50 protein-coding genes (2 of these 50 running past the window's edge) are annotated in these 55,050 nt (G+C 73.7%); 21 read left to right on the forward strand and 29 right to left on the reverse strand.

Annotated features, from left to right (window positions below):
* From ACZ50K_RS22690 to ACZ50K_RS22700, 3 genes are all read right to left on the reverse strand, one after another.
* On the reverse strand, positions 1 to 43 hold the start of the coding sequence (locus ACZ50K_RS22690; protein WP_468905842.1) for a hypothetical protein. The gene continues 1,397 nt to the left of window position 1, outside the view; only the first 43 of its 1,440 coding nucleotides appear in the window; its start codon is at positions 41 to 43; its stop codon lies beyond the left edge, outside the window.
* Positions 40 to 900: a cupredoxin domain-containing protein gene (locus ACZ50K_RS22695; RefSeq protein WP_468906027.1), complete on the reverse strand. Its 861-nt coding sequence runs from the start codon at positions 898 to 900 to the stop codon at positions 40 to 42. The genes ACZ50K_RS22690 and ACZ50K_RS22695 overlap by 4 nt, the downstream gene beginning before the upstream one ends.
* A 404-nt stretch (positions 901 to 1,304) precedes the next feature.
* The gene (locus ACZ50K_RS22700; RefSeq protein WP_468905844.1) at positions 1,305 to 3,734 is read right to left on the reverse strand and encodes a right-handed parallel beta-helix repeat-containing protein; all 2,430 of its coding nucleotides are present in this window, start codon (positions 3,732 to 3,734) and stop codon (positions 1,305 to 1,307) included.
* A 227-nt stretch (positions 3,735 to 3,961) separates the two neighbouring features.
* On the opposite strand from ACZ50K_RS22700, the gene hmgA reads away from it, so the two are divergent.
* Complete coding sequence (gene hmgA, locus ACZ50K_RS22705; protein WP_468905846.1) at positions 3,962 to 5,323, forward strand: homogentisate 1,2-dioxygenase; 1,362 nt, start codon at positions 3,962 to 3,964, stop codon at positions 5,321 to 5,323.
* A gap of 39 nt (positions 5,324 to 5,362) precedes the next feature.
* Entirely contained in the window at positions 5,363 to 6,112 is a 750-nt protein-coding gene (locus ACZ50K_RS22710; protein ID WP_468905849.1) for a GntR family transcriptional regulator, read from the forward strand.
* Between the two features lie 80 nt (positions 6,113 to 6,192).
* Here ACZ50K_RS22710 and ACZ50K_RS22715 read toward each other — a convergent pair whose 3' ends face one another.
* Entirely contained in the window at positions 6,193 to 6,351 is a 159-nt protein-coding gene (locus tag ACZ50K_RS22715; protein WP_468905851.1) for a hypothetical protein, read from the reverse strand.
* 127 nt (positions 6,352 to 6,478) lie between these two features.
* Here ACZ50K_RS22715 and ACZ50K_RS22720 point away from each other — a divergent pair, with 127 nt between their 5' ends.
* Both ACZ50K_RS22720 and ACZ50K_RS22725 read left to right on the forward strand, forming a co-directional pair.
* Complete coding sequence (locus ACZ50K_RS22720; RefSeq protein ID WP_468906029.1) at positions 6,479 to 7,594, forward strand: type ISP restriction/modification enzyme; 1,116 nt, start codon at positions 6,479 to 6,481, stop codon at positions 7,592 to 7,594.
* Positions 7,595 to 7,692: 98 nt separating this feature from the next.
* Positions 7,693 to 8,889, forward strand: coding sequence for a CaiB/BaiF CoA transferase family protein (locus ACZ50K_RS22725; RefSeq protein WP_468905852.1), 1,197 nt, complete (start codon positions 7,693 to 7,695; stop codon positions 8,887 to 8,889).
* A gap of 57 nt (positions 8,890 to 8,946) precedes the next feature.
* On the opposite strand, the gene ACZ50K_RS22730 is transcribed toward ACZ50K_RS22725, so the two are convergent.
* Positions 8,947 to 9,216, reverse strand: coding sequence for a hypothetical protein (locus ACZ50K_RS22730; RefSeq protein ID WP_468905855.1), 270 nt, complete (start codon positions 9,214 to 9,216; stop codon positions 8,947 to 8,949).
* Positions 9,217 to 9,522: 306 nt separating this feature from the next.
* On the opposite strand from ACZ50K_RS22730, the gene ACZ50K_RS22735 reads away from it, so the two are divergent.
* Entirely contained in the window at positions 9,523 to 10,560 is a 1,038-nt protein-coding gene (locus ACZ50K_RS22735; RefSeq protein WP_468905857.1) for a serine/threonine-protein kinase, read from the forward strand.
* A gap of 123 nt (positions 10,561 to 10,683) precedes the next feature.
* On the opposite strand, the gene ACZ50K_RS22740 is transcribed toward ACZ50K_RS22735, so the two are convergent.
* Entirely contained in the window at positions 10,684 to 11,490 is an 807-nt protein-coding gene (locus ACZ50K_RS22740; RefSeq protein WP_468905860.1) for an SGNH/GDSL hydrolase family protein, read from the reverse strand.
* 245 nt (positions 11,491 to 11,735) lie between these two features.
* Here ACZ50K_RS22740 and ACZ50K_RS22745 point away from each other — a divergent pair, with 245 nt between their 5' ends.
* A complete protein-coding gene (locus tag ACZ50K_RS22745; protein ID WP_468905862.1) occupies positions 11,736 to 12,842 on the forward strand; it encodes a DUF5925 domain-containing protein in 1,107 nt (368 codons plus the stop codon).
* 21 nt (positions 12,843 to 12,863) lie between these two features.
* Here the strand turns inward: ACZ50K_RS22745 and ACZ50K_RS22750 are convergent, their stop codons facing one another.
* The gene (locus ACZ50K_RS22750; RefSeq protein WP_468905864.1) at positions 12,864 to 13,250 is read right to left on the reverse strand and encodes a GntR family transcriptional regulator; all 387 of its coding nucleotides are present in this window, start codon (positions 13,248 to 13,250) and stop codon (positions 12,864 to 12,866) included.
* A gap of 70 nt (positions 13,251 to 13,320) precedes the next feature.
* Between ACZ50K_RS22750 and ACZ50K_RS22755 the strand changes: the two genes are divergently transcribed.
* Both ACZ50K_RS22755 and ACZ50K_RS22760 read left to right on the forward strand, forming a co-directional pair.
* Entirely contained in the window at positions 13,321 to 14,262 is a 942-nt protein-coding gene (locus ACZ50K_RS22755) for a GNAT family N-acetyltransferase (RefSeq protein WP_468905866.1), read from the forward strand.
* A complete protein-coding gene (locus ACZ50K_RS22760) occupies positions 14,259 to 14,762 on the forward strand; it encodes a ribonuclease FAU-1 family protein (protein ID WP_468905868.1) in 504 nt (167 codons plus the stop codon). Before ACZ50K_RS22755 ends, ACZ50K_RS22760 begins: the two co-directional genes overlap by 4 nt.
* 104 nt (positions 14,763 to 14,866) lie before the next feature.
* Here ACZ50K_RS22760 and ACZ50K_RS22765 read toward each other — a convergent pair whose 3' ends face one another.
* Positions 14,867 to 15,430, reverse strand: a complete 564-nt coding sequence (locus ACZ50K_RS22765; RefSeq protein WP_468905870.1) for a dihydrofolate reductase family protein — start codon at positions 15,428 to 15,430, stop codon at positions 14,867 to 14,869.
* Between the two features lie 261 nt (positions 15,431 to 15,691).
* On the opposite strand from ACZ50K_RS22765, the gene ACZ50K_RS22770 reads away from it, so the two are divergent.
* Positions 15,692 to 16,762, forward strand: coding sequence for a lytic polysaccharide monooxygenase auxiliary activity family 9 protein (locus ACZ50K_RS22770; protein ID WP_468905872.1), 1,071 nt, complete (start codon positions 15,692 to 15,694; stop codon positions 16,760 to 16,762).
* A 70-nt stretch (positions 16,763 to 16,832) separates the two neighbouring features.
* Here ACZ50K_RS22770 and ACZ50K_RS22775 read toward each other — a convergent pair whose 3' ends face one another.
* Both ACZ50K_RS22775 and ACZ50K_RS22780 read right to left on the reverse strand, forming a co-directional pair.
* The gene (locus ACZ50K_RS22775; RefSeq protein WP_468905873.1) at positions 16,833 to 17,723 is read right to left on the reverse strand and encodes an esterase/lipase family protein; all 891 of its coding nucleotides are present in this window, start codon (positions 17,721 to 17,723) and stop codon (positions 16,833 to 16,835) included.
* A 248-nt stretch (positions 17,724 to 17,971) separates the two neighbouring features.
* A complete protein-coding gene (locus ACZ50K_RS22780; protein ID WP_468905876.1) occupies positions 17,972 to 18,760 on the reverse strand; it encodes a class I SAM-dependent methyltransferase in 789 nt (262 codons plus the stop codon).
* Positions 18,761 to 19,296: 536 nt separating this feature from the next.
* On the opposite strand from ACZ50K_RS22780, the gene ACZ50K_RS22785 reads away from it, so the two are divergent.
* A complete protein-coding gene (locus tag ACZ50K_RS22785; protein ID WP_468905877.1) occupies positions 19,297 to 20,496 on the forward strand; it encodes a cytochrome P450 in 1,200 nt (399 codons plus the stop codon).
* Between the two features lie 51 nt (positions 20,497 to 20,547).
* On the opposite strand, the gene ACZ50K_RS22790 is transcribed toward ACZ50K_RS22785, so the two are convergent.
* Both ACZ50K_RS22790 and ACZ50K_RS22795 read right to left on the reverse strand, forming a co-directional pair.
* Positions 20,548 to 21,594 (reverse strand): DNA polymerase Y family protein, encoded by a 1,047-nt coding sequence (locus ACZ50K_RS22790; RefSeq protein ID WP_468906031.1) that lies wholly within the window; start codon positions 21,592 to 21,594, stop codon positions 20,548 to 20,550.
* A gap of 41 nt (positions 21,595 to 21,635) precedes the next feature.
* On the reverse strand, positions 21,636 to 25,115 hold the full coding sequence (locus ACZ50K_RS22795) for a DNA polymerase III subunit alpha (RefSeq protein WP_468905880.1): 3,480 nt from the start codon (positions 25,113 to 25,115) through the stop codon (positions 21,636 to 21,638).
* Between the two features lie 172 nt (positions 25,116 to 25,287).
* Between ACZ50K_RS22795 and ACZ50K_RS22800 the strand changes: the two genes are divergently transcribed.
* Both ACZ50K_RS22800 and ACZ50K_RS22805 read left to right on the forward strand, forming a co-directional pair.
* On the forward strand, positions 25,288 to 26,415 hold the full coding sequence (locus ACZ50K_RS22800) for a DUF3533 domain-containing protein (protein WP_468905882.1): 1,128 nt from the start codon (positions 25,288 to 25,290) through the stop codon (positions 26,413 to 26,415).
* Complete coding sequence (locus ACZ50K_RS22805) at positions 26,412 to 27,086, forward strand: acetate uptake transporter (protein ID WP_468905884.1); 675 nt, start codon at positions 26,412 to 26,414, stop codon at positions 27,084 to 27,086. The genes ACZ50K_RS22800 and ACZ50K_RS22805 overlap by 4 nt, the downstream gene beginning before the upstream one ends.
* Before the next feature lie 24 nt (positions 27,087 to 27,110).
* On the opposite strand, the gene ACZ50K_RS22810 is transcribed toward ACZ50K_RS22805, so the two are convergent.
* Positions 27,111 to 28,787, reverse strand: a complete 1,677-nt coding sequence (locus tag ACZ50K_RS22810) for an amidohydrolase (protein WP_468905886.1) — start codon at positions 28,785 to 28,787, stop codon at positions 27,111 to 27,113.
* 56 nt (positions 28,788 to 28,843) lie between these two features.
* Positions 28,844 to 30,244, reverse strand: a complete 1,401-nt coding sequence (locus tag ACZ50K_RS22815; RefSeq protein WP_468905887.1) for a purine-cytosine permease family protein — start codon at positions 30,242 to 30,244, stop codon at positions 28,844 to 28,846.
* 143 nt (positions 30,245 to 30,387) lie between these two features.
* Between ACZ50K_RS22815 and ACZ50K_RS22820 the strand changes: the two genes are divergently transcribed.
* Positions 30,388 to 31,026, forward strand: a complete 639-nt coding sequence (locus ACZ50K_RS22820; RefSeq protein ID WP_468905890.1) for a TetR/AcrR family transcriptional regulator — start codon at positions 30,388 to 30,390, stop codon at positions 31,024 to 31,026.
* 61 nt (positions 31,027 to 31,087) lie between these two features.
* Here ACZ50K_RS22820 and adhE read toward each other — a convergent pair whose 3' ends face one another.
* Positions 31,088 to 33,700 (reverse strand): bifunctional acetaldehyde-CoA/alcohol dehydrogenase, encoded by a 2,613-nt coding sequence (gene adhE, locus ACZ50K_RS22825; RefSeq protein ID WP_468905892.1) that lies wholly within the window; start codon positions 33,698 to 33,700, stop codon positions 31,088 to 31,090.
* A gap of 233 nt (positions 33,701 to 33,933) precedes the next feature.
* Here adhE and ACZ50K_RS22830 point away from each other — a divergent pair, with 233 nt between their 5' ends.
* Positions 33,934 to 34,380 (forward strand): alpha/beta fold hydrolase, encoded by a 447-nt coding sequence (locus ACZ50K_RS22830; RefSeq protein WP_468905894.1) that lies wholly within the window; start codon positions 33,934 to 33,936, stop codon positions 34,378 to 34,380.
* Positions 34,381 to 34,427: 47 nt separating this feature from the next.
* On the opposite strand, the gene ACZ50K_RS22835 is transcribed toward ACZ50K_RS22830, so the two are convergent.
* From ACZ50K_RS22835 to ACZ50K_RS22850, 4 genes are all read right to left on the reverse strand, one after another.
* Positions 34,428 to 35,129: a hypothetical protein gene (locus tag ACZ50K_RS22835; protein ID WP_468905897.1), complete on the reverse strand. Its 702-nt coding sequence runs from the start codon at positions 35,127 to 35,129 to the stop codon at positions 34,428 to 34,430.
* Positions 35,130 to 35,199: 70 nt separating this feature from the next.
* The gene (locus ACZ50K_RS22840; RefSeq protein WP_468905898.1) at positions 35,200 to 36,090 is read right to left on the reverse strand and encodes a S1 family peptidase; all 891 of its coding nucleotides are present in this window, start codon (positions 36,088 to 36,090) and stop codon (positions 35,200 to 35,202) included.
* Between the two features lie 135 nt (positions 36,091 to 36,225).
* On the reverse strand, positions 36,226 to 37,083 hold the full coding sequence (locus ACZ50K_RS22845; protein ID WP_468905900.1) for a DUF1684 domain-containing protein: 858 nt from the start codon (positions 37,081 to 37,083) through the stop codon (positions 36,226 to 36,228).
* Positions 37,084 to 37,161: 78 nt separating this feature from the next.
* A complete protein-coding gene (locus ACZ50K_RS22850; RefSeq protein ID WP_468905903.1) occupies positions 37,162 to 38,418 on the reverse strand; it encodes a DUF5685 family protein in 1,257 nt (418 codons plus the stop codon).
* A gap of 286 nt (positions 38,419 to 38,704) precedes the next feature.
* Here ACZ50K_RS22850 and ACZ50K_RS22855 point away from each other — a divergent pair, with 286 nt between their 5' ends.
* Positions 38,705 to 39,154 (forward strand): cell division protein SepF, encoded by a 450-nt coding sequence (locus ACZ50K_RS22855; protein WP_468905905.1) that lies wholly within the window; start codon positions 38,705 to 38,707, stop codon positions 39,152 to 39,154.
* Positions 39,155 to 39,188: 34 nt separating this feature from the next.
* On the opposite strand, the gene ACZ50K_RS22860 is transcribed toward ACZ50K_RS22855, so the two are convergent.
* The gene (locus tag ACZ50K_RS22860) at positions 39,189 to 40,355 is read right to left on the reverse strand and encodes an acyl-CoA dehydrogenase family protein (RefSeq protein ID WP_468905908.1); all 1,167 of its coding nucleotides are present in this window, start codon (positions 40,353 to 40,355) and stop codon (positions 39,189 to 39,191) included.
* 125 nt (positions 40,356 to 40,480) lie between these two features.
* On the reverse strand, positions 40,481 to 42,151 hold the full coding sequence (locus tag ACZ50K_RS22865) for an MFS transporter (protein ID WP_468905910.1): 1,671 nt from the start codon (positions 42,149 to 42,151) through the stop codon (positions 40,481 to 40,483).
* Positions 42,152 to 42,397: 246 nt separating this feature from the next.
* Between ACZ50K_RS22865 and ACZ50K_RS22870 the strand changes: the two genes are divergently transcribed.
* The gene (locus ACZ50K_RS22870) at positions 42,398 to 43,513 is read left to right on the forward strand and encodes a glycosyltransferase family 39 protein (RefSeq protein ID WP_468905912.1); all 1,116 of its coding nucleotides are present in this window, start codon (positions 42,398 to 42,400) and stop codon (positions 43,511 to 43,513) included.
* A gap of 242 nt (positions 43,514 to 43,755) precedes the next feature.
* A complete protein-coding gene (locus ACZ50K_RS22875) occupies positions 43,756 to 44,751 on the forward strand; it encodes a phosphatase PAP2 family protein (protein WP_468905914.1) in 996 nt (331 codons plus the stop codon).
* 249 nt (positions 44,752 to 45,000) lie between these two features.
* Here ACZ50K_RS22875 and ACZ50K_RS22880 read toward each other — a convergent pair whose 3' ends face one another.
* Entirely contained in the window at positions 45,001 to 46,005 is a 1,005-nt protein-coding gene (locus ACZ50K_RS22880) for a helix-turn-helix transcriptional regulator (protein ID WP_468905917.1), read from the reverse strand.
* Positions 46,006 to 46,051: 46 nt separating this feature from the next.
* Positions 46,052 to 46,774, reverse strand: coding sequence for a transglycosylase family protein (locus tag ACZ50K_RS22885; protein WP_468905918.1), 723 nt, complete (start codon positions 46,772 to 46,774; stop codon positions 46,052 to 46,054).
* A 307-nt stretch (positions 46,775 to 47,081) separates the two neighbouring features.
* On the opposite strand from ACZ50K_RS22885, the gene ACZ50K_RS22890 reads away from it, so the two are divergent.
* Both ACZ50K_RS22890 and ACZ50K_RS22895 read left to right on the forward strand, forming a co-directional pair.
* A complete protein-coding gene (locus ACZ50K_RS22890) occupies positions 47,082 to 47,879 on the forward strand; it encodes a hypothetical protein (RefSeq protein WP_468905920.1) in 798 nt (265 codons plus the stop codon).
* Between the two features lie 146 nt (positions 47,880 to 48,025).
* Positions 48,026 to 48,382 carry a hypothetical protein gene (locus ACZ50K_RS22895; RefSeq protein ID WP_468905922.1) on the forward strand — a complete coding sequence of 119 codons (357 nt, stop codon included), beginning with the start codon at positions 48,026 to 48,028 and terminating at the stop codon, positions 48,380 to 48,382.
* Between the two features lie 28 nt (positions 48,383 to 48,410).
* On the opposite strand, the gene der is transcribed toward ACZ50K_RS22895, so the two are convergent.
* The 5 genes from der to ACZ50K_RS22920 all read right to left on the reverse strand — a co-directional run bounded on the left by der (position 48,411) and on the right by ACZ50K_RS22920 (position 53,111).
* On the reverse strand, positions 48,411 to 49,868 hold the full coding sequence (gene der, locus ACZ50K_RS22900; protein ID WP_468905925.1) for a ribosome biogenesis GTPase Der: 1,458 nt from the start codon (positions 49,866 to 49,868) through the stop codon (positions 48,411 to 48,413).
* Between the two features lie 78 nt (positions 49,869 to 49,946).
* Entirely contained in the window at positions 49,947 to 50,648 is a 702-nt protein-coding gene (locus ACZ50K_RS22905; protein ID WP_468905928.1) for a lysophospholipid acyltransferase family protein, read from the reverse strand.
* The gene (gene cmk / locus ACZ50K_RS22910; RefSeq protein ID WP_468905930.1) at positions 50,591 to 51,301 is read right to left on the reverse strand and encodes a (d)CMP kinase; all 711 of its coding nucleotides are present in this window, start codon (positions 51,299 to 51,301) and stop codon (positions 50,591 to 50,593) included. The genes ACZ50K_RS22905 and cmk overlap by 58 nt, the downstream gene beginning before the upstream one ends.
* 118 nt (positions 51,302 to 51,419) lie before the next feature.
* Positions 51,420 to 52,508 (reverse strand): prephenate dehydrogenase, encoded by a 1,089-nt coding sequence (locus ACZ50K_RS22915; protein WP_468905932.1) that lies wholly within the window; start codon positions 52,506 to 52,508, stop codon positions 51,420 to 51,422.
* A 153-nt stretch (positions 52,509 to 52,661) separates the two neighbouring features.
* Positions 52,662 to 53,111: a YidB family protein gene (locus ACZ50K_RS22920; protein ID WP_468905935.1), complete on the reverse strand. Its 450-nt coding sequence runs from the start codon at positions 53,109 to 53,111 to the stop codon at positions 52,662 to 52,664.
* 123 nt (positions 53,112 to 53,234) lie between these two features.
* On the opposite strand from ACZ50K_RS22920, the gene ACZ50K_RS22925 reads away from it, so the two are divergent.
* Both ACZ50K_RS22925 and ACZ50K_RS22930 read left to right on the forward strand, forming a co-directional pair.
* Entirely contained in the window at positions 53,235 to 53,576 is a 342-nt protein-coding gene (locus ACZ50K_RS22925; protein WP_468905936.1) for a DUF952 domain-containing protein, read from the forward strand.
* A 48-nt stretch (positions 53,577 to 53,624) separates the two neighbouring features.
* On the forward strand, positions 53,625 to 54,311 hold the full coding sequence (locus ACZ50K_RS22930; protein ID WP_468905938.1) for a nucleotidyltransferase domain-containing protein: 687 nt from the start codon (positions 53,625 to 53,627) through the stop codon (positions 54,309 to 54,311).
* Positions 54,312 to 54,324: 13 nt separating this feature from the next.
* Here ACZ50K_RS22930 and ACZ50K_RS22935 read toward each other — a convergent pair whose 3' ends face one another.
* Positions 54,325 to 55,050, reverse strand: partial view of an ADP-ribosylglycohydrolase family protein gene (locus tag ACZ50K_RS22935; RefSeq protein WP_468905940.1) — the 3' portion only. It continues 297 nt past the right edge of the window; 726 of the gene's 1,023 nt are visible here — the last part of the coding sequence; the start codon falls outside the window, past its right edge; it ends in the stop codon at positions 54,325 to 54,327.

The following is a 55,050-nucleotide window of genomic DNA, read 5'->3' on the forward strand; positions in this document are numbered from 1 at the left end:
CCACGCCATGGGCCAGCACGGCCGGGATGCGGTCCCGGGTCATCGGACCAGGAGTTGGGTGAGGACCAGACCCGACTCGTGGGTTTCGACCTCGAAGAGGCCGGTGCGGTCGACGGTCAGGACGAGGACGGCCTCACGGCCGGGCGGCAGGGGCAGTTCCTCGTCGTAGCCGTGGACGTGCAGGGTGTCGGCGCGGTCGCTGGTGACGCGCAGGGCCACCCGCTGGCCGCGCTTGAGCGCGGTGCGGCCGGGGGCCGGGCTGACCTTGCCGTCGTGGACGGAGACGGTGACGGTCCGGTCGGCCTCCGGCGCCGATGGCGCGGGCGGAGCCTGTGGCGTCTGCGGGGATGCCGTGGGCCGGGGCGCGGCGCCCGGGGTGCCTGGCGTGCCCGGGGTGGCCTGGGTGCTTGGGGCGCTCGGGCTGTCGTGGGTGTGGCCGCCGGTGGGGGTGCCGGTGGTCGCGTCGACCTTCGCCGTGGCCTCGACGGGTTTCCCGGCGACGGCCCAGGCCGTGTGGTCGTCCGCGTAGAGGCGGACGGTGAGGGTGTGCGTGCCCGGTGGCACCTGCGAGGCCGGCAGGTGGAACCAGGGCCCGTACAGCCGCGCCACCTTGCGGCCGTCCACCTCCAGGTGGGCGTGGCCCGCGCCCGGGAGGGCCGCGCCGCCGGTGCTGTCCGGGGTGAACCGGAAGTTCCGCACAGCGAGTTGGAGGTTCCAGCCGTCCTCGGTGTCGGGGCGGACGGCGAGGCCGACCGAGGGGGCTCCGGTGGCCGGGACCTGCCGGAAGCGGTGGCCGGCGGCGTCCTTGGCGTCCAGCAGGGTGCCGGTGCCGCCGGAGGCCTGCTCATGGGTGGTGCCGGGCTTGTGGTGGGTGGTGGGCCGTCCCCCGCAGCCAGCCATGGCTCCGCCGGCGAGCAGCAGGCCGACGGCGAGCAGCACCCCGGCCCGGCGCCTCAGCCCGGGCCCGGTGCGGGGCCTGAGCTCGGTGCGGGGCCGGGGCTCGGCCGCCGGGCTGGGCGGGGCGGCGGGCCCTGCTCCGTGCCGTCCCGCGTGGCCCTTGGGGGGCGAACCCTCGGATCCGGTGCGGGGCGGGTCCGCCGGCCCGGCACTGGGCGAGCCAGCGGGTCCGGTGCGGGGCAGGCCCCCAGACCCGGTGCAGGACGGGTCCGCCGGCCCGGCGCTGGGCGAGCCAGCGGGTCCGGTGCAGGGCGGGCTCGCGGGCCTGGTGCGAGGCGGGCTCGCGGGGCCTGCGGCCAGTTGCGTACGGGTCGGCACGCCGGGAGGCGCGCCACTGCCTCGCCCTGTCACGCCGCACCCCCTGCGGGGCCCTGCGGCCCGGAGGGGCCCGGGTCGGCCTTCGGGGCGGCCTGGTGGGCCTCCGGCGTAGCCGGGGACTGGGCTGCGGTGCGCCCCGGGCCGTCTGTGGCCGCGTCGATCGCGGGGCCCGGGGCATCGCCGGGGCCCGGCTCGGCCTTCGGGGCGGCCGGGTGGGCCGGCGCAGCCGGGGGCTGGGTTTGGGCGCGCCCTGGGCCGTCCGTGACCGCCCCGCTCGCGGGGACCTGCGGCCCGGCTGGGTCGGAGGTGGTCGCCTCGGGGTGCACGGTGGGCTTGGTTGCCGTGAGGGTTCGGGTTTGGGATTGGGGGTGGGGGTGGGGTTGGCGGGGGGTCGGGGTGGTTTCGGGGGACTGGGGTTGGGTGGGGACGGTGAGGGGGGCGGGGGGTGGGGTGGGGCGGGCGGCGGCTATGACTGACCAGAGGATCCAGATCAGGGCGGCCAGGCCGCGGAGCCAGGCTGGGCCCAGGGGGGTCCAGGGGATCATCATCACGGCCTTGTCGAAGGCGTCGAGGAGGGTCAGGGCGCCCAGGAGGAGGGTGAGGCGGGCGAGCCAGGGGCGGTCGGGGCGCAGGACCAGGCCGGCGGCGGTCCATGCCAGGCCGAGCAGCAGCAGGGCGAGGGCCGGGACGGAGGTGCCGGTGAGGGGCATGGTGGAGCCCGCCACGTCCAGGACCAGCCCGGCCAGGCCGAGCAGGGCGGCGGCCGTGCCGAGGGGGGTGCCGCGGAGGCGGCGCCACCACAGGGTGCCGCCGACCAGCAGCAGGACCGCGGCCACCGCCGCGGCCAGCTGGGTCTCGACCCGTTCCAGGCCGCGGGCGCCGTACCAGTCGCAGCCGGCCGGCAGCCGCCGGGCCTGGACGTTGTAGTCGGCGCAGACCAGCAGTTGGACGAGCTTCACCGGTTCGCCGACCAGTCGGGCCGACCCTCCCGACAGGTCGCCGCGGTCCGTCCCGCACTCCGGCAGGGTTCCGGGGGTGGAGCCGTCCGGGCCGTCCTGCCAGCAGTTGCCCTTGCCCTGGCCGTCCCACCATACGTCCATGCCGTTCGGGCGGGAGTTGCCGGCCTTGTCCTTGCCGAGCACGTTGTCGGCGTACCGGTTGTGGTGCGAGGTGTCGGCCTGCTTGGACCAGGCGGACTCGCCCCGGATGAAGGCGGGTACGGCGCTGAGGAAGAACCCGGCGCGCCGGTGTCCGTACACCCAGTTCTGTTCGTAGATGTTCCAGTTGCCGCCCGCGGTGATGATGCCGGTGCCGGGGGGCATGGAGATCTGCGGGCAGACGACGCCCTGCTCGTAGCCCCGGTCGATGGGGGGCTTGGCGCAGGTGCCGTCGGCCACGTGGCGGTAGTAGTCCTGGTTGTTGTCGTGGATCAGGTTCCGTTCGAACTTGGCGTGGTTCTGCGGGAGTCCGGGGTGGCCGGGGAAGGCGCTGTCCATGGAGGCGCCGCCCATGTTGTGGTCGAACTCGTTGTCGTGGACCCAGACGGAGTCCCCGGCGGTGCCCGAGTAGCCGACCATGTTGTGGTGGCTGCGGCAGCCGGTGATCTCGATGGAGTAGCGGGGCACCTCGTAGCCGCGGCCCTCGTTGATGTTCGAGGCGCTGCCGGGGTAGATGCCGGAGTCCCCGTTGCCGTAGGACTCGCAGTTCTTGTAGAGGCCGTGGTCGCTGGCGAAGGTGAGGAAGCCGTACTCGTCGTTCCAGCGGGTGAGCACGTCGTCGATGACGAAGCCGTCGCCGGCCAGTACGTAGAGGGAGTTGAAGGTGGTGCGCTGGGCGGTGAAGTTGCGGAAGTAGATGCCGTTGGACTTGTCGGCGCGGATGCCGTTCAGCTTCTGGTACTTCGCGTCGATGATCACGTCCAGCCGGGAGGCTCCGGTGCCCTCGATCTGGAGGTTCGTCTTGCCGAGGATGGCGACGAGGTTCTGGTTGTGCCGGCACCGCACCTGCTGCTCGTAGCTGAGGATCTGGTAGCCCAGGGAGGAGTCGGGGGCCTTCAGCCGGGCGCACTCCCCCGCCGGTTGGGGCAGTGAGGGCTCCTCCTCGTAGAGGCCGGGCAGGATCGCGATGTTCATGCCGGGCCGGTCGACCTGGTCCACGGCCTGCTGGAGGTGGCGGTAGCCGTTCCGCTCGCAGCGGGCGAAGAGGTCGAGGTTGCGCTGCCGCAGCTCCGGCGGGAAGGCGGCGATCCGCTTCTCGAACGCGGGCCGGTCGGTCTTGCAGACGATCAGGTCGGGCTCGGCCGCGCGGTACTCCGGTACGGATCCGGAGCCGTCGGGGAAGGTGACGGGGCGCTCTTCGTGTGCCCGGGCCGCCGGGGCGGCGGCGAGCAGGGCCAGGAAGGCGAGGAGGGCGGCGAGGAGCGCCGCCGGCACGGCAGGGAACCTGCGGGACCACGACATGCGCGAGAGAGTAGAGCAATGTTCAGCTTTTGGGATCCCCTCCCGCACCGGGAGTTCCAACAGGGCGGGGCGCCGGGCCGGGAGCCCCGTGCGGGCCGGGGATTCCGCGGCCCGGCCGGGCGGGGCCGTGGCGCGATCGGCATCGGTGGGATTTCACCGTTGACTCGGGCGGGGCAGGAATCCTACTGTCGACCATAGGATTCCTTCGACGGAGCGGGAGCGGGCGCATGGTGGGCACTGGCGGAAGCAGCGGCAGCGGCAGCGGCGGCGAACAGGCCGGGAAGACGGCGGCGGGGCTCGGCTACCTCACCGGTTTCGGCAACGAACACAGCTCGGAGGCCGTCCCCGGGGCCCTGCCCGTCGGCCGGAACTCACCCCAGCGGTCCCCGCTCGGCCTCTACGCCGAGCAGCTCAGCGGCAGCGCCTTCACCGAGCCGCGCGCGCACAACCGCCGGTCCTGGCTCTACCGGATCCGCCCCTCGGCCGCCCATCCGCCGTTCACCCGTGTCGACAACGGCGGGCTGCGCACCGCGCCCTTCACCGAGACCGTCCCGGACCCCAACCGGCTCCGCTGGAACCCGCTGCCCGACCCCGCGCCCGGCACCGACTTCCTCGACGGCCTGTGGACCCTCGGCGGGAACGGCGACGCCGCCCAGCGCACCGGTATGGCCATCCACCTCTACGCCGCCGACTCCCCCATGACCGACCGGGTGTTCAGCAGCTCCGACGGCGAGCTGCTGATCGTCCCCGAGCGGGGCGGGCTGCTGCTGCACACCGAGTTCGGGCTGCTGTCCGCCGGGCCGGGCGAGATCGCCCTCATCCCGCGCGGCGTCCGCTTCCGCGTCGAGCTCCTCGACACCGGGGCGGACGCCCCGGCCCGCGGTTACGTCTGCGAGAACTACGGCCAGCCCTTCCAGCTGCCCGACCTCGGGCCGATCGGCGCCAACGGCCTCGCGGCGGCCCGTGACTTCCGGGCGCCGGTGGCCGCGTACGAGGACGTGGAGCGGCCCACAGAGGTGGTCAACAAGTTCTGCGGCAACCTCTGGTCCGCGACCTACGACCACTCCCCGCTGGACGTGGTGGCCTGGCACGGCAACCACACCCCGTACGTCTACGACCTGCACCGCTTCAACGTCATCGGCACCATCAGCTACGACCACCCGGACCCGTCGATCTTCACGGTGCTGACCTCCCCCTCCGACACCCCGGGCCTGGCGGGCGTGGACTTCGTGGTCTTCGCCCCGCGCTGGCTGGTCGGCGAGGACACCTTCCGCCCGCCGTACTTCCACCGGAACGTGATGAGCGAGTACATGGGCCTGATCGAGGGGGCGTACGACGCCAAGGCCGAGGGGTTCGTGCCCGGCGGCGGCTCGCTGCACAACATGATGTCCGCGCACGGACCGGACCGGGAGACCTTCGACCGGGCCAGCGCGGCCGAGCTCAAGCCGCAGAAGATCGACGACGGCCTGGCCTTCATGTTCGAGACCCGCTGGCCGATCACCGCGACCGCCCAGGCGGCCGGCGCCGACCACCTCCAGCGCGCATACGACACCGTCTGGCAGGGTCTGGAACGCCACTTCCCGGCCTAGGATGCCCAGCAGGCCGCCCCACCCCGTACGGAGACCCGCGTGACCGCCTTCGCCCCCGACTCGCTGGTACTGAACCGGAAGCTTCCGCTCTGGTACCAGGTGTCGCAGTCACTGCGCGCGTCGATACTCGGCCGCACCCCCGACTCCTCGCTGCGCCTGCCCACCGAGGAGCAGCTGGCCGAGCACTACGGGGTGAGCGTGCTCACCATGCGGCAGGCCCTCAAGGAACTGGAGCAGGAGGGTCTGATCAGCCGGCACCGGCGGCGCGGCACCTTCATCGAGCCGGGGGCGCAGCGCGGGGCGCCGGTGCGGCTGCTGGGCTCGGTGGACGCGATCGTGGCCCAGCAGTCGGGTGAGCGGACCACCGTGCTGGGGCAGGAGCGGGGGCCGGTGCCCGGGGAGCTGTCCGAGTACTTCCCGGGGGCCTCCGAGCTCGTCACCTACCGGCGGCTGCGCCGCGACGGGACCACCGGGGAGCCCACCAACTGGGCGGAGAACGCGCTGCCGCCGGAGCTGGCGGCCTCGGTGGAGGCGGCGGACCTGGAGCGCTGGCCGATGACCAAGGTGCTGCGGGACGTGGTGGGGGTGCGGATCAGCCGGATCACCGACACGGTGGAGGCGCGGCTGGCCGATCCGGCCACCGCCGAGCTGCTGGAGGTGCCGCTGCTCAGCCCGATCCTGCACTACACGGGCGTCACCTACGACGAGGACGGCCGGGTGGTGGACGTGGCCCGGATCCGCTACCGGGGCGACCGGTTCTCGTTCACGGTGACGGTGGACGCGCACTGAGCGTGACCGGGCACGCGGCCTGCGGCGAGGGCGGTGGCGGGCCCGCCGCCGGACGCCTCCGCCACCCCTCCTGCCGGTTCCTAGTCGTCCTCGGCGCCGCGTTCGCCCTCCGCCTGGGAGGGGGTGGTGCGCGTGGTCTGCGGGTGGGCGCGCTGCTTCTGCTGCGCCGCGTCCATGTCCTCGTCCAGGCGTTCGCCTTCCGCCTGGGACGGGGTCGAGTATTCGTCGTACTGGCTCATGGCCGCCTCCTCGGGCCGGGACATGTGCGTACGGAAGGTGCGTAACCCGAGCGTAACCCTTTGACCCGACCCCGCTCGCCCTACCATCTGCGGGGTGAGCGAAGACGCGCTTCTGCTGGACGATCTGATGCCGTGGTCGGTGCCCCCGCTGCGGCTGGGCCGGGGCTGGCCGGCCGCCCCGGATCCGGGCACCCTGCGGGCCCGGTGGGCGGCGCTGACCGGGGCGGCGGGGGCCGACCGGGAGCGGCTGTTCCGGCCCAGCCGGGCCCGTACCCCCGACGCGGGGGCGGCGGCGCTGCCCGGGCAGCGGGCCGGGACGGGGCGGTTCGCCCGGGACCCCGGGGAGTGTCCGGAGCCGGTGCGGGTGCTGACCGGGCCGTTCCACGAGGAGTGGCTGCTGCCGGACCAGCGGCTGATCGACGCGGCCCGGCCCGAGCTGTGGCGGGTCCGGGGCGGCCGGCAGCTGTTCCTGCTGGAGGACCTGGTCACGGCGGAGCTGCCGGCCGGGCGGCTGCCGGGCCGGGTGCGGCCGCTGCACCGGCGTCCGGGCGGCTCGGAGCCCAATCTGGCGCCGGGTCTGACGGAGTTCCTGGGCGGGCGGTACGGGACCGGGGTCGGCCCGGAGGACGTGCTGTGCTGGGTCCTGGCGGCCGGGCGGCCGGGCCCCCGGGGGTACGAGGTGCCGCTGCCGGCCGGAGCCGGGCGCTGGCGGGCCGGGCTGGAGCTGGGCCGCCGGATCCTGGCCGTCCAGCTGCGCGGGGCACGGGGCGGGGAGCCGCCGCGGCTGCCGGGCGGGCGCCGGCCGTATGTGCGGGCGGCGCTGCCGGCCCGTCCGGCGGGCCCGGAGTACGACCCGGAGAGCGAGACCCTGTGCCTGGGGAGCGGGCAGATCGCGCCGGTGCCGGCCGGGGCCTGGGAGTACGAGGTGCGCGGGGCCCGGGTGCTGGAGGGCTGGTTCGCGGCCCGGACCGCCTACCGGGAGGCGGACGGTCTGGAGGCCCTGGGGCCGGCGCAGTGGCCCCAGGAGTGGACCTCGGAGCTGCTGGCCCTGCTGACCACCCTCGCCCTGCTGGCCGAACTGGCGCCGGAGCGGGCCGCGTTCGCCGCCGGGGCCGGGCCGGTGCTGCCGGCCGGGGAGCTGCGGGCGGCCGGGGTGCTGCCGCCGCCGGCCCGGTCCCGGCGGCCCGCCTCGGTGCTGGACCACCAGGAGGAGGGGCCGGGCGGCCAGTTCGCCCTGCTCTAGACCGTCTCTTTCGGATCTTGCCGGATCCTGCCGGATCCTGCCGGGCCGGGGTGCCCCGGCCCGTGACAGGAGGGGGTGCGAGGAGGTAGGCACGGGGGATGGACACCGAACCGCTCCCGCTGGCCGGGATCACCGTCGTCGCCGTCGAACAGGCCGTGTCGGCCCCCTTCGCCACTCGGCAGCTCGCCGACCTGGGCGCCCGGGTGATCAAGGTGGAGCGGCCCGACGGCGGGGATTTCGCCCGCCACTACGACACCGCCGCACAGGGTCTGGCCTCGCATTTCGTCTGGGCCAACCGGGGCAAGGAGTCGGTGGCGCTGGATCTGAAGGAGCCGCGCGGCCGGGAGGCGCTGGAGCGGCTGATCGCCGGGGCGGACGTGTTCGTGCAGAACCTGGCGCAGGGTGCGGCGGCCCGGCTGGGCCTGGACGCGGCGACGCTGTGCGCCCGGTACGGGCGGCTGGTCGCGGTGGACGTCTCCGGGTACGGCCCGGAGGGCCCGTACGCGCACAAGCGGGCCTACGACATGCTGGTGCAGTGCGAGGCGGGACTCGTGTCGGTGACCGGGACCCCCGGACGATCCGTCAAGTCCGGTGTCCCGGCCGCCGATATCGCCGCCGCGATGTACGCCTTCTCGGGCGTGCTGGCGGCGCTGCTGCGGCGCGGGGTGACCGGCCGCGGCGGACCGGTGGAGGTGTCCATGCTGGACTCGCTCGCCGAGTGGATGGGGCATCCGCTGCACCACACCATGCACGGCGGGCAGCAGCCGCCGCGGACCGGTCTGGCGCACGCGGTGATCGTGCCGTACGACGCCTATCCGACGGCGGACGGCGGTCAGGTGCTGCTGTCCGTGCAGAACGACCGGGAGTGGCGACGGCTCGCGGAACAGGTTCTGGAGCGGCCGGAGTTGGCGGACGATCCGGAGTACGCGACCAATGCGGCGCGGACCGCGCGCCGGGAGAAGACCGACGCGGTGGTGGCCGGGGCGCTGGCCGGTCTCGGCACGGCGGAGGCCGTCGGGCGGCTGGAGGCGGCCGGGATCGCCTGCGCCCGGCTGAACTCGGTGGCCGAGCTGGCCGCGCACCCGCAGCTGGCGGCCCGGGACCGCTGGCGGGAGGTGGACTCCCCGGCCGGGCCGCTGCGGGCCCTGCTGCCGCCGATCGTCCTGCCGGGTGGCGCGGCACCGCGGATGGGCGCGGTGCCGGCGCTCGGCGAACACACCGACGCCGTGCTGCGCGCCCTGGGGATGACGGACGCGCAGGTCACGGCGCTGCGCCGGGACGGTGTGATCGCCTGAGGCCGGGACGGGGCGTGTCGGGGACGGGGTTCCGGGACGGTGTCCGGGAACGGTGGGTTACGACCGGCGGCTGCCGAAGAGCGTGCGCCGCAGCCGGCGCAGCGGGGCGAAGAGGGCGACGCGCGCGCTCCGGCTCCGCTGGCGGTGCGTGTGGTCGCGCGAGGTGAGCTCGCGCATCAGCAGGGTCGCCTCCGCCGCGTCACCCGGCGGGACGGCGGGGCCGCCCAGCACGGAAAGGTGACGGTCGAGGCGCTTGCTGGTCGCGCCACTGCCGCAGGTGATGGCAGGCACGCGTGGCGGCCTGCTCCGCATTGCTATCTGTTCCATGTCTCTCCCCACCCGTACGAGGGCACCCGGCCCGGGCAGGGTAACCCTATCGTCCCCGCGTCGTGGTCGGGTATCCCGGTCGTGTGAATTACCCCTGTGCGCACGGGGAGTTGACGGTTACTCAGCGGAGTCGGCCGTCACTCTCCGCACAAACCGGCCGCTTTGGAGAGTTTTCGCACGGGCGGCGCCACATCGCACGAACTCGGATAACGTGGAGTGATCGCCCCGTTACGGGCGACTGCGGTGGTCTGCCGATGCGGTGAGGGGGCCCGGATGAGCGGGAGCCCGGATGAGCGGGGTGGCCGGATGAGCGGGGTGGACAGGGCGACGGCCGGCGGACGCCTCGTCGCGGGACGGTACCGGCTCCTGGACCCGCTCGGCGAAGGCCGGGCCGGGGTGGTCTGGCGGGCCCGGGACGAGGTCCTGGGCCGTGAGGTCGCCGTGAAGGAGGTCTGTGCCCCGCCCGGGCTGGCCCCGGCCGCGGCCCGCGACCTCTACGCGCGCGCCGAGCGGGAGGCGGGGGCCGCGGCCCGGATATCGCACCGCGGGGTGGTCCGGGTGCACGACGTGGCCAGCGCGGACGACCGCCCCTGGATCGTGATGGAGCTGATCCGCGGGCTGTCCCTGGCCGAGGTGCTGGCGGCGGACGGACCGCTGCCGCCGCAGCGGGTGGCCCACCTCGGGGAGCAACTGCTGGCCGCGCTGCGCGCCGGGCACGAGGCGGGGGTGCCGCACCGGGACGTGCAGCCGGGCAATGTGCTGATCTCCAACGACGGCCGGATCATGCTCTCCGACTTCGGCCTGACGGCCGGGCCGAACGGCGCGGGCGACACGGGCGGCGAACGGGGTGCGGGCGGCGAACGGGGTGCGGGCGGTGCCGAGCCGCGGTTCCCGGCGCCCGAGGGGCAGTCGGATCCCGGGGCGGACCTGTGGTCGCTGGGCGCCCTGCTCTACACCGCGGTGGAGGGACATGCCCCGCCGCCCCTGTCGGACGGCTCCCCCGGCATCCCCGCGCCGGGGGGCGCGGGCCATCTGGCCCCCGTACTGGAGGGTCTGCTGCGCCGTGATCCGGCGGCCCGGCTGCCGGTGGCGGAGGCCGCACGGATGCTGCGGGTGATCGGCGCGGGCGGCAGCGTACGGGCCGCCGGCGGTCCCGAGTCGGGCCCGGACGCCGGACCCGGCCCGGGAGCGGGCGGGGATCCGGCGCCGGGCGGCGGCGGTCACGCACCGGCTCCGGCGCCGACCGGGGGGTCGGCGCCGCGCCGGGCCGGCCTGGTGCTGCTGGCCGGAGTGCTGGTGCTGCTGGCCGCGCTGGTGACACTGGTCTGGCTGCTGGCCGGCTGACGCCCCCGGGCCGGACGCGGCGCGCGGAGGCGGTCGGGCGGTGCCCGGCCAGGCGGGGTTCGGGCGGATAGTGTTCAGTCGGATGGTGCTCGGTCAGGCGGTGCTCGGTCAGGCCGCGTTCGGTCAGGCCGCATTGGTGAAGGCGGGCAGGTAGCCGCCGGACTGTCCGGCGGCGGTCGGGTGGTACGACTCGCCGATGTTGGTCCAGTTGAGGCTGTGCAGCCAGGCGCTGCTGGAGCAGATCTCGTGTCCGGTGAAGGTGCCGGTGACCGAGGCGTAGGCGAAGCCGTGGTCGGCGGCCCGCTTGGCGAGGGCGGCGTTCAGATGGTCGGCCGCGCCGTTGATGGCGGCCCGCTCCCCCTCGGAGAGCCCGGCCAGACAGCTGCCGTTGAGCTTGTAGAACCGGGGGTAGCCGATGACGACCACCCGGGCGGACGGGGACTTGCTCCGGATGGTGCTGTAGACCTGGTTGAGCTGGCCCGGGAGGGTGTTGTCCACATAGGCCTTGGCCTGGTTGACGCGGCTGACGCAGGAGGACTCGGACTGCAGCACACAGGTGGTCATGACGTCGGAGAACCCGGCGTCGTTGCCGCCGACGGTGATGCTGACCAGGTCGGTCCCGCTGTTCAGCGGTCCCATCTGGTTGGCGAGCACATCACCCGTACGGGCGCCCGAGCAGGCGGTGAAGGAGAAGGTCTGCGGGGAGTGCGCGGCGGCCCAGAGCGCGGGGTAGGCGCGGCTGGTGCGTTTGCAGTTCCCGCTGCCGCTGTCGTAGTTCCCGGCGCCGAGGCCGGAGGAGTACGAGTCGCCGAGGGCGACGTAGCCGAAGTCCGCCTGGGGTGCGGCGGCGGCCGATCCGGCGCCGAACAGGGCGGCGCCGGCTGCCAGTAGCAGCGCGGAGGTCAGCGAGGCGAAGCGCGACAGTCTCATGGGTGCGGCTCCTCGTGGGGGAGGGTGACTGACAACTCGTCAGTACGTCTTCTCCGTGGTACCGGTAGCGGGGCACTTCTGGAAGTGTCCATGCCAAGAATCTTCGGGGTGGGGATGGCGGGGGTGATCCGGGCTGAACCTTCACTGCCAACGCCGTTTGAAGAGGGAAGTCACCCACTCGATCCGGCGAACGAACCCCTGAAACACGGGTGCGCGCGGGCATCGCGTGCCGGATCATGGACGCCATGTCAGTCACCCCGGACGACCCCCAGCACGCCCTGCCGATCCGGCTCAACGTGGACGACAGCGATTCACCCTCCGATGTCGTCGACGCCCTGTTCCTGGGCCGGTTCGCCTCCGGCGAGCAGCCCTACTCGCACAGCGTCACCATCGAGCGGGTCAGGCCCGGGGCCACCCTGCTGCCCCCCGCCGCGACCGTGCTGCGCGCGGCCCGCGACACCGACCGCAGCGCCACCCTCGCCCAGGGCGAGGGCTGGACCATGCTCGTGTCGCGCTGGAGCCGGGGCGCCGACGTCACCGTCACCGCCGTCACCGACGAACTCGCCGAACGGGTCCTGGACCAGGCCACGGACGGGGCCCAGGACGAGCCGGAGCCGCAGCCGGAGAACGTCACCATGGGCTTCTGGTACGTCTCCCCGCGCCGCGGCCCCTACCGGACCACACGTCAGATCGCGGCCGGCACCTGGGCGGAGGTCCGCTCCAACTACACGGCTCCGGTCGCCGGGGCGATGGACCGGCTGATGAAGGTCACCCCGGACGACATCGCGGGCCGGCTGCTGCTGCTCCACGGCCCGCCGGGCACCGGGAAGACCTCGGCGCTGCGCACCCTGGCCCGGTCCTGGCGCGAATGGTGCCAGGTGGACTGCGTGCTGGACCCGGAGCGGCTGTTCAACGACGTCGGCTATCTCATGGACATCGCGATCGGCGAGGACGAGGGCACCGCCAAGGGGCGCTGGCGGCTGCTGCTCCTGGAGGACTGCGACGAGCTGATCCGCGGTGAGGCCCGGCACACGGCGGGTCAGGCGCTGTCCCGGCTGCTCAACCTGACGGACGGTCTGCTGGGACAGGGCCGCAACGTCCTCGTCGGGGTCACCACCAACGAGGACCTGGAACGGCTGCACCCGGCGGTGGTCCGGCCCGGACGCTGTCTGGCCCGGATCGAGGTGGGCAAGCTGACCCACACCGAGGCCGTGGAATGGCTCGGCACCGACGAGGGGGTGTCCCGGGAGGGCGCCACCCTGGCCGAGCTGTTCGCCCTGCGGCGCGGCACCGGTCCGGCCGCCGTCCTCCCGCCCCAGCCGCACGGCCCGGCGGCCGGCCTGTACCTCTAGGCGGTGCGGTCGGAGCCCCGGCTACGAGGCGTAGCGGGCGCGTACGGCGGCCACGGCGGCGGCGAGGGCCTCGTCCTCGGTCAGCCCGAGCCGCCGGGCCCGTTCCGCGTAGCCCTGCGCCGCGAGCGCCGCCTCGCGCGCCGCCGAGTCGCCGGCCGCGGCGACGAAGGTGCCGTGCCGGCCGCGGGTCTCGATCACCCCGTCCGACTCCAGTGCCCGGTAGGCCTTGGCCACCGTGTTCGCCGCCAGGCCGAGTTCCTCGGCCAGCCCGCGGACGGTCGGCAGTTTGAAACCGGTCGGCAGGGTGCCCGCCCGGGCCCGGTCGGCGATCTGCGCGCGCAACTGCTCGTACGGGGCCGCCGCGTCGGCCGCCTTCGAAAGGGTGAGCTTCAGGTTCGTCGAGGTCACACGGCAGATTGTGCTCCATCCCCGGAAAAATCGGAGGCGCTCGCCCCTCTTCCCGCCTAGCGTCCGGGATATGTCCGTACAGATCCGAGACCTCCGCCGTGATGACCCCGCCGATCTGGAGGCCGTCGTCCGGGTCCGCCGGGCCGCCCTGCCGTTCATGATCTCGACCCCCGAGCTGCTCGGCCACGAGCTGGCCGCCGCCACCCCCGACCGTCACCAGCGGGTCCTCGTCGCCGAGACCGGGGCGGGCGAGGTCATCGGCACCGCCCAGGTGGGGGTGGCCGTCGACAGCCCCGAGCCGGGCCGCTGCTTCGCCAACCCGTACGTGCACCCCGGCCACCGGGGAACCGGTGCCGGCTCCGCCCTGCTGCGGGCCGCCGAGGCCCATCTGGCGTCGGTGGGCGGCAGGGAGGTGTTCGCCTGGGTCCTGGACGAGCCCCCGCACCGCGCCTTCGCCGAACACCACGGCTACCGCGCCGGCCGGTCCGCGCACTTCCTCCGGCTGGACCTGACCACCGCCGCCCTGCCGCCGCTCCCCGCCGTACCGGCCGGGGTGGAACTCCTCCCCGCCTCCGCCTTCGCCGCCGACCCGCACCCGCTGTTCCTCGCCGACGCGGAGACCACCGCCGACGAACCCAGCGACGTGCAGACCGAGTTCGACGACTACGAGGACTGGCTGGGGCACACCTGGAACAACCCCTCACTCGACAAGGAGCTGACCGTTGTCGCTTTGGTGGAGGGTGATGTGGCCGCCTTCACCGCCGTCCGGACCGACGGGGCCACCCGCTACGCCTCGGCCATGACCGGCACCCGCCGCGCCCACCGCGGCCGCGGTCTGGCCGGACTGGTGAAGACCGTCTCCCTGCACCGGGCCCGGGCGGCCGGCTGCACCGAGGCCTTCACCGGCAACGACCGCGGCAACCTGCCGATGCTCGCCGTCAACCGCAGGCTCGGATACGAGGTCTGCGCCGCCGAAGTCCGCTACGCCAAGACCCTGGGAGCCCGGGCATGACCACCACCACCGTGGAGATCGCGCTGGTGAAGGCCGGCCGCACCAAGATCCGCTACCCGGCCGAGCGGCTCTCCGACGACGGGGTCCGGCTCGCCGTGCGCGCCCCCTGGGCCGCCCCCGGGGTCCGCGACTTCGGATTCGTACGGTTCGAGCCCGGCGACGTGTTCGTCGAGCACTACTGGCGGGACCGGTGGTACGCGGTCAAGGAGGTGCGGGCCGGGGACGGGGTCCTCAAGGGCTGGTACTGCGACATCACCCGGCCCGCGGTGGTCGGGACGGCCGACGGGGCCACCGAGGTGCTGGTCGAGGACCTCGACCTGGACCTGTGGGTCTCCGCCGACGGCACCGAGGTGCTCCGGCTGGACGAGGACGAGTTCGCGGAGAGCGGTCTCGCCGGCCGGGACCCGGAAGCGGCCCGGCAGGCCCTCGCCGCCCTCGACGAGCTGGAACGCACCGCGAGGGCGGGCGCCCTCCCGGCCCTCCTCGCCCTCCCCGACTGACGCCCCCCGGCGCGGCATGCGCGCGTACGGCCCGGGCCGGGCTCCCGCGTACAGTCCGGCCTCCCGCGTACGGCCCTGGCCCGCGTGCGGCCCGGGCCGATGGCTCAGCGCCGGGTGCCGTACCTGGTCATGACCACGCCGCCGGGAAAGGTCCGGGTCTCCAGCAGCTCCAGGCCCACCCGGCCGTCCAGCGCGGCGAAGAACGGCGTGCCGCCGCCCACCAGCACCGGATGGGTGACGACCGTGTACTCGTCGACCAGTCCGGCCCGCATCGCCGCCCCGGCGAGCGCCGCACCGCCCACCCGCATCGGCCCGCCCTCCCCCGCCCTCAGCCGGGCGATCTCCGCGACCGCGTCCCCGGTGACCAGCCGGGCGTTCCAGTCGACCCCGTCGAGGGTCGAGGAGAACACCGCCTTCGGCGTGTCCCGCCAGTTCCGCGCGAACTCCGCCTGCGCCGGGGTGGCGTCCGGCCGCCGGTCGCCGGTCGGCCAGTGCGAGCTCATGGTCTCCCACAGCCCGCGGCCGTAGAGGAACAGGCTGACCGCCCGCTCCTCGTCGAGCCACCACTGGAACAGCTCCTCGCTCGGCACGCCCCAGCCGATGTCGCCGCCGGGGTCGGAGACATAGCCGTCCAGGGACAGGTTCATGCCGTAGAGCAGTCGGCGCACGGGCTGCGTCCTTCCGTCGGTCGGGCTCGGAATTCTAGGCGCCGCGCACCCCGAGGCGGCCCGGTCCACGCCTACCTGAGCTGCTGCTTACTGCCGCCTTAAGCGGACCCTAAGGATCGGCCGGGAGGGGCCGGAGCGGGCCGGAGGCGGGGGCGCAGTGGCTAGCTTGGCGGAGCCGGGAAGGGCGGGGCGGTGTCGTGCGGCGCCGTGCGGAACCCGCCGGACGGCCACCAGAACCGCGCAGCCGAAGGAGACCCACCCATGCCCGCTCGCCGAACGGCCCACCGCGTCGCCGCCCTCGGATTCGCCCCGCTCGCCGTGGCCGCGTTCGCCGTCACGCCCGCCGCGGCGCACGGCTCGATGACGGATCCGGTGAGCCGGGTCGCGGCCTGCTACGCGGAGGGGCCGGAGTCCCCACGGTCGGCGGCCTGCAAGGCTGCGGTCGCCGCGAGCGGGGCGCAGGCGTTCTACGACTGGAACGCGGTGAACATCGCCAACGCGGCCGGGAACCACAAGGCGCTGATCCCGGACGGCAAGCTGTGCTCGGCCGGCAACGACAAGTACCGGGGCCTCGATCTGGCGCGCGGCGACTGGCCGGCCAGCCCGATGACGGCCGGTAAGCACGTGTTCCGGTACAAGGGGACGGCTCCGCACCGGGGTTCGTTCGCGCTGTACGTGACGAAGGACGGGTACGACCCCTCCCGTCCGCTGAAGTGGTCCGATCTGGAGTCCAAGCCGTTCGCGACGGTCACCGACCCGGGGATGAGCGGCGGGGACTACGTGTTCACCGGGACCGTGCCCCGGAAGTCCGGGCGGCACCTGATCTACAGCGTCTGGCAGCGCTCCGACAGCCCGGAGGCGTTCTACACCTGCTCGGACGTGGTGTTCGGGAAGGACACCGGCCAGCCGGGCAAGCCCGGCACTCCCACGGCGAAGCCGACTCCGAGGCCGACCGGGAAGCCGACGGCGGTCCCGACCTCGCGGCCGTCCGCCCGGCCGTCCGGGGCGCCTTCGACGGCCCCGTCCGCGCCGCGTGCCGAGGTGCCGTCCGGGGTGCCGTCCGAGGTGCCGTCGGCGCCGACCGACGAGCAGATCGCGAAGGGCCGCGGCAAGTCCACCGTGGAGCACAACGGGCACGGGGACAACGACGCGAGGACCAACGGCGGTTCCGCCTCCCCCGTCCCGGTGGCGGACACCAGTCTGGCCGAGACCGGGGGGAGCGGCACCTCCTCGCTGATCGCCGTCACCGGTGCCGGGGTCCTGGCGGTCGGTGCGGCCGTGCTGTTCGGGGTGGCCCGCAGGCGTACCACCGGGGGCCGGCACGGCCGCTGACCCCCGGCGGGCCGATCACCCGCGGATCACCCCCGGATCATCTGCGGATCGCCCGCGGACCATGTGCGGCTCAGTCGAAGACCGAGGCGCAGGTGGTCCGTTCGGCGTTCGCCGGGTCGAGGGCGTTGAGCGCCTCGTGCCAGGCGATCCGGTCGACCAGTCCGATGGCCACGTGCTCGGAGAGGTCGACCGGGCAGAGGTCCTGGAGGACCACGTTGCGCACGTTCGGTCCGTTCAGGAACTGGGTGCGGTACGGGGTGACCACCTGGTCGTACTGGGTGGCGATGACCGTGTAGGCGACTCCGGGAACGGTGTCGCCGCCCGCGTTCAGCTTGGTCATGAAGGGGGAGCCGGCGATCTGGTCGGCGAGCCCCGGGGTGGCGGAGCTGATCAGGTCCTCTGCCCCGGGGAAGTAGGGCAGCAGTTTGGTGAGCCCCAGCAGGGTGGTCCCGTGGTTGCTGGGGGCCAGTCCGACGAGCGCGTTGACCTTGGCCGCGCCGCCCAGGAACTTCAGGTAGTAGCGCGGCATCATGCCGCCCTGGGAGTGCCCGATCAGGTCGGCTTCGGGGGCGCCGGTCGCGGCGAGGACCCGGTCCACGAACACGCCGAGCTGGGCGGCGGACTTGTCGATGGCGCCCAGGCCGTAGAAGAACGGCACGCCGGGCAGTTGGCCGTAGTCGAGGGAGTAGACGCAGTATCCGCGGTTGACGAGGTACGGGGCGAGGCCGAGCCAGTTGTCGACGGCGTTGCCGAAGGTCCCGTGGACCAGGACCACCGGGCGCGGATGGGCGGCGGAGGGTTTGCAGGACCAGTTGTTCCAGCCGCTGCTCGCCGCGGTGGCGGCCGCTGCGGCGGTGGGGGCCGTGGGGGCGGCGGTGGCGGTGCCGGTGGGGGCCGCGAGGGCGGCGGTGGCGAGGGCGAGGGCGGCCAGCGGGCGGAGCAGGCGTCTCCAGGGCAGCATCGGGTGATCTCCTTGCGGCTCAAGGGGAGGGGATGAGGGGGGAACTCCCGTGATCCGGATCACATGGGGTGCTGCTGACCGTTAAATTACGGGCGAGTAGCAAGACTTGGAAGTTACGCGTCGGTAAAAAATCGGCGCGTCGGCCCCCGCACCAGCCGGACGCGAGGAAAACGCCGGAGGAGGAGCCGCCTGATCGGCGGCCCCTCCTCCGGCGTGCGGGCCCGTCGGGCTCCGGGTGTGCGGGCCCGTCAGCCCAGGGCGGGGCGGCGGCCCCAGACCGCGATGGTGGCCAGGCCCAGGTCCAGGAAGTCGTCCTGGTACATGCGCGAGGCGGCCCGGGCCACCTGCTCCTCGGTGGCGCCGCCGGCCTCGACCACGATCGGGCCCCAGCCCTTGATGGCCTCGCCCCAGAACAGGCCCATGTTGCGGTTGCCGCCGACCACCGAGAGGGAGGCGTCCAGGCCGATCTCCTCCAGGCCGAGCGCCTCCAGCGGCTTGGGGAAGGTGCGCGGCCAGTCGAGGTCGGTGCCCACCTGCTCCTTGTACTGCTTCAGGGTGGCCAGGCTGACCTCGCGGTAGTCCTCGTCCTGCGCGGACTCGACGGGGAACTTGGCGGGCTCCTCCAGCAGCAGCCAGCCGCCCGGCTTGAGCCAGGAGACGACCTTGGCGAGGTCCTCCTCGCGGCTGCGCAGGTGGCTGAAGACGTAGCGGGCGTAGATGAGGTCGAAGGAGCCCTCGGGGAAGTCCTCGGCGGTGACGTCGTGCCGGCGCACCTCCAGGTTGGGGAGGTCCTCGTCGCTCAGCGCGCCGAGTTCGATGTCGGTGGCGATGACCTTGCCGGCCGGGACGTGCTCGGCGAGCCAGCGGGAGGTGGAACCGGAGCCGGCGCCGATCTCCAGGCACTGCCAGTCCGGCTTGGGTTCCAGGGCGGCCAGACGCACCTTGCTGTTCGGGTCCAGCTCGTCGCGCAGCGCGGTCAGCCACGCCGGCGTCGGCTCCTGGGCGACTTCCTCGTGTCCGGTCACTTCAGCCGTCACTCTCGCACGCTCCTCATCGGGGTTTATCGCAGCTTTTTCTTTGCGAACGCGGATTTTATGCACCCGCCGGAACTGCCGCACCGCACCAGGGGCGCCCTCGGGTAACCAGAAATGCGGAGGAATGAATTCAGCCCGCGTTGCGGCGCTCTGCCATTCGCATCGAGGACACATCGTGAGGCGCCTTCGACAGGGAAGTCAAGAACCCCGCACACCGCCCCTGACGGACCTCCCGCCAAGCCTGACGGGACAACTTCCCCCAGTCGCCATTTTGGCTGGAAGGAATCCATCCATCCGGTCTTTGAACTGCACATCCCAGTCTCGCAAAGGGACATCCGGACTCCGGATGTCCCGCTGACAGGACAGCTGGCCGAAATATCCACGGCCTCTGCGAGGCAGCGCGGAAACTTCTGAGGGAACCGGATACATACGCGTTCTTGACGCCATCTCCGTGGCCATCCACCCCCTCAGGCGCTACCTTCCTGACGTGGCCGGATCCATGAGTCCGCTTTCACAGTTCCCGTCAATGGAGGAAAACCGTGTCAGATTTCGCTGACCGCTGGGGATTTGCGCAGGACAAGTTTTGGCTGCGCGGGGAGCGCCCGGCGGAGACGGTCGAGTGGAACGAAGAGCTCCAGCGATGGGAGGTCTTCGGCTACGCGGAGGTCAACGAGGCGCTCAGCAACAACGACGCCTACTCCGCCGACTCCGGGAAGCTGTTCGGCCTCGACGAGGAGACCCTCAAGTACTTCGACGGCGACCTGGCCCAGATGACCGGGCCCGAGCACGCCAACATCCGCAAGCAGGTCAGCCACGCGTTCAGCCCGCGGTTCATCGAGCACCTGGAGTCCCGGGTCCTCGAACTGTCGAACAAGCACGCGGACAAGGTGGCCAACATGGGCCGCTTCAACCTGCTGAGCGACTTCGTCGACGAGGTCGCCGGCATCGTCTTCAGCGAGCTGCTGGGCATCCCCGCCGACGACCGCACCATGTTCAAGGTCGTGGACCAGAACATGGACCAGCAGGCCCAGATGACCCTGGTGGACCAGGGCAGCGAGGACGGCTACTTCGAGAAGCTGACCAAGCCGCTGGAGCCGCTGCGCGAGATGCTCGGCGCGCACGTGGACGCGAAGACCAGGGAGCCCAAGGACGACCTGATCAGCCTGCTCTCGCAGGTGAAGAAGCTCGACGGCAACCCGATGACGCGGGACCAGATCATCAACTTCATCATCGGCATCCTGGGCGCCGGGCACCTGGCCACCCCGCTGCTGTGCGCCAACACCATGCTGTGCCTGGAGTCGTTCCCGGAGCAGTACTCGCTGGTCAAGGCGGACCGGTCGCTGATCCCCGGGATGCTGGAGGAGTCCATGCGCTACCTGACCCCGGGTGCCGCCTCCTACCGCGCCACCGTCCAGGACGTGGAGCTCGGCGGCAAGCACATCCCCAAGGACCAGCTGCTGCGCGTGTTCCTGGGCGCGGCCAACCGCGACCCGCGCCAGTTCACCGACCCGGACGCCTTCGACGTCACCCGCGCCCCCAACCCGCACCTGGGCTTCGGCCGCGGCGCCCACTACTGCGTGGGCGGCCAGATGGTCCGGGTGGAGACCCGCATCGTGTTCGAGGTGCTCCTGGAGCGCTTCCCGAAGCTGCGCGTGGACACCGACATCCCGCCGCTGTTCTTCAACTCCCCGGACTTCACCGGTGTGCGCTCCGGCGGCATGTGGGTCCGCATCGACTAGTCCCCCACCCGGCCCCGACCGGCTCCTCCCCTCCCGGAACCCTCGCCCGCGCTACGCGGCGAGGGTTCCCCTGGTGACGGCGGCCGGGCCGAACCGCGCGCGGAGCCGGTCCGCCACCGCCTCGATCCGCCGGGCCTTGTCGTCCTCGGGATCGAGGCTGAGCTGGTGCGCGGCGCGTCCGGCCGGGGTCAGCCCCTCGGCGCGCAGCGCGAGGGAGCGGACCCGGGCCCGCTGGAGGCCCAGCCCGGTGTGCAGGGCGTAGGCGGTGGCGGTCAGGGCGGCCGAGTGCGCGGTGGGTTCGGGCAGGGTCCGGTCCCGGGTGAGGAGCGTGCGGTCGGCGCAGCGGACGGTCAGCGAGAGGGAGCGGCAGACCTGCCCCTGCCCGCGCAGCCGGGCCCCGAGCTCCTCGGTGAGCGAGAGCAGCGCCCGGCGCTGGTGCGCGGGGTCCAGCTCGTCGCGGTCGAAGGCGCGTTCGGCGCCCAGCGACCGGGTGGCCGTGCCGGGGAGCACCGGGGTGCGGTCGATCCCGTGGGCCCGTTCGTACGCCTCGCGGCCGGCCCGGGCGCCGAGGACCCGGCGCAGGGTGGCGGGCGGGGCGGCGGCGATCCGGCCGACCGAGTCCAGCCCGTACCCGCAGAGGGCGCGGGCCGCCTTCGGCCCGATCCCGTCCAGGGCGGTCACCGGGCGGTCCGCGAGGAACCGCCGTACGGCCGGGGGGTCGTCCGGTACCAGCAGGGTGCGGCCGGGGCCGGCCTCGCGGGCCGCGAGCCGGGCCAGCATGGGGTTGGCGGCGGCGCCGACGGCGCAGTCCGCCCCGTAGAGGGCGAGGGCCCGGACCCGGATCAGGGCGCCGAGGCCGGCGGCGTCCCGGCCGAAGTAGCGGAGGGCGCCGCGGACATCGGCCAGCGCGCCGTCCGGGGGCAGCGGCTGGACCACCGGGGTCAGTTCGCCGAGCAGCCCGAGCAGTCCGGTGTAGGCCTCCGCGCCGGGCGGTCCGCCGTCCGCCGTCCGGAACCGCACGCACAGCACACCCGCCGCGCCTGCCGGGCCCGCGGCGTCCACCGGGCCCGCGGCGTCCACCGGGCCCGCGGCGTCCATCGTGCCCGTCGGGCCCGTCCCGGCGGGTCCCCGGGCGGGTGTCATCCCGCGCTCCCCTGGCTGGCGTGCCAGAGTCCGCGCGGGGTGCGGGTGCCCGGGCCGGGCGGGCGGAGGTCGGCCCACGGGTTCAGTTCGTACCCCGTGCCGAGGTGGATCCGGCGGCCGGGGTCGCCGGGGCCGGCCGGCAGCGGCTCGGCGAGGCGGGCGGCGACGGCCTCCAGGCCGCCCTCGCGGCGGAGTTCCACCAGCTCGGCCAGGTTCCAGGCGGCCGCGCCCACCACGCTGAGGCTCTGCGGTCCGCGCCGCTGGACCACCCCGCGGACCAGCAGCAGGAAGGAGTGGAACACGGTGTGCGCGCAGGCCTCGTGGCTGTCGTCGAAGAAGGCCAGGTCGACCAGTCCGGTGCCGTCGTCCAGGGTGGTGAAGACGATCCGGCGGCCGGAGCGCACCGGCGGGGTCTGGGTGGCCGCCTTGGCGCCCGCGACCAGGACGGTCCGGCCGTGTTCCACCCCGCGCAGCGACCGGGCCCGGGTCACCCCGAGTTCGGTGAGGAACTCCTGGTGACCGTCCATCAGGTGGTGGGAGGCGTCCATGCCGAGGATGCCGAGCTCGGCGCTGAGGCGTTCCGCCTCGTTGAGGTCGGGGAGTCCGGCGCCGGCGGTGGATCCTCCTCCTTCCAGGGGGAGTTGGGAGCCGTTGGTGCCCGCCGCCCGGTGGGCTCCGTGCAATTCGGCGAGGTGCAGCAGCAGGTCCCGGCGGTTGGTTCCGAAGGAGTCCAGCGCGCCGACCTGGGCGAGGCGTTCGGCCGCCGGGCGGCCGGGGCGGGCCCGTTCCCAGAAGTCGCGCAGCGAGGTGTAGGGCTGTCCGGACTCGATCCGGTCGGCTTCGGCTCCGGTGATGCCGTGCACGTCGGCCAGCGCCAGCCGCAGCCCCCACACCGGGGGCACCGCGCCCGGATCGGACACCAGTTCGACACGATGGGCGACGGCGGACCGGTTCACGTCCAGCGGCAGCACCGGCACCCCGCGCCGCCGGGCGTCCGCCAGCAGCAGCCGCTTCGGGTACATGCCGGGGTCGTGGGTGAGCAGTCCGGCGTAGAAGGCGGCCGGGTGGTGGGTCTTGAGCCAGGCCGACTGGTAGGTCGGCACGGCGAAGGCCACCGCGTGCGCCTTGCAGAAGCCGTAGCTGCCGAAGGCCGCCACGATCTCCCAGGTGCGGTCGACCACCTCGGGGGCGTAGCCGTGCTCCCGGGCCTTCCGCTCGAACCACACCTTGATCCGGCCCTGGGACTCGGGGTCGGAGAGCCCGCGCCGCACCCGGTCCGCCTCGTCCCGGCCGCAGCGGGTCAGCGTGTGCACGATCTCGATGATCTGCTCGTGGAAGACCACCACCCCGTAGGTCTCGCGGAGCGCGTCCGCCAGGTCCGGGTGCGGGAAGACGACCGGGGCGCGCCCGTGCCGGGCCTCGATGAAGGGCCGGACCATGTCGGCGGCCACCGGGCCGGGCCGGAACAGCGAGATGTCGACCACCAGGTCCTGGAAGGCGGCCGGCTGGAGCCGGCCCACCAGGTCGCGCTGGCCGGGCGACTCGATCTGGAAGCAGCCCAGGGTCTCGGCCGAGCGGATCAGTTCGTAGGTCGCCGGGTCGTCCGGCGGCAGCTGGACCGGGTCGTCCAGGTCCAGCCGGCGGCCGGTGGTGCGGCGGATCTCGGCCACGGCGTGGGCCATCGCGGACTGCATCCGCACTCCCAGCACGTCGAGTTTGAGCAGCCCGAGGGCTTCCACGTCCTCCTTGTCGAACTGGGACATCGGGAAGCCCTCGCCGCTGGTGGGCACCACCGGGGTGCGGGCGAGCAGCGAGGCGTCCGAGAGCAGCACCCCGCACGGGTGCATGGCGGTGCCGCGGGGCAGTCCGTCGAGTGCCTCGACGAGCTCCCACAGCCGGCCGTACCGGTCCTGTTCGGCGCGGACCCCGCGCAGTTCGGGGAGTTCGGCCAGGGCGGCGCGGGCGTCCCGGGCGCGGATGTGCGGGAAGGCCTTGGCGAGCCGGTCGGTGACCGCGGGGTCCATGGAGAGGGCCGCGCCGACGTCGCGGATGGCGTGCCGGACCCGGTAGGTCTCGGGCATGGCGACGGTGGCGACGCGTTCGGCGCCGAACCGTCCGATGATCTCCCGGTAGACCTCCAGCCTGCGGGCGGACTCCACGTCGATGTCGATGTCGGGGAGGACCGGGCGGCGCCGGGACAGGAACCGCTCCATCAGCAGGCCCTGTTCGACCGGGTCGGCGTGGGCGATGCCGAGCAGGTGGTTCACCAGGGATCCGGCGCCGGAGCCTCGGGCGGCCACCCGGATGCCCATCCTCCGGATGTCGTCCACGACCTGGGCGACCGTCAGGAAGTAGCTGGCGTAGCCGTGGTGGGCGATGACGTCGAGTTCCTCGCGCATCCGATCCCAGTAGGCGTGCCGGTCCCCGTGGCCGCGCAGCACCAGTCCGGCGGCGGCCCGGGATTCCAGGACCCGCTGGGCGGTGCGGTGGGCGGCGCCGACCAGATGGGCCTCGGGGAAGTGCACGGAGCCGATGCCGAGGTCGTCCTCGGGGTCCACCGCGCAGGCCGCGGCGGTGTCCCGGGTGTCCGCCAGCAGTCCGCGCGCGTCGGCCGGGCGGAGTCCGGCGGCCCGGGCGACCAGCTCGGCGTTCTCGGCCATGGCCCGGGCCGGCTTGAGCCAGCGCTCCCCGCCGTCGAGCGGCCGGCGGGGGTTGCGGAAGTCGATGGGGACGAGCCGGCGGGCGGCGTCGAGCACATCGGCCACCGGCCCCTGGCCGGGGTCGGCGTAGCGGACGGCGTTGGTGAGTACGGCGGTGACGCCCTGCTCGGCGGCGAAGCCCAGGGTGCGGGCGGCCAGCCGGAGCGAGCCGGGGCCGGTTCCGGTGCGGCCGTGGTGGACGGCCTCCAGCCGCAGGGCGGGGCCGTAGGTCTCCCGCCAGGGTCCGAGCAGCCGGGCGGCCCGGTCCGGGCGGCCGGCGGCCAGCGCCCGGCCCACTTCGGAGCCGGGGCCGAGCAGGACGAACACGCTCTCGCCGCGCAGGGCCTCCCAGGGCACCACCGGCTGTGCCGTCCCGGCGGTCCGGTGCGCTTCGGTGATCATGCGGCAGAGCTCGGCCCAGCCGGCCGCGCCGTCCCGGGCCAGGAAGACGGCCCGGGGGGCGGACTCGTCGAGGAAGGCGCCGCCCTTGACCGGGGTCCGGCGGCGGTACGGGGCCCCCGGCCCGGCCGGACCGCCCGGCCCGCCCTCGGGTACGGGCGCGGCGGCCACCGCCAGGTCCGCCCCGAACAGCGGGCGGATGCCCGCCTTCGCGCAGGCCCCGGCGAAGCGCACCGCGCCCGCCAGGGTGTCGCGGTCGGTGAGGGCGAGGGCGTCCATGCCCCGCTCGGCGGCGCGCTCCGCGAGCCGTTCGGGGTGCGAGCCCCCGTAGCGCACGGAGTACCCGGAGGTGGTGTGCAGATGCGTAAACCCGGGCATGTGCGCCTCCTGCTTCCCTCGGGCCACTCCTGCCCTTCCGACCTCCCCCGTCTCCCACCATAGACCAATTCGAATGCCCGTACGAAACACTTGTTCGACCAATGGGGGTATCGGGTCACCCGTTCGGCCTTCCCCTGCTGCACCGGGCCCCCGGCGCGCCGAGCGTGGGGGCATGACCTTTCTCGCCGAGATCAAGGACGCGGTGACCACCCGGGCCGCACTGCTGGTCCTCGGGGTGCTGGCGCTCCAGCTCGCCTTCATCACCTCCTACATCGGCGCCTTCCACCAGCCGAAACCGAGCGGGATCCCGATCGCCGTGACCGCGCCCCTGCCACAGGTCGCCGCACAGTCGGTGAAGCAGCTCGGCGAACTGCCCGGGGACCCCCTCGACCCGCGGGCCGCCGCGAACGAGGCCACCGCCCTGCGGCAGATCCGGAACCGGGACGTCGACGCCGCGCTGATCATCGACCCGGCCGGCCGCACCGACCGGCTGCTGGTGGCCGGCGGCGCCGGCGCCTCCCTCTCCCAGGCCGTGGAGGAGGTGGTCGGGCTGGTCGAGCGGACCCAGGGACGCACCGTGGAGATCACCGACGTGGCCCCGGCCGCCAAGGGCGACGCCCGCGGCCTGTCCGCGTTCTACCTGGTGGTCGGCTGGTGCGTGGGCGGCTACCTGTGCGCCGCGATCCTGGCGATCAGCGCCGGGGCCCGGCCCGCGAACTCCGCCCGCGCCGTCATCCGGCTCGGCGCGCTCCTCGCGTACGCGATCGTGGCCGGGCTGCTCGGCGCGGTGATCGCCGGCCCGGTGCTGGACGCCCTGCCCGGCAGCATCTGGGGCCTGTGGGGCCTCGGCGCGCTGGTGGTCTTCGCGGTCGGCGCGATCACCCTGGCCTTCCAGGGGCTGGCCGGGGTCGTCGGCATCGGCCTGGCCATCCTGCTGGTGGTGGTCCTCGGCAATCCGAGCGCGGGCGGCGCCTATCCGTACCCGCTGCTGCCGCCGTTCTGGCGGGACATCGGACCGGCCCTGCCGCCGGGCGCGGGCACCTACGCCGCCCGCTCCATCGCGTACTTCCAGGGCAACGGGGCCGGCGGCCCGATGCTGGTGCTGGCCGGCTGGGCGGTGCTGGGCGCCGCCGTGACCCTGGCCTGCGCGCTGTTCCGGCGCGGCCGGCCCGGGCCGGCCGTCGGCAGCGGCCTCCCGGCGGAACCGGAACCCGGGACCCCCGGAACTACGGGTACGCCCGGCACTACGGGTACGCCCGGGACGTCCGGGGCGGCCGGCGGCCCGGCGGAGGCCCGGTGAACACCCCTCCGCTGCCGTGGAACCGGCAGGGGCCCATCGCCCAGTCCGTCTCGGTCAAGCGGATGGAACCGAGCGCCCAGGCCCAGCTGGGCGCGCTCGGCCTGACCGGCTTCATCGTGGTCACCGTCATCGCCACCGGCATCGACGCCGGGATCTTCCCCGAGAAGCTGGGCCACTCGGTGCTCCCGCTGGTCGGGTTCTTCATCGGCGGCCTCGCCCAGCTGCTGGCCGGACTGTTCCAGGCGCAGCGCGGCGACACCTGGCACGCCACCGTCTTCGGTGGTTTCGGACTGTTCTGGATGGCCAAGGCCTGTCTGCTCCAGTGGGTGCTGCCGGCCACCGATCCGGCGCTGCGCGGGGACGTGAGCGGGCTGTTCACCCTGCCCTGGGTGTTCGTGGTGTTCGTGCTGTGGCTGGGCAGCTGGCGGATCCACCTGGTGCTGCTGTCCACCTTCACCATGGTGCTGGTCGTGTTCGTCGCCATGACGGTCAACGGGTTCACCGGCGAGGTGGTCTGGAACCGGATCGCCGGCTGGAGCGGTCTGCTGGCCTCCCTCGGCGCCACCTATCTGCTGGCCGGCCAGATCCTCGCCAGCACCTGGGGCCGGGCGGTCCTGCCCATGGGCCGCTTCCTGGCCCCCGAGGACCCCGAGGAGCATCCGGAGACCTGATCGCCCGGCCCGCGCGCCCCCGGACTACTCCGTGGCGGTGGCCGGGCCGGGCGCGGGGGCCCGGTGGACGATCTCCCCGCCCACCACCACGGTCTCCGCCACCGTCCCCGGGATCAGCTCCGGGGCCACCGCCAGGATGTCCCGGGACAGGACCACGAAGTCCGCGAGCTTGCCCACGGTCAGCGATCCGCGCTCCTCCTCCAGGAAGTTCGCGTGCGCCGAGCCCATCGTGTAGCCGTGCACGGCGGTCACCACGTCCACCGTCTCGGCCGGCTGCCAGGCCGGGCCGTCCCCGGTCAGCGGCTTGCGGGTGACCGCCGTGTAGATGCCGACCATCGGGTCCATCTCGGCCACGTTCCAGTCGCTGGAGAAGGCGAGCACCGCGCCCGCCTCGTGCAGGCTGCGCATCGGCCAGGCCTTGTGCCAGCGGTCCTCGCCGACGTTCTCGGCCCAGTCCTGGCCGGGGCCGGCGATCTCCGGGGCGCAGTGCCGGGGCTGCATGCAGGCGACCACCCCGAGGGCGGCGAACCGCGGCACGTCGGCCGGGTCCAGGCACTCGACGTGCACCACCTGGTGGCGGGCGTCCCGGGGGCCGTTCACCTCGCGGGCGTGCTCCACCGCGTCCAGGACCGTACGGATGCCCCGGTCGCCGGTGGCGTGCACGAAGCACTGGAAGCCGCGCGCGTCCAGCCCGGCGAGGAGTCCGGCGAACTCCTCCGGCGGGTAGAAGGTCTCGCCCCGGTGGTGGCCGCAGCCGGCGTACGGCTCCAGCAGGGCGGCGGTGCGCGGTTCGACCACGTCGTCGATGTAGAGCTTGAGCGGGCCGACCCGCAGCCGGTCCCCGGAGAACCGGCGGGCGGCGGCGGCGAACTCGTCGAGGTCCGCGCCGCTCGTGCCGCGCGGGTGGAACAGGGCGGCCACGATCCGCGAGCGCAGCCGGCCCTCGGCGCGGGCCCGCTCGAAGAGCTCCAGGTCGTCGAGGGAGTTCTGCGGTTCGACCACGGTGGTGATGCCGAAGCCGATGGCGTCGTCCAGGGACTTGGCCAGCCGCCCGTACTGCCGGTCCGGCGCGGCCCAGGGCACGCCGAGCCCGCGCAGTGCCCGGTGGCCCTCCCGGGAGAGTCCCTTGACCGCGAAGTCCTTGACGAAACCGGTGGGCTCGCCGGTCTCCGGGTCGGTCTCGGCGGTGCCGAAGGGCAGGTCGGTGCGGTCGGCGGTGACGCCGAGGCGGCGGAGGGCGGCGGTGTTCAGCCAGGCGGTGTGGACGTCGTAGGAGAGGACGAAGGCGGGGGTGTCCCCGGTGGCCGGGTCGAGGTCGGCTGCGCACGGCATCCGGCCGCCGGGGACCGCGGAGTAGTCGAAGGCCTCGGCCTCGATCCAGTCGGCGTCCGGGTGGGCGGCGTGCCAGACCCGGATCCGTTCGTGGATCTCCGCGAGGGTGCGGGCGCCGGCCAGCTGCACACAGGCCTCGTCCGAGCCGAGCCGGACGTGGTTGTGGGCGTCGATGAACCCGGGCAGGACCAGCCGTCCCGCCCCGTCGATCCGCTCGGTGTCCGGTCCGGCCCAGTGCTCGGCCTCGGAGTCCGGGCCGAGCCAGACGATCCGGCCGTCGCGGACGGCGAGGGCCTGCGCCTCGGGCAGGTCGGGGTCGACGGTGTGGATCCGGGCTCCGGTGAGCAGCAGGTCGGCGGGCGCGTTCATGGTGGTGCTCCTGGTACGTACGGGACGGGGTGCGGGGAACGGGGGCAGGCTCGGGTTCAGGCGGAGACGGCGGCGGGGTCCGAGCCGGGCGCCGGGGCCGGGGCGGGGAGCCGGCGGACCAGCGCCCAGTACACGAGGCCGGAGACCAGCGAGCCGAGGAGGGTGAGGTCGGCGCCGCCGAGCGGGGCCACCAGCGGTCCGGTCCACAGCTCGGAGTCGCAGGTCAGGGCGGCGAAGGCGATGCCGGCCAGGAGGGCGGCGATACCGGCCGGGTGGTAGCCGGAGCGGTACCAGTAGCCGCCCGCGGGGCCGGTGGCGTGCAGGGCCGTGCCGTCGTAGCGGCAGCGGCGGAGCAGCATGTCGGCGAGGAACACCCCGCCCCAGGGGGCGAACACGATGATCAGCAGGGAGAGGAAGGAGAGCAGTCCGGTGGTGAAGTCGGTGAGGAACAGCGCGCCGAGCGAGCCGACTCCGGTGATTCCGGCGCTGACCACGATGGCCCGGGCGCGGCTCCAGGGGATGCCGAGGACCTGGAGGTTCAGGCTGGAGGAGTAGAGGGTGATGATCGAGTTGGTGACGGAGCCGCCCAGCACCAGGACCAGGAACAGCGGCTGGAACCAGCCGGGCAGCAGGCTCTCGGTGCCGGCCACCGCGTCGGTCATGTCGGTCCGGGTGGCGGCGGCGACCCCGGCGACCCCGAGGGCCACGGAGGACAGGAACCCGCCGAGCGCCCCGTACCAGGTGATCGACTTCAGGCTGGTGGTGCGGGGCAGGTAGCGGGTGTAGTCGGCGGGCATCGGCAGGTAGGAGAAGGGGGCGGCCAGCATGACCACGAAGGCCAGGCTCCAGCCGGACAGCCCGGGGACGGCGGTCGCGGGGGCGGAGGTGTCGGCGCCGGGCAGCACGAAGGCGATCAGCGCGGCGAAGCCGGCGGCGAGGACGTAGGCCATCCAGCGTTCGGCGAACTGGACGGTGGCGTGGCCCCACATGGCGACCACGAAGGTCAGGGCGAGGGTGACGAACAGGGCGGTCGCGCGGGCGGCGGTGCCGTGCGGCAGTCCGAGTTCGCCGAGGAGCACCTCCAGCGCGAGGGTGCCGACCACCGTGTTGACGATGGTGTAGCCGATGCCGACCACCCAGTTGAGGACGCCGGCCGGGAGGTTGCCGCGGACCCCGAAGGCGGCGCGCGAGATGACCAGGGTGGCGGTTCCGGTGCGGATGCCGGACAGACCGGCGGCGCTGATCACGAAGAAGGCCAGCCCGCTGACCACGACCACGGCGGTGGCCTGCCAGAAGGTGAGTCCGAAGGCCACCGCGAGGGCGCCGTTGATCACGTAGGTGAAGGTCAGGTTGGAGCCGAACCAGAGCCAGAAGAGGTCCCTGGCCCCGCCGTGCCGCTCGCTGTCCGGAATGGGGTCGATACCGCGCGTCTCGACTCTGAAGACCTCGTCGCTCATGGTGCCCCTGACCTTGAATGGTGTTCTAACTTCTTGAATGGCATTCAAGATGAGGGGTGCACCGGTCCCCCGTCAAGACCCTGTCCGGGATAGGGTCGGCGGACCAAGATCAGAGGGCGCGGGGAGAGCGGAGGGTGACAGCGGTGGCAGGAGCGGCACGGCGTCGCGACGGGCAGATCGCCCAGGAGCGGATGCTGGAGGAGGCCATGGCGGCCATCGCCGAGGACGGGCTCGCCTCGCTGACCATGTCCGCCCTGGCCGAGCGGCTCGGCACCAGCGGCGGCCACATCCTGTACTACTTCGGCAGCAAGGACCGGCTGCTGCTGGAAGCCCTGCGCTGGAGCGAGCAGCTGCTCACCGCGGAGCGCACCGCGCTGCTCGGCCGGCGGGTCACCGCGGGGCGCAAACTGGCCCTCTTCATGGAGCTGTACCTGCCGCGCGGGCCGCGCGACCCGCGCTGGACCCTGTGGATCGAGCTGTGGGCCCGCACCCCCTCCAACGAGGAGCTGCGGGCCGCCCAGGAGGAGATCGACCGGGGCTGGCAGCGGGACCTGGAGACACTGCTGACCCGGGGCGTGGAGCAGGGCCGGTTCGCGGCGGTCGAGGTGCCCGAGCGGGCCTCGGAGCTGCTGGCCCTGCTGGACGGGCTGAGCACCCGGGTGGTGCTGGGCCAGCGCGGCGCGGACCGGGCGCAGGCCCTGGAGCGGGCCCGGTCGGCGGCGGCCCGGCTGGTCCCGGCGGCCCCGGGCCCCGGGCAGCCGGAAGGCCCGCCCGGGGACTAGTTCCCCGGACGGGCCCGGTGCGGCCGCCGTCGGCCGCGACTCCCGCTGTCGCTCCTTCCGGCTACTCCTTCTCGCCGGTCCGGTTGCCGTAGTACGCCTGGCGCATCAGCCGCTGCATGTCGTCGATCATCGGCATCCGCGGGTTGGCGGGGGCGCACTGGTCGGCGTAGGCGTTCATGGCCTGCTGCGGGAGGGCCTCGACGAAGGCCGTCTCGTCCACGCCCTCCTCGGCGAAGGAGGCCGGGATGCCGCACTTGGCGCGCAGTTCCTCGACCGCGGCGGCGTAGGACTCCACGCCCTCCGCCGGGGTGGCGGCCGGCAGGCCCAGCATCTTGGCGATCTCCTGGAAGCGCTCCGGGGCCCGGTAGACCTCGGCCTTCGGCCAGGGGGTGGCCTTGTGCGAGACGGTGCCGTTGTGCCGGATCACGTGCGGCAGCAGGATGGCGTTGGTGCGGCCGTGGGCGACGTGGAAGGTGTTGCCCAGGGTGTGGGCCATGGCGTGGACCAGGCCGAGGAAGGCGTTGGCGAAGGCCATGCCGGCCACCGTCGAGGCGTTGTGCATCTTCTCGCGGGCCTCGGGGTCGTTCGGCCCGTCCACCACGCAGCGTTCGAGGTTCTCGAAGATGAGCTTGACCGCCTGGAGGCACAGCCCGTCGGTGTAGTCGTTCGAGTAGGCGGAGACGTACGCCTCGGTGGCGTGGGTGAGGGCGTCGAACCCGGAGTCGGCGGTGACGGTGGCCGGCAGCCCCATCGGCAGGACCGGGTCGACGATGGCGACGTTCGGGGTCAGCGCGTAGTCGGCGAGCGGGTACTTCTGGGCCGCGGCCGGGTCGGAGATGACGGCGAAGGGGGTGACCTCGGAGCCGGTGCCGCTGGTGGTGGGGATGGCCACCATCTTGGCCTTCTCGCCGAGCGAGGGGAACTTGTAGGCGCGCTTGCGGACGTCGAAGAACTTCTCCTTGGTGTCCGCGAACTCCACCTCGGGCCGCTCGTACATCAGCCACATGATCTTCGCGGCGTCCATCGGGGAGCCGCCGCCGAGGCCGATGATGGTGTCGGGCCGGAAGTCCCGCATCATCGCGGCGCCCGCCTGGACGGTGGAGAGCTCCGGGTTGGGCTCCACGTTGTCGATGACCTGGACGGCGACGGGCTCCTCGCGGCCCTGGAGGATCTCGGTGACCTTCTGCACGAAGCCCAGGGAGACCATCGTCTTGTCGGTGACGATCGAGACCCGCTTGATGCCCTCCATCTCACCGAGGTAGCGGATGGAGTTGCGCTCGAAGTAGATCTTCGGGGGGACCTTGAACCACTGCATGTTGTTGTTGCGCCGTCCGATCCGCTTGACGTTGACCAGGTTGACCGCGGTGACGTTGTTCGACACCGAGTTGTGGCCGTAGGAGCCGCAGCCGAGGGTCAGCGAGGGCAGGAAGGAGTTGTAGACGTCGCCGATGCCGCCGAAGGTGGAGGGGGAGTTGGCGATCACCCGGATGGCCTTGACCCGGCGGCCGAACCGCTCGACCAGCTCGGCGTCCTCCGCGTGGATGGCGGCGGAGTGGCCCAGTCCGTGGAACTCGACCATCTGAGCGGCGAGTTCGATGCCGTGCTCGGTGTCGGCGGACTTCAGGGCGGCCAGCACCGGGGAGAGCTTCTCCCGGGTCAGCGGCTCGCCGTCACCGACCTCGGCGCACTCGGCGAGCAGGATCGAGGTCCCCTCGGGGACGGTGAACCCGGCCTGTTCGGCGATCCACTGCGGGGACTTGCCGACCACGTTCGGGTTCAGCTTGGCCCCGGAGCAGTCGGCCGCGTGGGCGGTGGTGCCGAAGACGAACTGCTCCAGCTTGGTCTTCTCGGCGGCGGTGACCACATGGGCGCCCAGCCGCTTGAACTCGGCGATGCCCTGCTCGTAGATCTCCGCGTCCAGGATGACGGCCTGCTCGGAGGCGCAGATCATGCCGTTGTCGAAGGCCTTGGAGAGCACGATGTCGTGGACCGCGCGGCCCAGCTTGGCGCTCTTGTGGACATAGGCCGGGACGTTGCCGGCGCCGACGCCCAGGGCCGGCTTGCCGCACGAGTAGGCGGCCTTGACCATGGCGTTGCCGCCGGTGGCGAGGATGGTGGAGACGCCCGGGTGGTTCATCAGGGCGCCGGTGGCCTCCATGGAGGGCTGCTCCACCCACTGCACGCAGTTCTCGGGGGCGCCGGCCGCGACGGCCGCGTCGCGGACGATCCGGGCGGCCTCGGCGGAGCAGTGCTGGGCGGAGGGGTGGAAGGCGAAGATGATCGGGTTGCGGGTCTTGAGGGCGATCAGCGCCTTGAAGATGGTGGTCGAGGTCGGGTTGGTGACCGGGGTCATCGCGCAGACGACACCGACCGGCTCGGCGATCTCGGTGATGCCGTTCAGCTCGTCGCGGCGGATGACGCCCGCGGTCTTCAGCCCGCGCATGGAGTTGACCACGTGCTCGCAGGCGAACAGGTTCTTGACGGCCTTGTCCTCGAAGAGCCCCCGGCCGGTCTCCTCCACGGCGAGCTTGGCCAGCTCCCCGTGGGCGCTCAGCGCGGCGAGGGAAGCCTTCTTCACGATGTGGTCGACCTGCTCCTGGTCGAACGTCTCGAACCGGTCGAGCGCCTTGAGCGCGCCCTGGACCAGTCCGTCCACCATCTCGTTGGCCTGCATGGCAGGAACCCCTTCTCACGAACGACGACCGAACCTTTTCCTGATGACTCAATTCCACACCCGAAATCGGATGCCGGTGGTCCGAAAAAGCCCCCTCCCGGGAGGCCGAAAGACCTCAGGGCCTCCCCCACATCCCCGAAGAACACCCCCTGAGCTGCGTGAACATCGAGGGACCAAAGACCCCTGTGCGCTTGTGAAAACTTTCACAAGAATTTCGTGATTTCATCTTCGCCATGCGAATCGACGTGCCCGGACCCGGCGGCCGCACCCTTGTCCTCGCCCGCGCCGCCCGGATCCGCCGGGACCCGGAGCGGCTGCTCACCGATCTCGCCGCCGACCTCGCGGCCGCGGACCTGCCGGTGCTCGCCGACCCCCGGGTCCGGGCCGTGCTGAAGGCCAACTACCGGGAGGCCCTGCGGGTCTCCGCGCACGGCTGGCTGGACGACGTCCTGGCCTTCCGCCGCCCCTGGGGCTTCGACCCGGCCGCCATCCGCTGCCCGGTGCTGCTCTGGCGCGGCGCGGAGGACGGCTTCTCCCCCGCCGGGCACTTCCACTGGCCGGCCGCCGCCGTCCCGGGCAGTACGGCCGTACTCCGCCCGGGAGCCGGGCACTTCGCCGCGCAGTACGTCCTCACCGAGGCCCTGGACCGGATCGGATCGGCTGACCCGCAGGGCCCATAAACCCCACCAGCCCCACGGACACCATAGGCACCACGGCTCCCGCGGGCTCAGTCCACCGGCCCGATGGCCTCCTCCCGGGCCCCCCGCAGACAGCGGACGATCCGCTCGTGGGTGTCCCCGACGCTGTCCGTCACCCGCACCCGCAGATGGAGCTCCGCCACCACCTCCACGAACCGGGTGCCGAAGGCCCCGACCGCCACGGTCTCGTAGGTGCCGGTGGCCACCAGGGGGAACCCGGGGCCCAGCAGCCCCAGCCGGTAGTCCACGGTGGCCCGCAGCCCGGCGGCCGCCAGCACCTCCCCGGCCCCGGAGGCCGACAGCCACTCCACCGGGCGGTCCGGTTCGGCGGCCGGCAGCACGAAGTAGTCGGCCGCCACCACCACCACGTTGTGCTGTCCGCCGTTGAGCAGGCCCACGCACCAGACCGGCCCGGGCCCGGGCAGCCGCCCCTTCTCGTACTCCGACCGCCAGCCCAGCACCGGCCGGACCGTCCGCGCGTACTGGGCGCGGGCCAGTACCACGCCCGCCGCCACCGCCAGCAGACTGGCCAGGGGTTCCTCGGGCATCAGCGCCAGCCGCCAGGGCCAGTCGGCCCGGGTCGCCTCGGAGAGGTTGCCGCGCACCACCTCCCAGCACAGCACCGCGGTCAGCAGGCAGAGCAGCAGCAGCGGTGCGGTGAACAGCCAGGGGTTGCGGGCGATCCGGCGCTGGGCGTCCGGCAGCCGTTCGGTGGGAGGTATCTGGTCCATGGGCCCCAACAATGGACCCCCGCACCCGGGTTGGGGAGGGGGTCCATGGATGTGCGGTGCCGCGGGTGGGTCAGTAGACGCTCACCCCGTAGGCGCTGAGCGCCTCCCGGACGGGCTGGAAGAAGGTGGTCCCGCCGGTGGAGCAGTTGCCGCTGCCGCCCGAGGTGAGGCCGACCGCGCGGGTGCCGTTGTAGAGCGGGCCGCCGCTGTCGCCGGGCTCGGCGCAGACGTTGGTGCGGATCATGCCGTAGACCACGTCCCCGCCGCCGTAGTTCACGGTGGCGTTCAGGCCGGTGACCTGTCCGCTGTGGGTCCCGGTGGTGGAGCCGCGCCGGGTCACCGACAGGCCGACGGTGGCGTCGATGGCGGTGGTGATGTCCTGGTTGCCGACCTGGCCGGGGTGGGCCAGGGCGGCGTTGTCGTAGCGGACCAGGCCGTAGTCGTTGTTCGGGAAGCTGGAGCCGACGGTCGGGCCGATCACGGTGGTGCGGGCCGAGTTGGTGTACCAGGTGCCGGCGCCGTCCGTGCAGTGCCCGGCGGTCAGCACGTAGTAGGTGTTCCCGCTGCGGACGTTGAACCCGGCCGAGCAGCGCCAGCTGGTGGCGTAGATGGCGTCGCCGCCGGAGAGCAGCTTGGTCAGCTTGCCCGGGGTCCGCTCGATCCGCAGGGCTCCGGCGTCCCGGCCGGCCTCCCGGCGGATCCTGGCGATCTCCGCGGCGGAGACGGTGGAGTCGGCGGTGACCACCAGGCTGCCGGTGGCGGGGTCGGCGTGCCAGGCGGTGCCGGGGACGTCGGCGCGCAGCAGCGAGGCGTCGGCGGCGGCGATCCGGTCGGCCGCGTAGCCGCCGGCCGGCCGGTCGTCGGCGGTGGCCGTGGCGGCCGGTACGGCGAGCGCGACGACGGCGGCCAGTCCGGCCGCGAGGGCCGCGGCCCGGGTGGGGGTGGTGCGCTTGATCCTCACTTCTCGTCCTCCCGTGGGGGTGTGGGGGTGGGGGTCCGGTGAGGCGCAGTCAGGTGTTCGGGGGCGGACCGCGGGTGGGGTACCGGTCTTGGCCGTGTCCCTGACAAGCGCTGCTCGGGAGTGTGCTGTTTCCGGTCAGGCGTCGGCAAGGGCGCCTTTCAGCCGCCGCTCGCCCGCCGCCACCTCGAAGGGCAGGGTGTTGCCGGGCGGCGGGAACGGGCAGATGAAGTGGTCGGCGAAGGCGCAGGGCGGCAGCAGCGCCCGGTTGAAGTCCACCGTCACCGAACCGTCCGCGGCCGGCGGTCCGGGCCTCAGGAAGCGGAAGCGATAGCTGGTCCGGCCGCCGGTGGCGTCGCCGAACACGGCCCAGAGCCCGCCGTCCTCCTCGTCCGCCGCCACGCTCAGGGCGTGCTCGGTGCCGCGGTGGGCGAAGCGGAGCTCACCGGCGAGACCGAGGCCGCGCCGCCGCCCGTCCACGTTCTCCACCGGGACGGTGCGGTCCTCGCCGTACGGCAGGAACCGGCCGGGCAGCGCGTATCCGGGGTCGTACGGGGTGGCCTCGATCCCGGTGAAGGAGCGGCGGGCCGCCGAGGCCGGGTCGAAGACCCGTACCGCCCAGTCGCCTTCGCGGCGGATGAGCAGCAGGTGGAGCGGGCCGGCCGTGAGCCGGGCGCGGGAGGGCGGGCCGGTGTCGGCGCCGAGCTCGGCGGCGCCGGAGAGCGGGGTGCCGTCCAGGGTGAGCCCGTCCGCGGGCGGGGCCCCACCGGGCTCCGCGCCCCCGGCTGCCGGCTCGGCGGGCCCGGCCGGCCCGGGGGTGAGGAGCACGGTGGAGCCGTTCACCCGCCAGCGGCCGGGAACGGCCGGAATTCGCCCTTCCGGGTAGTCGGCGAGCCAGTGAGTGCCCGTCAGGGACAGTGGGCCGTACGGTCCGGAGACCGTGTCCAGCCGCCGCTCGTGCCACCGCTGCCAGGCCGCGGCCTCGTCTTCGCTCATGCCGCGCAAGATTTCCACAACCGCGCGCGGGGCGCGGATCGGATACTCCGTACGGCGCTGCCGCGATCTGAGGGGGACTCAGTCGCAGGGGCAGCAGCAGTCGCAGGCGTCGCAGCCGCAGTCGCAGTCGCAGTCCCGGCAGACGCCCTTGCGCTTCTTCCGGGACCAGGGGCCCTCGTACTCCTTGGCGCAGCACAGCTGACAGGTGCAGAAGAGCCCGACGGCCGCCGCGCAGCCGGCCAGCAGTCCGCGCCTCGGCGGCGGCTGCGGCGCGCCGAACCCGCCGGGCGGCATGCCCGGACCGCCGGGCCCGCCCGGAAGCCAGGGACCGCCCTGCCCGCCGGGCGCGCCGCCGTAGGGGGAGCCGCCGTACGGGGATCCGGGCGCGCCGCCGTACGGGGCGCCGCCGTACGGGCCCTGCCCCGGGCCGCCGGAGCTGGCGAGCACGGTGCCGCCCGCGCCGCCCCCGTGGCCGCAGCTGCTGGTGCCGAAGGTCCGGTCCACCGAGCTGCGCAGCTCGTGCACCAGCAGCCGGTGGGCCAGCCCGCCGTCGACGAACTCGGCCTCCCGCAGGGCCAGGCGTATCCCGCGCAGGGCGTCCTCGCACAGCCGGCGGGCCTCGGCGGGCGGGGTGCCGGTGGCGTCCAGCGGGTTCCAGGCCCCGGCGGCCCGGTCCGCGGCCAGGTCCTCCACCGCGTCGAGCAGGTGGGCGAGCCGGCCGAAGTAGCGGCCGGCCTCGGCGAGCGCGGGGGCGTTGCCTGGCCGTCCGGCGAGGGTCGCGGTATGCGCGAAGGCGGCGGCGGTGGCGGTCTCGGTCGGCTCGGTGACGGTGAGCAGCGGGGTGCCGGGTCCGGCCAGCGCCTCGATCCCGGCCTGCCGGTCCACGGCGTCGACGAGGACGGCGGTGTCGAAGCCGAGGGAGGCCCCGGTCCGGGCGCCGGCCCGGTCCCAACCGCGGGCGACCCGGCGGGCGGCGGCGGCGATGGGTGCCCGGGCCAACAGGCCGTCCCGGTCGGCCACGTGGTCGCGGACCTTGGCCGAGGCGAGGACCAGGGAGACGGCGGCCGCCAGCCGGGCGCCCTCCCCCTCGGCCACCGGGGCGGTGCGCATCCCGCGGAGCGGGCAGGGGCCGGCGGTGCGGCGGGTGCCAGGGGCCGGACCGGACTGAGCCTCCGTCAGGACGGAGACCAGCAGCCCGTCGTAGTTGGTGACGATCCTGGAGGCCTGGCCGTGTTCGCCTCGAAGTGCCAGGCACAGTCCGCAGAGATGGGCGGTCCACTCCGCCTTGTACCGCTCGCCCAACCGGTGCGCGCAGGGTCTGACGATGCCGAACAAAGTGGTTCCCCCGTGTGTCATCCGCGTAGTTCTGGGCATCGTATCCAGCCAGGGCCGTCACCCGTACGTCCCCTGTGTCCACCCGGTTGGCGGCAGTGGTCGTATTTTCACTCAGACAGCTGCGGTAGCTGCCCTGATCGCCCAGCAGGCACCGGGTGTTCTGCACCAGTACCGTCACGAAACCTCCGCGCGGCGGCTATCCACTTGGCGCGTTGTCAGCATCATGAACGACCATAGGGATTGCGGAGATGACGACAGAAGACAGCCGCGGTGAAAGGAGGCGTCCATGGGTTCGGTACGCAAGGCGAGTGCGTGGCTCGGTCTCGTAGAGGACAGCGACGACGAGCGCTACTACGACGACGAGTACGCGGAGGCACCGCAGGGCCAGGCCGCCGGGGACCAATGGGTCACCGATCCGCGGGTGAAGGTGGTCGCCGACTCCGCGGTCGAGCGGGGCCGCCGGATCGCCACCGTCACCCCGGACGGCTTCCGGGACGCGCGGGGCATCGGCGAGCTGTTCCGCGAGGGCGTCCCGGTGATCGTCAACCTGTCCTCGATGGACCCGTCCGACGCCAAGCGCGTGGTCGACTTCGCGGCCGGTCTGACCTTCGGCCTGCGCGGCTCGATCGAGCGGGTGGCGACCAGGGTCTTCCTGCTGACCCCGGCCGACACCCAGATCGTCAACGGTGAGGCGGCCGGTCGCGGCGGCACCGGGGGCTTCTTCAACCAGAGCTGAGCGGGCCCTCACCGGACGCCCCTGACGGACGCCCCTAACGGAAGGCGTCGAGCCCGGTGAGCGCCTTGCCCAGCACCAGCTGGTGCATCTCGACGGTGCCCTCGTAGGTGAGGACCGATTCGAGGTTGGTGGCGTGCCGCATGACGGGGTATTCGAGGCTGATCCCGTTGGCGCCGAGGACCGTGCGCGCGGTGCGGCAGATCTCGATGGCCTCGCGGACGTTGTTGAGCTTGCCGAAACTGATCTGCTCCGGCCGCAGGGTTCCGGCGTCCATCCGGCGCCCCAGGTGGTGGGCGAGCAGGATCCCCTTGTGCAGTTCCAGCGCCATGTCGGCCAGCTTGGCCTGGGTCAGCTGGAAGCCCCCGATCGGCCTGCCGAACTGCTCCCGCGTCCTGGAGTAGTCGAGGGCGGCCTCGAAACTCGCCCTGGCCGCGCCCATGGAGCCCCACACGATCCCGTAGCGGGCGTGGCTGAGGCAGCCGAGCGGGCCCTTGAGTCCGGTGACCCCGGGGAGCACCGCGTCGGCCGGCAGCCGGACCTCGTCCATGACCAGTTCGCTGGTGACACTGGCCCGCAGCGACCACTTGTGCCGGATCTCCGGCGCGGAGAACCCCGGGCTGTCGGTGGGCACCGCGAATCCGCGGATGCCGTCCTCGGTCTGCGCCCACACCACGGCGACCGAGGCCACGGACCCGTTGGTGATCCACATCTTGCGGCCGGTGAGCACCCAGTCGGTGCCGTCCCGCTTGGCGTGGGTGCGCATCGCGGCGGGGTCCGAGCCCACGTCGGGTTCGGTGAGGCCGAAGCAGCCGATCAGTTCGCCGGCCGCCATGCCGGGCAGCCAGCGGTGCTTCTGCTCCTCGGAGCCGTAGCGGTGGATCGCGTACATGGCGAGCGAGCCCTGGACGGAGACCAGGGAGCGGATCCCGGAGTCGGCGGCCTCCAGTTCCAGGCAGGCCAGCCCGTACTGGACGGCGCTGGCGCCGGCGCAGCCGTAGCCCTCCAGGGACATGCCGAGCGCTCCGAGGGAGCCGAGCTCGCGGGCCAGCTCGCGGATCCCGGGGAGTTCCCCCTTCTCGTACCAGTCGGCGACGTACGGCAGCACCCGGTCGGCGGCCCAGCCCCGGACGGTGTCGCGGACCGCGAGGTCCTCGGGGCTCAGCAGCTCGTCGAGGCCGAGGGGGTCGGTGGGCACGAACACGGGTCGCCTCCGGCGGGATGGGGGAACCTGGGCGGACCGTCGGCGGGCCGGCGGTGCGGGTCTCCCCGCCGCGCCGACGTTAACGCCCGTTCTCACCTACCGGCAAGCGTCCGCCGTGCGGGCGGTCAGGCCGGGCGGCCGTCGAGGGTGCGCTCGGCCTTGGCCGGGGAGGGGATCCGGGCCGCGGAGGGCCGGGCCGGGGCGGCCGGATCGGCTTCGGCCCGCTCCGGGCACTCCATGGCCCTGGGCAGCTTGAGCGCCATCACCGCGCCCGCCACCAGCAGTCCCGCGCTGACCAGCAGGGTGATGTGCAGTCCGTGCACGAAGGACACCCGGGCGGCGTGGTAGAGGGCGTCCCCCGCCGGGCCGCCCAGCCCGGCGGCGATCTGGTAGGCCTCGCCCAGCGAGTTGACCGCGCCCGCGGAGTCGGCCGCCGACACCCCCGGCACGTCGGCCAGGCCCGGCGCGTACGCCGCGTTCATCACGCTGCCGAGCAGGGCGATGCCCATGCCGGCGCCGAGCTGGTAGGAGGTCTCGCCGATGGCGGCGGCTCCGCCGGCGGTCTCCGCCGGGGCCTCGCTCAGCATCGACTCGTAGGCGGCGAACAGGGTGGTCTGGAGGCCGAAGCCGAGCAGCACGAACCCGGCGGTGAGCAGCCACGGCCGGTCGTGCTGTCCCATCAGGGTGAGCAGCAGCACGGCCAGGGCGGTCAGCAGGAAGCCCAGCGAGACCATGGCGCGGGGGCCGATCCGCTGCAGGGTGTACGAGCCGGTGCCGCCCGCGGCCATCGCCGCGAAGGTCAGCGGCAGCAGCCGCAGTCCGGTCTCCAGCGGGGACAGGTGGAGCACCAGCTGGAGGTACTGGACGGCGATCAGCTCCAGGCCGACCAGGGCCAGCATGGCCAGCACGATGCAGCCCACGGAGGTGGTGAACGCGGCCCGGGAGAACATCCGGATGTCGATCAGCGGGTGGGCGCGCCGCTTCTGCCGCCGGACGAACAGCACCAGCAGGGCCGCCCCGAGCAGCAGCGGTCCGAAGGCGAGGGGGTCCAGGAAGCTCTGGTCGGCGCCGGCCCGCTTGACGCCGAGCACCACGCCGAGCACCCCGGCCGCGGCCATCAGCGCGCCGGCCACGTCCCAGGGGCCGTCGGCGCCGCCCTTGGACTCGGGCAGCAGCCAGCGGCCGAGCGGCAGGATCACGGCCATCAGCGGGATGTTGATGAGGAAGACGGATCCCCACCAGAAGTGCTGGACGAGGAATCCGCCGAGGACCGGGCCGCTGGCCGCGCCGATGGCGGCGACGGCGGTCCAGATGCCGATGGCCAGGGCCCGCTCCCGGCGGTCGGGGAAGACCTGGCGGAGGATCGACAGGGTGGCCGGCATGATCATCGCGCCGCCGACGCCGAGCAGGGCGCGGGCGGCGATCAGCACCTGCGCGCTGTCGGCGAGCGCGGCCAGGGCCGAGGCCGCGCCGAACAGTCCGTAGCCGAGGAGCAGGATCCGGCGGCGGCCCACCCGGTCGCCGAGGGTGCCGAAGAGGATCAGCAGCGCGGCGCACACCAGCGGGTAGGCGTCGACGATCCACAGCAGCTCGACGGAGCCGGGGCGGAGGTCCTCGGTGACGGAGGGGACGGCGACGTGCAGGATCGTCGCGTCGAGCGCGACGAGGACGAGGCTGACGCACAGGACGGCCAGGACGACCCATCGGTTGGCGCCGCCCCGCGCGGCGGCGAGCCGTCGCAGGGGCTGCCAGGGGGAAGGGGTCCGGTTGCGGCCGGCCGTGTTCGTCCCCGACATGCATGTACCTCCCAGGTGATCCCTCGCACTCGGCGGACCAGCGATGACGGGCCGCGGGTGAGCGGCTTGGCGTACGGGGTCCGGCGTCGACACGCGAGTGAACCGACAGCGTACGCGAGTTCGGACGGCCGTCACGTGGTCAAGCTCTCACCCCGGCGGCCGCCGGGGTGTGGCGTACGCCACTGCCTCTCCCCCGCGTGCACAGCCGGTCACGGCCCGTGGTCCCGGCCGCTGCCACCGATAATCATGCCCGTGAAAGATCTTGCTGTTCGCCGGGCCGCGCCCGCGCTCCTCGCCTTCGCCGCGGTCCGGCTCCTCGGGCTCGCCGTGCTGGCCGGGTGGGGGGCGGTGGCGGACAGCAGTCCGCACAAGCTGCTCTCGGCCCGCTGGGACTCCCTCTGGTACGCCCGGATCGCCGCCGAGGGGTACGGGTACGAGATCGCGCTCCCGAACGGGGACGTGCACTCCAACCTCGCCTTCTTCCCGCTGCTGCCGTGGCTGGAGCGGCTGGTCTCGGCGCCGACCGGGCTGACCCACGGTTCGGCCGGACTGGTGGTGTCGGCGGTGGCCGGGCTCGCCGCGGCCTGGGGGATCTTCGCGGTCGCCGATCTGCTGTACGGCCGGCGGGCCGGGGTGTTCGCGGCGGCCGCCTGGGCGGCGCTGCCGGTCGGGATCGTGCAGTCGATGGCCTACAGCGAGTCCCTGTTCACCGCGCTGGCGGCCTGGTCGCTGTACGGGGTGCTGCGCGGCCGGTGGGTCACGGCCGGGCTGCTCGCGGCGGCGGCCGGACTGACCCGGCCGGTGGGCGCGGCGGTGGTGGCGGCGCTGTGGGTGGCGGCCGCGCTGGCCCGGCGGAACGGCACCGCGAACCGGTGGACGGCGGCCGGGGTGCTGCTGGCCCCGCTGGGGGCGGCCTCGTACGTGCTGTGGGTGGGGGCCCGGACCGGGGAGGGCCCGCTCGGCTATCTGCGGGTGCAGGGCGGCTGGGGCAACGGCTTCGACGGGGGCTGGGCCTTCGCCCGGTTCATCGGCGGCCGGCTCGGGTCGTCGGCCTGGCCGGCCGGGCTGGGGCTCCTCGCCGGGGTGCTGCTGGTGCTGTGGCTGTACCGGCTGTGCCTGCGGCAGCGGCAGCCGGCGGCGCTGCTGGTGTACTGCGGGATCGTGGTGGCGCTGGCGCTGTGCGCCTCGGGGTACTTCGGGTCCAAGCCGCGGCTGCTGCTCCCGGCGTTCCCGCTGCTGCTCCCGCTCGCCGTGGCGCTGGCCCGGTGGCGGACCGGCCGGGCGGTGGCGGTGCTGGCCGCGGCGGCGGCCGGGGCGGCGGTGTACGGGGCGTTCTGGCTGAACGGCTCGGGCCCGCCCTAACCGGGAATTGACGCATCGACATAAAGTTCCGATAAGTCACGTCGGGAATTCGGGGCCTTTAACGGAGCGTCCGGTTCACCGTGTTGGATCCCGAAGTCGGACAACCCCTCGGAAGCCATCGGAGAGACCGTCCCGGAATCCCCGGAATAGGGCTCCGACTGAGACCCACTCCACATCACATGGTCATCACAAAGCCCGCGATTCGACCGGGTGCGCCGCACACGCGCGGTAACGTCGATTGAGTGCGTACCGACCCATCATTCACCCGTCTGGAGCGGCTGTTCGCCCGCCTGGACCGTGAACCCGAACGACCGGCTCATCTGCAGACCCCGCAGATGAGCCGGCACCGTGTGGTGCTCTTCGCGTCGACCCTGCTGTTCTACGTGGCCATCGTGGTGGCCGTGCTGACCACCTCCTGGCTGGTCCGGCTGGACTGGCAGGTCATGTTCTGGCGGCCCTACGAGCAGTGGCCGGGGCTGCACGCCTACCTCGACTACCTGGTCGTGCTCGGCCAGCGCGGCCCCACCGCGGTCATGGTGGCCGCCTGGCTCGGCTGGCGCTCCTGGCGGCAGCACACCATCCGTCCGCTGATCACCCTCGGCGTGGCCCTGCTGCTGCTGAACGTGACCGTGGGCGCCGTGAAACTCGGTCTCGGGCGGCTCGGTCCGCACTACGCCACGCAGATCGGATCCGCCGAGCTCTTCGCCGGCGGCGATATATTTCCTTCCGGCCACACCGCCAACGCCGTGGTGACCTGGGGCATCCTCGCCTATCTGGCCTCCACCGCGCGCACCCGGCGGAACCTTTCGGTGCTGTCCGCCGTGGTCGCCCTGAGCGTCGGCGCCACCACCGTCTACCTGGGCACCCACTGGCTCAGCGACGTACTCCTCGGCTGGGCCGCGGGGCTGCTGATCCTGCTGGCGCTGCCCTGGTTCGAGCCGCTGATCGCCCGCGCCGAGGCCTTCGTCTTCGAACTGCGGGACCTGGTCCGCCGCCGTGCCGCGGCCCGTCCGGCGGCCCCGGCCCCGGCCCCCGCCCCGGCCCCCGTGGGGGCGGCCCGGGCGACCGCCCACACCGCGGCCCCCCGGCCGGCCGGCCACCCGGTGACGGTCCGGCCGCACATCATCCGCTCCGAACGCACCCCGCTCAGCCCGGCCGGGAGCCGGCGGCCCAGCCATCCGGCGCACACCGAACGGGCCTCGCGGAATCCGGCGGTCCGCCCGGTGGCGGGCGGCTGATCCGGCCCCCGGAGGCCGGTGGGCCGGTACGCACCGTCCGCCCCCGGCGCCCGCCCGTCAGCAGCACGCCCACACCTTCAGCCGAATCGGGTCACGCTTAGGTCACGGAATGTCGACAAGTGTTTCACCGGGCCCCCTCGGCCGAACCGGTGGATTCCCTCGGCCCGGCTATTCCCCCGGAGCCGCGACACGCCCGGCCCGGACGGTCTTTGAATTCGCCGCCGGAAAAACCGAATTCGGCTCGCCGAATTACCTTCCGGACGCCTCCGGAAGACCCCGGAAATCCGGAGCGGAACGCCCGGCCGCCCGCACGAGCAGATCCCGGGCGGCCTCGATCCGTTCCGCCAGCTCCGGCGGCTCCACCACTTCGAACTCGAAGCCCATCAGCAGCACATGGATGACGAGCACGTCCAGACTCGCCGCCCCGGTGCGCAGCAGACAGCTCTCCCCGTCCACCGGCTCCAGCACCCCGGCCGAGGGGGACACCTGCTGCGCCGCCTCCTCCGCGGACACCAGCAGCCGGACCACCGCCCGGGCCGCGTAGACCCGCTGGGAGACCCCCCGGGACACGTATCCGGCCAGGTCCTCGGCCGGCCCGGGGCGCGGGGCGAAACGCGGGCCGTGCGGCGGTCTGGGCTCGATCCGGTCGGCCCGGAAGGTCCGCCAGTCCGCCCGGTCCACGTCCCAGGCCACCAGGTACCAGCGGCGCTCGCTGCACACCAGCCGGTGCGGTTCCACGGTCCGCCGGGTGACCGCGCCCGAGTGGTCCCGGTAGCCGAACCGCAGCCGCTCGCCGTCCCGGCAGACCGCCGCCAGCTCGGTCAGCACCGAGGCGTCCACGGTGGAGCGCTGCGGCCCGCGCAGCATCGGCACGGTGAACTCGTTGAGCGTGGACACCCGGCGGCGCAGCCGGCCCGGCAGCACCTGCTCCAGCTTGGCCAGCGCCCGGACCGAGGCCTCCCCGATGCCCTCCACCCCGTTCCCGGCGGCGGTGCGCAGGCCCACGGCCACCGCCACCGCCTCGTCGTCGTCCAGCAGCAGCGGGGGCAGCTCGGCGCCCGCGCCCAGCCGGTAGCCGCCGCCGGTGCCGGGGGTGGCGTGGACGGGATAGCCGAGCTCCCGCAGCCGGTCCACGTCCCGGCGGACGGTCCGCGGGGTCACCCCGAGCCGTTCGGCGAGGTCGGCCCCGGTCCATTCCCGGTGGGCCTGCAACAGGGACAGCAGGCGCAGCAGTCGTGCGGAGGTATCCAGCATGCCCCGAGTCTGCCAGCGGCCCGGCGGGCGGCGGGACCGCCCCCGTTCAGCGCCCGGTGACCGCCGGAGCGGGCGGGGCGGCGGGCTTGGCGGACGGCGCGGCGGGCCGGGTGGTCGGGGCCGCCGGCTTGGCCGGGGCGGCGGCCGGCGGGATGGGGAGCGGCGCGGACCGGCCGCCCGGCAGACGCAGCCGGGTCCCCACCCGGAGCAGCTCCGGACGCGGCCCGACCTCCGCCCGGTTCAGCGCGTACAGGGCCTGCCAGCCGCCCGGGACCTTGTGCCGGCGGGCGACCGCGGACAGGGTGTCGCCCGGCCGCACCACATGGACCCGCCCGGACAGCCCGTAGCGCTTGGAGCACTCCGGCCAGGCCTCCCAACCCTGGGTGGCGAGCACCTCCTCGGCCACCTTGATCTGCTGCTCCCGGGTGGCCAGGTCGGCCCGCCGGGCGAAGAGCAGCCCGCCGTGGTCCTCCCAGGTGGGCTGCCAGAACTGCAGGCCCCCGTAGAAGCCGTTGCCGGTGTTGGTGCTCCAGCGGCGGCCGGACTCGCAGTCCGCCACGCAGTCCCACGGCCACAGCGCGCCGGGCCCGCAGTCCCCCGCCCCCTTGCCGATCACCCCGGGGGATCCGGCGACCACCGAGCCGGCCGGGCCCGGGGCGGGCGGTGGCGGGGGTGCCGCGAGGGCCGGGGCGGTGGACAGGGGCGCCAGGAGGGACACCAGCGCGGCGGCGGCCGGCCACGCGGCCCGCCTGATCCGGAGGTTGGGCATCGGGTCACGCTACGCACGGCTCCGGGGCCGCCGGGGCCCGCCACGCGGCGCCCGCGCCGGGGCAGGTCCGGAGCCACCCGTCCGGGCGCCCGCCGAAGCGGGCATCCGGAACCAGCAACGGCCATCAACTTGGCATAAAGAGACAGGAGTTGAAGCGAACAGAAACCGCTGCGCGAGGCGTTCACCCCTTCGGGCGTCCGGTTCGATTCCGTTCCCTCTTCCGGCGTTACCCCGGCCACCGCTCCCGCGTTGAGCCCGGCGGGCCGGGAACCCCCGGGCCGCGCACGCCTATCCGAGGAGTCACCCCGTGCCGCGTTTGCTCGACGTCAGCGATGACGTACGCGCCGAGATCGGCGACGAAGAGGCCGATCTGCTGCTCGCCGGCGACAACGCGCCGGGCAGTTACGACTGCACCTCCTGCCGCACCCCCGGAAACTCCGAGAGCGAACGCACCAGCACGGTGCTGTTCGTCGGCGAGGAGACCGCCGTCCTCGCCTTCGCCCACGCCACCTGCATCCCCTCGCAGGTCGTGGCCGTGTCCGAGGAGCAGCTCCAGGGGGCCGTCGCCTCCATCACCGGTGACTCGCCCGGCTCCGCGGCCGGACCCGAGGCCCCGCAGCCGGTGGCGGGCGGCCAGGCCGTCCTCGGCATCACCAGCGGACTGGTGCTGATCGCCGGCGACCTGCACCCCGCGCTGGTGGTGGAGCCCACCGCACCGATCGCCCGGCCCGGCACCACCGGCCCCGGCGACGACTTCCTGCCGCTGCTGATCGAGCAGGGCTTCATCCCGGTGACCAACACCGCCGACCTGCCCTCCCCGCTGGCCGGCTGGTCCGTCCTGCTGGCCGCCGGCCAGCTGCACGCCGTACTGCAGCCCGGCCCGGACGGCGCCGGGCACACCGCCTGGTGGCAGGCCCACCAGGCGCTCTCGGTCACCGACGGCTGGCGGGCCGCCGTCAACCGCACCCAGCGCGTGCTGATCTACGCGGCCCCGGTCGGCTCCATCGGCCAGCAGCCCCGCGAGGACCTGCTGCGCGACGCCCTCGACAAGGCGGCCGCCGCCGGCAAGCTCGTCGCCGCCTCGATGCCCCTGGCCGGCACCTGATCCCCACGGCCCCCGGTTCGCCGGGTGTGCCCGGACCCCTCCGGGCACACCCGGCGATCTGCGTTTTTCCGACCGTTTCCGGAGCCGCCCCGCATCCGCAGCGCCGCCGGTTCGTTGGCTGATACGTGCCTCAATACGACCCCCACATGCCCCCGTCGCGGACGCACGGCGCCTCGCAGACCCCGATCTACGACGCCCTGTACTCGGAGTACCTCCGCGGCTTCCGGGCGCTGCCGTACGACCGGACGGGCGAGGAGGACCTCGGGTTCACCGCCTTCGCCGCCGGACCCGCGGCCCTGGACCGGCAGAGCGCCTACACCGCCGGCCACAGCGGAGTCGGCGGCTGGAACGGTTCCGCGTGGCAGACCGAGCCCTGGCCCGTCTCCTACGCCCCGCAGCCCGCCTACGCCGGCGCCGGCACCTACGGCGGCGGGCGGCAGCACCAGACCGGAATGCAGCACATCCCGGCGGCCCTGCCGCCCGCTCCGCGCCGGGGCTACTGACCCCGGCGCCGCGCCCCGCTCCGGAGCGCTACTTCTTCTTGTTGGCGCCGCGCTTCTCGCGCACCCGCACCGACATGTGGATCGGGGTCCCCTCGAACCCGAACTCCTCGCGCAGACGGCGCTCCACGAAGCGGCGGTAGCCGTGCTCCAGGAAGCCGGACGCGAACAGCACGAACCGCGGCGGCTTGGTGCCGGCCTGGGTGCCGAACAGGATCCTGGGCTGCTTGCCGCCGCGGATCGGGTGCGGGTGGGCGGCGACGATCTCACCGAGGAAGGCGTTCAGCCGACCGGTGGGAACACGGGTCTCCCACCCGGCCAGCGCCGTCTCGATGGCCGGGACCAGCTTCTCCATGTGGCGGCCGGTGAGCGCCGAGACGTTCACCCGGGGCGCCCAGGCGACCTGCTGCATCTCGGTCTCGATCTCGCGCTCCAGGTAGTAGCGCCGCTCCTCGTCGAGCTCGTCCCACTTGTTGTACGCGATCACGATGGCGCGCCCGGCCTCGACGGCCATGGTGATGATGCGCTGGTCCTGGACGCTGATGTTCTCGGTGGTGTCGATCAGGATGACCGCCACCTCCGCCTTCTCCACGGCGGCGGCCGTGCGCAGCGAGGCGTAGTAGTCGGCGCCCTGCTGGAGGTGGACCTTCTTGCGGATGCCCGCGGTGTCCACGAACTTCCAGGTGACCCCGCCGAGCTCGATCAGCTCGTCGACCGGGTCCCGGGTGGTGCCGGCCAGCTCGTTGACGACCACCCGGGTCTCCCGGGCCACCTTGTTGAGCAGCGAGGACTTGCCGACGTTCGGGCGGCCGATCAGGGCGATCCGGCGGGGGCCGCCGAGCGGGGTGCCGCCGAAGGTCTGCTCGGGGGCGTCCGGGAGCACCTCCAGGACGGCGTCCAGCATGTCGCCGGTGCCGCGGCCGTGCAGCGAGGAGACCGGGTGCGGCTGGCCGAGGCCCAGCGACCACAGGCTGGCCGCGTCGGCCTCGCCGCTCTGGCCGTCGACCTTGTTGGCGCAGAGCACCACGGGCTTGCCGGCCCGGCGCAGCAGCCGGACCACGGCCTCGTCGGTGTCGGTGGCGCCGACCTTGGCGTCCACCACGAAGACCACCGCGTCGGCGGTCTCGATGGCGTACTCGGCCTGGGCGGCGACGGAGGCGTCGATGCCGAGGACGTCCTGCTCCCAGCCGCCGGTGTCCATGACCTTGAAGCGGCGGCCGGCCCATTCGGCCTCGTAGGACACGCGGTCGCGGGTGACGCCGGGCTTGTCCTCGACGACCGCTTCGCGGCGGCCGATGATCCGGTTCACCAGGGTCGACTTGCCGACGTTCGGGCGGCCGACGACGGCGAGGACGGGAAGCGGGCCGGAGCCCGCCTCCTCGATCGCGCCCTCGACGTCCTCGATGTCGAAGCCTTCGGTCGCCGCGAGCTCCATGAACTCCGCGTACTCGGCGTCGCCAAGCGCTCCGTGGTCGTGCTGGTCGTTCATGAAGTCCGTTCCTCGTCGTTCGTGGTGGTCGGTGGCACCGGCGCGGCTGCGCGGGTCCACTACTGGTTCAAGTCTCGCCTAGCGCCCGGTGAGGCGCCTGGCGTCCGCCAGGTGGGCGGTGAGACGGTCCTGGATCCGGACGGTGGCCCCGTCCAGGGCGGTGCGGGTCCGTCGCCCGCTGCCGTCCCCGGCCTGGAAGGCACCGCCGAAGACGATGTCGACCCGGCTGCGGAGCGGTGGCAGGCCCTTGACCAGCCGTCCCGCCCGTTCGTTGCCGCCCAGGACGGCCACCGGGACGATCGGCGCCCCGGAGCGTACGGCGAAGTAGGCCAGACCGGCGCGCAGCGAGGCGAAGTCGCCTTCGCCGCGGCTGCCCTCGGGGAAGATCCCGAGCACTCCGCCGTCGTCCAGGACGCCGAGGGCGCTGGTGACGGCGGTGCGGTCGGTGCCGTCCCGGTCGACCCTGACCTGCCCGATCCCTTCCAGGAAGGGGCCGAGCGGTCCCACGAACGCTTCCTTCTTGATCAGGAAGTGCACGGGCCGGGGCGCGGTCCCCATGAGCATGGGGCCGTCGATGTTGTGCGAGTGGTTCACCGCGAGGATGACCGGCCCGGCGGCCGGCACCTTCCAGGCGCCGAGCACCCGGGGCTTCCACAGCCCGTACATGAGCCCGATGCCGATCCGCCGCCCGATCGCCGCACCCTTGAGGGAGGGCGTTCCGGTCACTGAGAGGCCACCCGCTTCGCCGCGCGGCGCTCCTCCACCAGGGTCACCACGCATTCGATGACCTGGTCGAGGGTGAGTTCGGTGGTGTCGACCTCGACGGCGTCCCCGGCCTTGGCCAGCGGGGAGGTCTTCCGGCCGGAGTCGGCGGCGTCCCGCTTGATCAGGGCCTCCTTGGTGGCGGCCAGGTCGGCGGCCTCCTTGCCCTTGAGCTCGCCGCTGCGGCGGGCCGCGCGGGCCTCCGCGGAGGCGGTGAGGAAGATCTTGAGGTCGGCGTCGGGCAGCACGGTGGTGCCGATGTCCCGGCCCTCGACGACGATCCCGCCCTCGGCCCCGGCGGCGATGGTGCGCTGCAGCTCGGTGATCAGGGTGCGGACCTCGGGGACGGCGCTGACCGCGCTGACCTTGGAGGTGACCTCCTGGGTGCGGATGGGACCGGAGGCGTCGCGGCCGTCCACGGTGATGGTGGGGGCGGCCGGGTCGGTGCCGGACACGATGACCGGCTTGCCGGCGGCGAGGGCCACGGCGTGGGCGTCGGTGACGTCCACGCCGTTCTCGGTCATCCACCAGGTGATGGCCCGGTACTGGGCACCGGTGTCCAGGTAGCGCAGCCCGAGCTTCGCGGCCACGGCCTTGGAGGTGCTGGACTTGCCCGTGCCGGACGGACCGTCGATGGCGACGATGACGGCGGACGGAGCGGCGGTATCCACGGGGCGGGCACCTTCCTGGTGGCTCGGTTTTTCGGGGCGTCGTGCGGGCGCGCCAAATGCGCCCCTCCCCAAGGTTACCGGGCGGCGGCGGTGGTCGGCTCCGCGCTGTGGGCGGCCGCTACTGCTGGCGCAGTGACCAGCCGCGTTCGCGGAGCTCCGCGGTGAGTGCGGGGACCGCCCGGGGCTCCACCATCAGCTGCACCAGACCGGCCTGCTGGCCGGTGGCGTGCTCGATCCGGACGTCCTCCACGTTGACCCCGGCGCGGCCGGCGTCGGCGAAGATCCGGGCCAGCTCACCCGGCTGGTCGCTGATGAACACGGCGACGGTCTCGTAGGCGGCGGGGGCGGCGCCGTGCTTGCCGGGGACCCGTTCGCGGCCGGCGTTGCCGCGGCGCAGCACGTCCTCGATGCCGGCGGCCCCGTCCAGCCGCTTGGCCTCGTCGGCGGACTGGAGTCCGCGCAGGGCCCGGACGGTCTCGTCCAGGTCGGCGGCGATCCCGGCGAGGACGTCGGCGACCGGCCCGGGGTTGGCGGAGAGGATCTCCACCCACATCCGGGGGTCGGAGGCGGCGATCCGGGTGACGTCCCGGATGCCCTGCCCGCAGAGCCGGACGGCGGTCTCGTCGGCCTCCTCCAGGCGGGCGGCGACCATCGAGGAGACCAGCTGGGGGGTGTGCGAGACCAGGGCGACGGCCCGGTCGTGGGCGTCGGCGTCCATCACCACGGGCACGGCCCGGCACAGGGCGACCAGTTCCAGGGCGAGGTTGAGGACCTCGTGGGCGGTGTTGCGGGCCGGGGTGAGGACCCAGGGGCGGCCCTCGAAGAGGTCGGCGGTGGCGGCGAGCGGGCCGGAGCGCTCCTTGCCGGCCATCGGGTGGGTGCCGATGTAGTCGGAGACGTCGACGCCGGCGGCCTCCAGCTCGCGGCGGGGGCCGCCCTTGACGCTGGCCACGTCCACGTAGGCGCGGGCCAGGCCGCGGGCCATGGCGTCGGTCAGGGTGGCGGCCACATGGGCCGGGGGCACGGCGATGACGGCGAGGTCGACCCTGTCCGCGGGCGGCTGGTCGGTGCCGGCGCCGAGCGCGGCAGCGGTGCGGGCCTGGACCGGGTCGTGGTCCTCCAGGTGGACGGTGATCCCCCGGCCGGCCAGGGCGAGTGCCGCGGAGGTGCCGATCAGTCCGGTTCCGATGACGACGGCGGTTCTCACTCTGGGTACTCCTCGGGGCGGCACGGCGTTGGTCCTGGGACCACTCAGGGTAGTCACCCGTGACGCCGCGGAGGACCCGGAGTCCGCCCCTCGGGACGGGCTCCGGGTCCTCGGGTGGCCGGTGGCTCCGTCGGCACCGGCGGTCGGGTGGGCTCAGAGGTTCTGGGCCTTGATGATGTCCTCCAGGGAACCGCCGGGCAGCTGTCCCTGGGGGGTCAGCTTGTCCACGGCCTGCGGGAGCGCCTGGGCGATCTGGTCGGCGGCCTTGTCGGGGCTGACACCGGTCTGCTCGGCGACCTTCTGGAGGGTGTCGTCGGGCAGCGCCTCCTTGATCTGGGCGCCGCTGACCGGCTGGTTCTCGCCGGTGCCGATCCAGGACTGGGCCTGGTCGACCAGTCCGGATTTGGTCAGCATGTCCAGCAGCCCGCCGAGCGGGTTGGAACCGCCGGCCGCCTGGGCTCCGCCGGCCTGGGCACCGCCGCCCTGGGCTCCGCCCATCAGGGAGCCGAGCAGCGCGCCGAGGATGTCGCCGCCGCCGCCCGAACCGCCCTTGCCGCCGCCCAGGAGGCTGCCGAGCAGCGCGCCGAGGTCATTTCCCGCCATGGTCGTGCCTTTCGAAGAGGGACCGGGCGGGACGAGGGGGGTACCGCCCGGCTTCGCGACACCGTCAATCTCTCCCGAACCAGGCGGTGCCGCCACTCGGGCGGAGTGCGCTACAACCGAGGCATGATCTTCCATCTGGTTCCGCTCGCCGACTGGTCCACCGCGCCCGACCGCCCGTACGCCCCGTCCTCGCTGGACTCCGAGGGGTTCGTGCACTGTTCGGCGGACCGCCCGACCGTTCTCGCCATCGCCGAGACCCACTACCGGGACACCCCGGGCACCCTGCTCGCCGTGGAGCTCGACGAGGCGGCCCTGACCCCGGAGGTCCGCCGTGAGGGCGGGTCGGGGGACCCCTACCCGCATGTGCACGGCCCGCTGGACCGGACGGCCGTCGCCGGGGTCTGGGAGGTGCTCCGCGCCCCGGGGAGTCCGGCGGAACTGGTGCGCTGGCGGCCGATGGGGTGAGCGGAAACCCGTTCGCGGCCGTCGGCGGGCGCCGCCTACGCTCCCCCGATGGACGAACAGAGCCTGGTCCGCGACCACACCGTGTACGCCTGCGTGATGGGCTCGCGGGCCTTCGGGCTGGCCACCGGCACCAGTGACACCGACCGGCGCGGGGTGTACCTGGCGCCCACCCCGCTGTTCTGGCGGTTCGACAAGCCCCCCACGCATGTGGAGGGGCCGCTGCCGGAGCAGTTCTCCTGGGAGCTGGAACGCTTCTGCGAGCTGGCCCTGCGGGCCAACCCCAACATCCTGGAGTGCCTGCACTCCCCGCTGGTGGAGCGGCTGACCCCGGTGGGCGAGGAACTCCTCTCGCTGCGCGGCGCGTTCCTGTCCCGCCGGGCGCACACCTCCTTCAGCCGGTACGCGGCCTCCCAGCACGGGAAGCTCCTCGCCGACGTACGGGTGCACGGCGCCCCGCGCTGGAAGCACGCCATGCACCTGCTGCGGCTGCTGATCTCCTGCCGGGACCTGCTGCGCACCGGCCGGCTGACGGTGGACGCGGGTGGGCACCGCGACCGCCTGCTGGCGGTCCGCCGGGGCGAGCTGGGCTGGGCGGAGGTGGAGCGCTGGATGGCCGCCCTGGTCGCCGAGACCGACGCGGCCCTCCCGTCCAGCCCCCTCCCCCCGGACCCGGACCGGGCCCGCGTCGAGGACTTCCTCCACCGCACCCGCGCCGCCTCGGCCGCCCTCGCCTAGACGGCCTGGGTCCTCACGCGTCCCAGAGGCGGCCGAAGGCGAGGAGTTCCTCGCGGTGTTCGATGCGGCCCTCCCAGTCGCGGGGCCAGATGTCGGGGCCCAGGTGGGCGCCGGCGAAGGCGCCGGTCAGGCAGGCGATGGAGTCGGAGTCCCCGGAGGTGCAGGCGGCCCGGCGCAGGGCGAGGAGCGGCTCCTCGGGGAAGAGCAGGAAGCAGTGCAGGGCGGTGGCCAGGGCCTCCTCGGCGATCCAGCCGGCCCCGGTGGCCAGGCAGGGGTCCAGTTCGGGGGCCGGTTCGCGCAGGGCGGCGGCCAGCCGGTCCAGGGCGCCCAGGCAGTCGTCCCAGCCGCGGGCGATGAAGGACTCCGGGGAGGGGTCGGAGGCGGTGCGCCGCCACAGGTCGCCGAGCCAGGCCTGGTGGTACCGGGTGCGCTGGTGCAGGGCGTAGGAGCGGAGCCGGCCGACCAGGCCGGTGACCTCCACCCCGTCGGCCAGCAGGCGGACGGCGTGCGCGGTGAGGTCGGAGGCGGCCAGCGCGGTGGGGTGACCGTGCGTCAGCGCGGACTGGAGCTGGGCGGCACCGGCCCGCTCGTCCTCGGTCCAGCCGGGCACCAGGCCGACCGGCACCACCCGCATGTTGGCGCCGCAGCCCTTGGAGCCGATCCGGCTGGCGTCCCGCCAGTCCCGCTCGGGGTCGTCCAGCAGGGAGCAGGCCTCCAGACAGGTCCGGCCGGGGGCCCG

This window comes from Streptomyces sp. NPDC033845, assembly GCF_055576225.1.

Excerpts from the sequence above, each read along its gene's own strand:
- ACZ50K_RS22720 (WP_468906029.1), top strand. The coding sequence starts at position 6,479 with ATGCCGTGGTCGGTGCCCCCGCTGCGGCTGGGCCGGGGCTGGCCGGCC.
- ACZ50K_RS22880 (WP_468905917.1), bottom strand. The coding sequence starts at position 46,005 with ATGCTGGATACCTCCGCACGACTGCTGCGCCTGCTGTCCCTGTTGCAG.
- ACZ50K_RS22700 (WP_468905844.1), bottom strand. The coding sequence starts at position 3,734 with ATGTCGTGGTCCCGCAGGTTCCCTGCCGTGCCGGCGGCGCTCCTCGCC.
- ACZ50K_RS22870 (WP_468905912.1), top strand. The coding sequence starts at position 42,398 with ATGCCCGTGAAAGATCTTGCTGTTCGCCGGGCCGCGCCCGCGCTCCTC.
- ACZ50K_RS22760 (WP_468905868.1), top strand. The coding sequence starts at position 14,259 with ATGACCACCACCACCGTGGAGATCGCGCTGGTGAAGGCCGGCCGCACC.
- ACZ50K_RS22755 (WP_468905866.1), top strand. The coding sequence starts at position 13,321 with ATGTCCGTACAGATCCGAGACCTCCGCCGTGATGACCCCGCCGATCTG.
- ACZ50K_RS22895 (WP_468905922.1), top strand. The coding sequence starts at position 48,026 with ATGCCCCCGTCGCGGACGCACGGCGCCTCGCAGACCCCGATCTACGAC.
- der (WP_468905925.1), bottom strand. The coding sequence starts at position 49,868 with ATGAACGACCAGCACGACCACGGAGCGCTTGGCGACGCCGAGTACGCG.
- ACZ50K_RS22790 (WP_468906031.1), bottom strand. The coding sequence starts at position 21,594 with ATGGACGCCGCGGGCCCGGTGGACGCCGCGGGCCCGGTGGACGCCGCG.
- ACZ50K_RS22905 (WP_468905928.1), bottom strand. The coding sequence starts at position 50,648 with ATGCGTGGTGACCCTGGTGGAGGAGCGCCGCGCGGCGAAGCGGGTGGC.
- ACZ50K_RS22695 (WP_468906027.1), bottom strand. The coding sequence starts at position 900 with ATGGCTGGCTGCGGGGGACGGCCCACCACCCACCACAAGCCCGGCACC.
- ACZ50K_RS22745 (WP_468905862.1), top strand. The coding sequence starts at position 11,736 with ATGTCAGTCACCCCGGACGACCCCCAGCACGCCCTGCCGATCCGGCTC.
- ACZ50K_RS22795 (WP_468905880.1), bottom strand. The coding sequence starts at position 25,115 with ATGCCCGGGTTTACGCATCTGCACACCACCTCCGGGTACTCCGTGCGC.
- ACZ50K_RS22855 (WP_468905905.1), top strand. The coding sequence starts at position 38,705 with ATGGGTTCGGTACGCAAGGCGAGTGCGTGGCTCGGTCTCGTAGAGGAC.
- ACZ50K_RS22925 (WP_468905936.1), top strand. The coding sequence starts at position 53,235 with ATGATCTTCCATCTGGTTCCGCTCGCCGACTGGTCCACCGCGCCCGAC.
- ACZ50K_RS22885 (WP_468905918.1), bottom strand. The coding sequence starts at position 46,774 with ATGCCCAACCTCCGGATCAGGCGGGCCGCGTGGCCGGCCGCCGCCGCG.
- ACZ50K_RS22930 (WP_468905938.1), top strand. The coding sequence starts at position 53,625 with ATGGACGAACAGAGCCTGGTCCGCGACCACACCGTGTACGCCTGCGTG.
- hmgA (WP_468905846.1), top strand. The coding sequence starts at position 3,962 with ATGGTGGGCACTGGCGGAAGCAGCGGCAGCGGCAGCGGCGGCGAACAG.
- ACZ50K_RS22865 (WP_468905910.1), bottom strand. The coding sequence starts at position 42,151 with ATGTCGGGGACGAACACGGCCGGCCGCAACCGGACCCCTTCCCCCTGG.
- adhE (WP_468905892.1), bottom strand. The coding sequence starts at position 33,700 with ATGCAGGCCAACGAGATGGTGGACGGACTGGTCCAGGGCGCGCTCAAG.
- ACZ50K_RS22735 (WP_468905857.1), top strand. The coding sequence starts at position 9,523 with ATGAGCGGGGTGGACAGGGCGACGGCCGGCGGACGCCTCGTCGCGGGA.
- ACZ50K_RS22800 (WP_468905882.1), top strand. The coding sequence starts at position 25,288 with ATGACCTTTCTCGCCGAGATCAAGGACGCGGTGACCACCCGGGCCGCA.
- ACZ50K_RS22845 (WP_468905900.1), bottom strand. The coding sequence starts at position 37,083 with ATGAGCGAAGACGAGGCCGCGGCCTGGCAGCGGTGGCACGAGCGGCGG.
- ACZ50K_RS22725 (WP_468905852.1), top strand. The coding sequence starts at position 7,693 with ATGGACACCGAACCGCTCCCGCTGGCCGGGATCACCGTCGTCGCCGTC.
- ACZ50K_RS22730 (WP_468905855.1), bottom strand. The coding sequence starts at position 9,216 with ATGGAACAGATAGCAATGCGGAGCAGGCCGCCACGCGTGCCTGCCATC.
- ACZ50K_RS22810 (WP_468905886.1), bottom strand. The coding sequence starts at position 28,787 with ATGAACGCGCCCGCCGACCTGCTGCTCACCGGAGCCCGGATCCACACC.
- ACZ50K_RS22835 (WP_468905897.1), bottom strand. The coding sequence starts at position 35,129 with ATGGACCAGATACCTCCCACCGAACGGCTGCCGGACGCCCAGCGCCGG.
- ACZ50K_RS22770 (WP_468905872.1), top strand. The coding sequence starts at position 15,692 with ATGCCCGCTCGCCGAACGGCCCACCGCGTCGCCGCCCTCGGATTCGCC.
- ACZ50K_RS22815 (WP_468905887.1), bottom strand. The coding sequence starts at position 30,244 with ATGAGCGACGAGGTCTTCAGAGTCGAGACGCGCGGTATCGACCCCATT.
- ACZ50K_RS22920 (WP_468905935.1), bottom strand. The coding sequence starts at position 53,111 with ATGGCGGGAAATGACCTCGGCGCGCTGCTCGGCAGCCTCCTGGGCGGC.
- ACZ50K_RS22715 (WP_468905851.1), bottom strand. The coding sequence starts at position 6,351 with ATGAGCCAGTACGACGAATACTCGACCCCGTCCCAGGCGGAAGGCGAA.
- ACZ50K_RS22830 (WP_468905894.1), top strand. The coding sequence starts at position 33,934 with ATGCGAATCGACGTGCCCGGACCCGGCGGCCGCACCCTTGTCCTCGCC.
- ACZ50K_RS22775 (WP_468905873.1), bottom strand. The coding sequence starts at position 17,723 with ATGCTGCCCTGGAGACGCCTGCTCCGCCCGCTGGCCGCCCTCGCCCTC.
- ACZ50K_RS22740 (WP_468905860.1), bottom strand. The coding sequence starts at position 11,490 with ATGAGACTGTCGCGCTTCGCCTCGCTGACCTCCGCGCTGCTACTGGCA.